We start from the raw sequence: 56,341 nt of genomic DNA on the forward strand, positions 1-56,341 counted from the left end.
CCGTTGTGCGGGAGGCCCTCTTGGAAGCCCTGCAGGGATGGGGAATCCTGCGCCGCCTTAACGATTTGACCAGTCCCAACCCAGCTGAAAGCGGCGGCGATCCCTCGGCAAGCCGCAGAGGCAACGCCTAAACAGCTAGCAGCTCCACCACGGGAAGTAAGGAACTCGAGCCAGAGGCTGTCCGTCGTAAAGAGTGTAAACCTACTCTTTACGGAGGGTTACATTCCATGGTTCGCAAGCTCTTCACGCTCTCTTTAGCCGTTGCCTCGGCCACAGTGTTGGCTGTGGCTCCTGGAGTCCATGCCAGCAGCCCTAGCCCAGCGCCTGCAAGCGCGAAGACTGCGGCTCCTGCCCAAAAAGCCAAAACCATTGTGGATGTTGCCACTGAGGCTGGCTCCTTCACCACCTTGCTCAAAGCCCTGGAGGCTGCTGACCTGGTGAAGACGCTCTCTGAGGAGGGCCCCTTCACCGTTTTTGCCCCTACTGATGAAGCCTTTGCGGCCCTGCCGAAAGGCACGCTAGACGACTTGCTCAAGCCAGAAAACAAGGAGAAATTGAAGCGAGTGCTCAGCTACCATGTCGTGTCTGGCGAGCTTCTCTCTCAAAATCTAGAGGCCGGTAAGGTGACTACCCTTGCTGAAGTGCCGGTGGAGATCTCTATCAAGGATGGGATCCGGGTCAACGACGCCAAGGTGGCAACCCCCGATCTCAAAGCCTCCAACGGCGTTATCCACGTCATTGACAAAGTCCTCCTGCCACCGGAGAAATAGTCTTCTCGGCCTTGCAATCCTAAATCTAAGTCTGTAGAAAGCCTTCCTAGCACCCCCAGCTTCAAGGCTGGGGGCTTCAGGCGCGATCCCTGGCTTGGCTCTTGGGATTCCTACAAGTCAATACCAACGCTGGAGTTGTAGATTGCCTCCACCGACACACCGGCCACCCGCTGGGGACGCACGATCATGTACTCATTGTCCATTTGCTTGGGCAAGGTGATGAACTCGTCCCCACCCACCATCAGTTGGTTGATCAGCTCTGTGTATTCTCTGGCTTCCTTGACCCGTACCTGCAGGGTCTGACCCCCTTCCAGCATGATGTGAACGAGGTAGCCATCGGGTTTTCTGGGCATGGGCGCTCCTGCTTGGCTGCAGCAAAGGTCGATAAACATTATTCCCCCCTTCGAGAAACTTGACCAACCTCCGGCTCCTCCTGTCGGCAGGAGGCCATAACAAGCGGTGGATAGGAGAGGGGGCTTCCCCGGGGTGGTCGATGGGCCTACAGTAACAGGATGTGCCCATTTTGGGTTCTTTCCCGCTACCTCTTGTGGCTGGAATGGCTGACACGCCTTGCCCTCAACGGCTGGACTGGCGCAACCTCAACACCCTCTGGGGATCCGTTTTGGCCGAGACCTTGAGCCGGCTGGGCTGTCGGGTGGCGGTGGTGTGTCCGGGATCCCGCTCTGCCCCCCTCACCTATGCTCTGGCGCAGCACCCTGAGATCGAGGCCATTCCGGTGCTGGATGAGCGGTCGGCGGCCTTCTTTGCCCTTGGCTTGGCCCAGCAGCTGCGGCAGCCCATCCCGCTAGTGTGTACCTCTGGCAGCGCCGGCGCCCATTTTTTCCCCGCTCTCATCGAGGCGGCAGAAAGTGGTTGGCCACTTCTGGTTTTGACGGCGGATCGGCCGCCGGAGCTGCGCCACTGCCGCGCCGGGCAGACCATCGACCAGGTGAAGCTCTACGGCCACTACCCCAACTGGCAGGCGGAGCTAGCCCTGCCCAGCGCCGACCTAGAAGCTCTGGCCTACCTGCGCCAGACCGTCATTCACGCCTGGGAGCGTGCCCTCTACCCTTTCCCGGGTCCAGTGCACCTCAACGTGCCTTTGCGGGAGCCCTTGGCTCCCATTGCTGACAGCAGCACCGCGCCCCTGGCCCGTTGGCAGAAAAATCCGGAGTTCGAGAAGAGCTTTTTTCGGGGGGTTGCTCCGGCCGGATCTTCCTGCCAGGCGCTGCGGGGCAGTCCTCAGATGGAGAGGGCTTCCTTTTGGCAGGAGTGGTGCAGCTGTGAGCGGGGAGCGATCTTGGCAGGGCCGGCCCAAGCGGCGGATCCCCGCGCCTACGCTGAGGCAGTGGCCCGTCTGGCCCTAGCCCTGGGCTGGCCGGTGTTGGCAGAAGGCCTTTCCCCCCTGCGCAACTACGCTTCCCTTAACCCCTACCTCATCACCACCTACGATTTTCTCCTCCAGGGAGAGCAGCCCCATCTTTGGCCGGAGCAGGTCATCCAACTGGGACCCTTGCCCACCAGCAAGGCCCTGCGGCAAGCCCTGGCCCAAGCCCGACCCCGCACCTGGCTACTCGATCCCCGACCCCAGAACGCCGATCCCCTCCACAACTCCACGACCCACTTGCCCTTTGCCGTGGAGGAGGTGGCGGCAGGGATCCCAGTAGGCAAAGCCAAAACAACCGCTTTTCTGCAAGCCTGGCTGCAGGCGGAAGCAAAAGCTCGGGTTGAGCTGGATCGGCTGCTGGCAGCTCTGCCGGAGTGGTTTGAAGGCAAGATTGCCTGGTGGCTGGCCCATCACCTGCCGCCGGAGACGCCGCTATTTATTGCCAACAGCACACCGGTGCGGGATGTGGAGTGGTTTTGGCCACCCAACGACCGCCGCATCCGGCCTTACTTTAACCGCGGCACCAACGGCATCGACGGCATCCTCTCGACCGCCTTTGGGGTGGCCCATCGCCAGCGCCCGACGGTGGTGCTGACCGGGGATCTGGCCTTTTTGCACGACTGCGGTGGCCTGCGTCTTGCCCAATGCCTTCAGGGATCCCTGACGATTCTTCTCATCAACAACCAGGGGGGCGGTATCTTTGAGCTCTTGCCCATTGCCAAGGCGGGTCGCCAGGAGCCCAACCCTCCCTTTGAGCCCTACTTTGCCACCCCCCAGGCCGTGGATTTTGCCCTCCTCTGCCAGGCCCATGGCATCCCCCACCGGCGGATAGAGACCTGGGAGGAGCTGGCCCAAGCCTTGGATCCCTTGCCGACCCAGGGGGTGCGGGTGTTGGAGATCCTTACGGATCGGCGGGCGGACGCGCAGCGACGGCAGGACTGGTTTCAGCGCTGGTCTGAGCGGCCATCCACGCCGTAACCCGGCTCCAGATTTGCTCCGGCAGATCCTCGGCCTCGCAATCCAGCCATTGGATCCCTGGCATGGCCCGAAACCAGGTCATCTGCCGCTTGGCAAACTGGCGGGTGCGCCGCACAATCAAAGGCTGCAGCTCTGCTTCTGGGATCCGCCCTTCTAGGTAGGCGCCAATCTCCGCGTAGCCCAAGGTTTGTAAGAGGGGCAGGTCTGGCCCGTAGCGCTCCCGCAGCGTTTTCACCTCCTCAATCCAGCCTGCTGCCAGCATTTCTGCCGTGCGCCGAGCAATGCGTTGTTCCAGACGGGGCATTGGGCAGCGCAGCCCCAAGATGAGGATGGGGTAGCTGGGAGGATGGGCCTGCCTCAGGCGGGAAGCTGGCTTGCCGGTGGTGTAGATGATCTCCAAAGCCCGCAGGGTGCGCACCGTGTCATGGGGATGGATGTGCTCGGCGGCAACGGGATCCAACTGCTGCAGCCAGGCGTAGCGGATCTCGGGCGGCCACGTCTCTAGTTGAGCGCGCAACTCGGGCTGCGGCGGAACTGCCGGGATCCCCAACCCTGCAGTAATGGATTGGATGTAGAGCCCCGTCCCCCCTACCAGAATGGGAGTCTGTCCCTGCCGATGGGCCTCGGCAATGCGCGACTGGGCCGCCTGCTGAAACTCGGCCACGGTGTAGGTGTGGCGGGGATCCACAAAGTCCATCAACTCGTGCGGCCAGAGGGCCCGCTCAGCGGGGGTAGGCTTGGCAGTGCCGATGTCGAACTCCCGGTAGACCTGGCGAGAGTCGGCATTCAGCAGAGGGGATCCCAGCCGCCGAGCCAGCAGCAACGCCTGACGTGACTTGCCAGTGGCGGTGGGGCCGGCGATAACAATTAGCCCTGGAGTTACCATGCCGAGGGTGTTACTTGTTGCACTGGGTGGCAGACATTCAGAACCTGCAAAAATTGATGCAAGGCAACAAAATTTCTAAAAGGCTTTAGCTCTGTGGCTAGAATAGACTTCCTAACAGCTTTGGGCTCTTTGAAATTGCGGTGATCTCATCTTACGTTCCAGCTTTTGTTGGGTTGGACACTCAGCTTAGGCTGTCTCTCCAGCTCCCGAGGCCAGCCCCATGGCTGCTTGCCTGGGTCAAGCCTGGTCTCGGCTACCTGGGCTGGGCAGTTGGGGCAGGGGTCCTAGCGGCGTTGCTGGCGTGGAAACCTTGTCCAGCCCTGGCGGAAGTTTTGGTGCTCAAGCAAGGAGAAGTGCGCACTCTGCCCTTGTTGCAAACGCGGGCCCGACCCTCCTTGCAGATGGAGATGCTTTATCTAGGCATGGTGGAGGAGCGCTTCTTAGACTACGCCCACGCCAACAACTGGGAGACTATTTCCAGCGACCGAGAGGATCCCCGCTGGAGCCGCTGGCAACTGCGACCGGGCGGTGAGGCCCTCTATCCGCCGGATGCCCCTTCGTCGCGGGATCCCTCAGAGCCCCCCCTCTATGCTCGTGGGTTTTATGTAGAGGCCTACTTCATGGGCGGGCGGCTAGTGGGGATGCACCTCATTTACAATCCGGAAGAGCCAGGCTTCAATTTCAGGCAACTGCAAAGGCTTGTTCGCGCCTGGTTTCCCGATAACCGCCTAATGTTGCACTACCAGGTGCTGCCAGAGGATCCCGACCAGCATGTCCTAAGGGCCTACTGGGGCACCATCCCTCCCCCTTACCTTGCCGACATTCAGCGCAACAGCCGCCTGCCCTTCTGCCAGGTTTTTTTCAGCCCTACCTCGCCTCAGCCGCTTGTTCCCCCCTCTGCGCCTCCTCACTGCCTAGGTCAAGCTGAAGCAGGTGCCTCCCCTGCCGCTGCCCAGAAGAAGACGGCCGCTCTGCGCTAAAGCTTTGCGCGGGCTAGGGCTTGAGCTGAGGCTGCTTGCGGCGTTGCCGGCCTACGGGAAGAAAGCCCTAAACCGTCACCAGCTCGGGGCGGCGGCTGTGGCGAATGGCGCGAATGGCTTCCCCGTAGTCCTTGGCCTTGAATACGGCTGAGCCCGCCACTAGGGCATTGGCCCCCGCCTCGATGACCTGCCAGGCGTTGCTGGCCTTGATGCCGCCATCCACCTCGATCCAGGGATCCAAGCCCCGCTCGTCGCACAGGGCCCGTAACTGGCGAATCTTGGGAACCACCGCCGAGATGAAGCTCTGGCCGCCAAAGCCAGGGTTGACGCTCATGATCAACACCAGGTCCACCAGATCCAGCACGTACTGAATCAGCTCCAGAGGGCTGGCCGGGTTGAGCACCACACCTGCCTGTTTGCCCAGATCCTTGATTTGGCTGAGGGTGCGGTGCAGGTGGATGGTGGAGCTGGACTCGGCGTGAACGGAGATGATGTCGGCCCCCGCCTTGGCAAAGTCGGCCACATATTTCTCCGGCTCCACAATCATCAGGTGGACATCCAGAGGCTTGGCCGTAACCGGGCGCAGCGCTTCCACCACCAGCGGGCCGATGGTGATGTTGGGCACAAAGCGGCCATCCATCACATCTACGTGGATCCAGTCGGCCCCTGCCTCGTCCACTGCCCGCACTTCTTCCCCCAAGCGGCTAAAATCGGCTGAAAGAATAGAAGGGGCGACAACGATCGGCTTTTGCCCAGAGGCTGCTGAGGGCTGAGTCATGGTGAGTACCCAAGGTGTAAACCGCAAAACAGGGGAGCCTGCTCCTCTATGGTACGGAGTTTGATCCCCTTTGCAAAGCACCACCCGGCTTCTAGGGGATCCCGACAAAGCCGGCCCTGGCCAGTTGCACCCTCCGGAAAACTTGGGCCAGAGGCTCTCAGCGATCCGGCGGCTGCGCGTTGCTCTGAGGCTCTGGAGAGGCTTGCTCTGAGGGAGCTGGCTTCACTTTTTCTTCTAGCCGCAGGGCAAGCTGCTGCAACTGCATATAGATGCTGTTGACGGCCAGCATGGCCAGGACAGTGCCGAAAAACTTGGTGCGGGATCCCATAGACCAACCCCTGGGCAAGGCCAAACACTCGTTGCGCTAGCTCCAACTTAGCGCACAGGCGGAACAGACCCTCAGAGAAGAACTTCATTAGACCTAGCGTCATGCCTGCCTATCAGCACTTACATACTGCCCTTTGGGTTAGCGATCTGGCTAGGGCTGAGCATTTCTACGGGACGGTGCTCGGGCTCCCCAAAGCAGAGCGGTTTCCCTTTGACTTTCCCGGCGCTTGGTACCAGGTGGGCTCCTCTCAGATTCACTTGATTGTTACTGAGGAGCCGCTTGACCAAGGGCAGCCAGCCAGTGGGGGCAGCAAGGCGAAGTGGGGGCGCCTTCCCCATGTGGCGCTGGGCGTGGAAGACCTGGAAGCGGTAAAGGCCCGCCTGCTGCAGGCAGGCTACGAGGTGCAGCCAAGCGCTTCCGGGCGAGCGGCGCTGTTTGTTCGGGATCCCGACGGGAACGTGATCGAGCTAAGCTCCCTAAGTCCCCCTCAGCCATGACTGCGATGACAGAGCCCCATTCGCCCCAGCGGCGCGGCGCCCTGCCCCTCTTTGACCCCTCCACCGCCCTGGTCAGCTCGGCCCAAATGCGCTGCCTCGAGGAGCAGATCTTCGCTGCCGGCATGCCTGTGGCCGCTCTCATGGAAAAGGTGGGCCTGGCCGTTTTTGCCCAGTTGCGGCAGGATTTCCCCCATGCGCAGCGCATCGGCATCCTCTGCGGCACAGGGCACAACGGCGGCGACGGCTTGGTGGTTGGACGAGAGCTGCGGCTGGCCCAAAAGGAGGTGAAGGTTTGGCTGGGCAAGCCGGATGATCTCAAGCCCCTGACTGCCGACCACGCTCGCTATCTCAGGACGCTGGGGGCGGAGTTTGTGGATCGGCTGGAGGAGTTGGCCGACTGCGATCTACTGATTGACGCCCTGTTTGGCATTGGCCTAAACCGACCCCTGGGGGATCCCTGGGCGAAGGCAGTGGAGTGGGCCAACGGCAGCGGCATTCCCATCCTCAGCCTGGACCTGCCCTCTGGCCTCAACGACCAGACAGGCAAGATCTGGGGCTGCTGTATCCGCGCCAGCTACACCTATGCCCTGGGCCTCTGGAAGCGGGGCCTGTGGCAGGAGGCGGCTCTGCCTTGGGTAGGACAGCTGCGTCGCATTGATTTTGGGATCCCCCCTTGGGCCTGCCCGGCGGAGGCGGTTCCCCAGTTGTTGCTGCAACCCTGGCCCCATTTCCCCCCCGACCCGCCCTTGGACACCCACAAGTACCGCCAGGGATCCCTGCTGCTGGTAGCAGGCTCGACGGCCTATGCCGGGGCGGCAGTGTTGGCCGGCCTGGGATCCCGCGCCAGCGGCGTGGGCATGGTAACCCTAGTGGCGCCGGCGGAGTTGAAGGAGCTGATCCACAGCGCTTTGCCGGAGGTGTTGGTGCACCCCTGGGAAGGGATCCCTTCTTTGCCCCCAGTGGCTGAGAAGCCCTTCCAGGCGGTGGCGGTGGGGCCAGGCCTTGGGGAAACCCGCCAGCTGCTTTTGGAGATCTTGCTGCGGGATTGGGCCGGGATCCCCTGGGTGATCGACGCCGATGGCCTCAATGCCTTAGCGGAGATGGGGGTGGAGCGCCTGCCAGAAAACGGGATCCAAGCTATCCTCACCCCGCACCTGGGGGAATTTCGCCGGCTTTTTCCTGGGATCTCGCTTGAGGATCGCCTCGAGGCAGCCCAAAAGGCAGCAGCCCAGAGTGGGGCAGTGGTGGTCTTGAAGGGGGCACGGACGATCATCGCCTCTCCCACGGGGGAATGCTGGGTAAACCCGGAGAGCACACCGGCCTTGGCTCGCGGCGGCAGCGGCGATGTTTTAACTGGCTTAATCGGTGGACTAGTGGCGCGCAGAAGGGCCCAACTGGGTCAGGCGATGGGGATCTCAGAGCTACTGAGTTGCGCCTGTGCCGGGGTGTGGTGGCATGCCCAGGCAGCTATCCAGCTGGTGGGGGAGCGGGGTCCGACGGGGGTGGATCCAGTCCACCTAGCGGAGCACCTGCCCAAAGCGCTGCAGATTCTGCGGGGACAGAAGTCGGTCTAAGGTTGCAAGAACCCCAGCGCCAGCCCCAAGAAAATGAACAGGCCAAAACTAATCCGATAGACAATAAACAGCCAGGTGCTGCTGCGCTGCAAAAATCGAATGAGCCAATCGATGGACCAGTAGGAGAAGACAAAGGCCGAGAGCGCCCCCAGCCCCTGCGCTAGCAGCGCCTCTGTTCTGAACTCGGAGACAAACTCTTCCACCCCGGCCAAAAAGAGAGCGGGGATTCCCAGCAAGAAGGAGTAGCGGGCGGCAGCCGAGCGCTGCAAATCGAGCAGCAGAGCCGCCGTCAGCGTCACGCCGGATCGGGATACCCCTGGGATCAAAGCCAAGGCCTGGGCCAGCCCCACCCAGATTCCATCCCAAATGCCCAAGCTGTCTAGACCTCGCCGGCGTTTCCCCACCCGTTCTGCCCAGCCCAAAGCCAGGGCCAAGCCAATAGCGGCAGCAGCGATCACCCACAACTGGCGGGGCGGGGATCCCCAAATGGCCTTGACGGCCCATCCGGCCACCCCAATCGGCAACGTTCCCACCAGGATCCCCATGAGCAGCCGCCAAGACTCCTGCTGGAAGTCTCGCTCTTGCCAAGCCCTCCAGGAGCCAAGGAGCAACTGGCGCAGGTCAGAGGCAAAGTAGATCAACACTGCTCCCAGACTGCCCAACTGGATCACCGCCGCAAACGAAGCTCCCGCATCTGGCCAGCCCAGCAAAGCTGGAAACACCCGCAGGTGGGCTGTGCTGCTGATGGGCAGGAATTCGGTGATCCCTTGCACCATGCCCAAGATCAGGGCCTGCCACCAATTGGGATACCAGATGTCGGCCAGCACCAAAGACCGTCTCTCTCGATAGACCAGGCTGCCGTCTGGAGGAGAGTTCCCCTTAGAACGTGAGCCGCTCGGGATCGTCGATGGTAATCAGCCAGTTGCCCACCTTGCGGAAGAGGGGGTTGGGCTCTGTCCCCCGCACCCGCGCCTCTACCCGGTAGATGCCAGCAGCGGAGGGATTGCGCACATTGGAGAGCACCAAGCGGATCTCCTGGCCGGCGGCAATGGGTTGACGGGCTACCACCTCCAAAGAGCGAAACTCCTCGTTCCAGTACACTTCCGCCAGCTCCACCGGCTTGCCCTCCGCCTCTAGGCGCACATTCTTCGGGTCGATGACGGCATCGAAATTGCTATCCGCCTTGATCTGCACCTCTGCCACTGCCACATTTTGGGGTGGGATCTTCAGGCGATAGCGATCCAGCCGGCCGCGAATGCCGCGAAAATCCAGCCGATAGCTGAGGACAGGCACCCCCTCGCTGCCAGTGATGACAAAGCCCGACTGCGCCCTTGCCGAAGGGAGGAACAGCAGGGATCCCACTAGGCCTGCCAAAACCAGCCTTGCCCCCAGCCGGGGCCAGCAAAGACTCTGGGAATACTTCACCGCTCTCAACACCCAAGCTTCCCGAAAGACTTCGACTCAAGCAACCCCTGCTGCCGACCGAGCAAGCAGCAAGGCCATGAAGATGGAATCAAGTTGCTGTCTATTGTAAGGGGGTGAGATCCGCTCTGAAAGACTTATACAACGCTGGACAAAAGCGGACTTTTGCTCCAGGTTGACGCTTTCTCCCTGCTTCCACGACCCGTAGCTAGTGGCAGAGCTTACCCCTACCACCCCGCCAGAGGGATCTCCACAGGCGTAACTTCCCCGCGATCGCGATAGCGGGCCGTAGGCCTTGCTGCAGGTAGGTGCTACGAGCCCCCATAAGGCACACCGGCTAAAGATGGAGCCAACTTTAGCCTAGGCAAAGTGCCTACCAGAAAAGATGTACTCGCAAGCCTACTAGCTCAGCCCATCTACGTCAAGACAGGAGGTTGGTTATGCCACAAAGTGGCTGACTGTCCAGTGAATCAAGGACCAGAGGAGAGCCCTTCTAACGAGAGCGCCCAGAGCTCAGTCGGGTGCGGGAATGCGCAGTTTTTTCGCCGCCCTAATGCCCTACAACATCCAGAAGCTTGGGGGATAGGTGTCGAAGGATCCCGCTGGAGGGATCACTTCAAGAAACTAAGTACCCCCACCCCGAGTACCATCAGCACCCAGAGCAGGGATCCCACCAAAAGGACATTCTTGGCCCGGCTCCAGTCGCTGGCCGAGCTAAGGAGCACCGGCACCGCCACCACCAACAGCAAGCTGTAGAGCACCAGCACCAACAGAGCGATTTGGAAAATGAGCATCATCTTTCTTTACGGATCCCTTACAAAAGTCTTGTCTTGGATAAAGGCTCCCGGCAACACCGGGCGGCTCCTTGCTGATCTAGCTCGCTGCGCACCGGCAGCAGGGTGGATAGGATCTGACTATACCAAAACTGGGGCCCCTCCCTCTGGCCCGCCTGGCAAGGGAGCAGCTTTATTTGGATACAACCTGGATTCGGAAAGGGTTGAAGTCCGTTGCCACGTCAAAGTAGTCCTCCTGCTCTTGCTGCTTCAGCCAGCCGGTAATGGCGTAGGTGAGGGGAGTACAGGCTGCTTCAACGGCACACTTGAACACGTAGTTGGAGACGATGAGGCCCATAAGACCAGGGAACACCCCCCAGAAGGCGATGAGAATAAACAGGCCCGTATCCACCGCTTGGCCCACCATGGTCGAGCTGATGGTGCGCGTCCACAGCCAGCGTCCCCGGGTCCACACCTTCAGGCGCGCCAGCACATAGGCATTGGCAAAGCTGCCGCTCCAGTAGGCAATTAGACTGGCCAGCACAATGCGGGGGGTAAGGCCGAGGATCTGGTCGTAGGCTTCCTGGTGGGGCCAATCAGGGGCTGCCGGCAGGGATCCCACGATCATCAAGGTCACGGACATCAGGGCTGCCGAGAAAAACCCCAGCCAGATCACCCGCCGCGAGCGAGCATAGCCGTAGACCTCGGTGAGGATGTCGCCGAAAATGTAGCTGAGGGGGAAAAGAATGGTGCCGCCATCGAAGGTAAAGGGCCCCAAGAGCACGATCTTGGCCGAGGCGATGTTGGAGATGAGCAGCACCGCCACGAACAGGGCCGTCACCGCATCCAGGTGTCGGTAGGCGCGCTCAAAGCTTTGCTCAGCCATCAAGACCCCCCAACAGTTTACGGATATGCCGCAGCTCTTTGACGATTAGGGCTAAGCCCTGGCTGTGCCGTTCCACTTCGCTGGTGAGCTTACGGATTTGCTCTTCTAGGTTAGCGCTGTGAGACTCCTGACGATCTAGGCGCTGGTTGAGGTTGGCAAGCCGCGTCACTACTTCCCGCTGGATCAGGTTTTCCGTACCTTGGATAAGCAGCGTCTCGATGGCGGTGAGCTTGTTCAAGAGCAACTGGGTGTTGGTTTCCGATCCCGGCTCCGCTGCCGCTGCAGGAGTCACCTGCAGGGCCTTTTGGATTTGAGCCAGAAGAGTCTCCGCTTCAAACGGCTTTTCGATAAAATCGAAGTCGACAAAAGGCTCAGGGATGCGGGCCGTTACTTGTTCCTTCATCCCCGACATCATGATAACGGGGGTATTTTTCAGACTGTCTTCGCGGCGGATGGCTTGGAGGGTGTCGTAGCCATCCATCTTGGGCATGACAAAATCCAGCAGGATCAGGTCGGGGTGATGCTTTTTGGCGACCTCCAAGCCCGTCGGTCCGTCTTTAGCCTCCAGCACCTGGAAATGGTCAGCCAGGATGCTGGCCACCATCTTGCGGATCATGATGCTATCGTCAATGACCAACACCGTTTTGGTCGTCATGGCTTTTCCCATCAGTTCAGCCGGATCTGCCCCTTCCTTGAGCTCAGGAGGCAAGTGGAAACCCATCATTAGAGTACTCTCCTGCTTGGCGGAGGTTGTGCTCCGGGATCCAATTTGCCGGCTTCTCTTGCCGCCTAGCGGTTGTCGGCCCACCCTGGCCGCCTTGCTATAATCTACTATCGCATTGTAAACAAACGTTAAGAACCCGTTTGCACTGGCAGGGTCATGAGCTTCCAGTTAAGCCCCGAGCTGTCGCTGCCTATCCCATCGCCGGTGGGGGAGGCTGCTTACCGTGCCTTTCAGTGGGGCAAAAACCTCTTCGGCTTTGCCCACAAGGCTCTCTCCACCCAAGCTGCCGAACTGATGCTCTCTGCCCTCAGGGAGCTGCAGAGCTTTGTCTCCGGCAAGCCTCTGCCACCGCGGGAGCGGGTGAAGGTGAGCGCAGCTACTTTGCAGGAGTTGCGGGCTCGCTACGAGCGACTTCTAGAAGTTGATTGGCAAGATGCGGAAGCAGGCTACTACCCTCACGCGCTTCTCTTCGACAACCCCTGGCTGGACTTTGCCCGCTATTACCCAGCGGTGTGGTTGGAACTGCCCCAGATTGCCCGACGGGTACACGGCCGGCGCTACCAAGAGTTTTCTCCAGACATCTCCACAGAGGGCTACCCAAAATACTACCTTCAGAACTTCCACTACCAAACCAACGGCTACCTGAGCGATCGCTCGGCTGAGCTCTACGACTTGCAGGTGGAGTTGCTGTTTGGGGGTACGGCGGATGCGATGCGGCGACGGGTGATCCGCCTGCTCAAGGATGCCCTCGATCCCAACCTATCTGCTCCCCACATCCTCGACGTAGCCTGTGGCACAGGGCGGATGCTGCGCCTTTTGCGGGGATCCCTGCCCAAGGCGGCGCTGTATGGCTTGGATCTTTCTCCTGCCTATCTGCGCAAGGCCAACCGGCTGTTGCAGGAGTTGCCCGGGGAGCTGCCGCAGCTTATTCGCGCCAACGCCGAGGCCATGCCCTACGCTGACGCTTTCTTCGATGCAGTTGTCAGCGTTTTTCTTTTCCACGAGCTGCCTGGCCCGGTTCGGCAAAACGTCATCAACGAGATCAGCCGGGTGGTGAAGCCAGGGGGCGTGGTTGTCCTCTGCGACTCGGTGCAGCTGCTGGATTCGCCGGAGCTGGAGGAGACAATGGAAGCTTTTGCGCAAACCTTCCACGAGCCCTACTACCGCGACTACATCCGCGACGATCTGGGAGCGCGCCTGCAGCGGGCAGGCTGTGAGGTGTTGCGCCGAGAAACCCACTACGTTAGCACTTACCTCTTGGCCCGTAAGAGTTGAGCGCCCTTGCCAAAAGCTCAAGAAGAGATTCGCAGAAGTCTACCTAGGGGTATAGTAGTAGCAGACACCAAACTTGATACGAAGCCAGGCCACCAAGACCATGGACGGGAAGGTGGTTAGCGTTCATCTCTTTACTTAGGCTCATGTCTCCTCCGCATGGATCCCTCCGTGCCGGCATCACTGCACTGAAGCAGGAGCGCTACTTAGAGGCGATCAACCTTCTTGAGTCTTTCTGCTACTGCTGCTCGATTCAAGGAAGCTCGCCGCGCCAGGGGGAGCGCAGTAGCTCCAGGGTAAGCTCGGAGGAATGTGCTCTGGCTCGAGTGGCCCTGGTCATAGCCTATCAGGGCAGTGGCGACTTGGAGCGATCGACAGCCCTCTGCCAGGAGCTGCTGGAGCAGGGGGAGACTCCTTCAACTCCCCCCTGGGCACGGGAATGGGCAGCGCAGGCTCTTGCTACCCTCAAGCAGGCAGCAGAACACCCTATGCCCCCTGAGGAGGTGATGGCACGGTTGCCTGTCCTCCAGCAGTTGGAGGCCTGTTAGCCCCGCTGTAGCTCTCGCGACCCGGCCCCCTATCTGCTCAAGGCCACCCGCTGACTGGCTGAATTTAAGAAGCTGGACTTTGGCAGCTAGGTTCTATCCTTTTCGCAGTAGGAAAGCTCCGAAAGTATGCCTGCCACTGAGCCCACTACCTATCACTTCATCGTTGGCAGTCTAGATTTTTTGCGGTCTGAACCTCTGGAGGAGGTGCTGGAGGAGCGTCGGCGACATTACGCGGAGCAGCATCGACCCATTGATTTCCACTGGGTGCCCCAGCCAGCTTTCATGGAAGCTCCCGAGTTAAAACCCCTGCGCAACAAGTTGAAGGAGCCGCTGGGGGCAGTGGTCTCGACTAACGAGAATTTCATTCGCTGGCTGGCGGTGCGCCTTGGCTTTGTGGAAAAGGGCAGCTTTGTGGCCCCCAGTGAGTCGATTCCGGATCCCTTGCGCTCCCTGTCGTTGTCGGAAAGCTGAGAGGCTTGTCCCCATTGCTGCCTTGGCACCTTGCTGCGCCCAGAAGGACAAGCTGGGCAGCGAGGGGTAAGCTGCCCTAAAGGTGGCCGGAGAGGCGGGTTTGATTGCAGGCTAGGTCAAAATTTAAGATTAGGGCACCTCTCCCGCTCCAGCAGCAGCAAGGCTGTCGGGCAGCAGGAAAGGTGGGGGAGGGAGATAGGCTGGGCGGGGGCACCATGACTTGGGAACAACGAAGGGACTGGCTGCAAGAGGGAGCGGAGCTCTACTTAGTGTCAACAGCGGCTATGGAGACGCTGAAGTCAGAGGAGCTGGGTTCTCCCCTTGAGCCGATAACAAGCCCTGCCTCTAGCTTGCCAGGGGGCCCAGCCGGGGATCCCTTGCCAGAGCCGCCTCCCGAGGATCCCAAAGAGAACAGCCCAACGGAGAAGCTAGAACAGGCGGATCCCCCTTTCTCAGGGACAGGCCTGGGAAACTTCGCTGCTGTGCTGGGCCAACGCAATTTCCTGCTGCTGTGGATGGGGCAGGTGTTTTCCCAGCTGGCCGACAAGGTGTTGTTGGTGCTGCTGATTGGGGTGACCTCCAAGCGGTTTCAGCCAGAGGGGGCTTCCATCAGCGGCTGGGTAGCGGCGGTTATGCTGGCCTTTACCCTGCCGGCAGTGTTGTTGGGCAGCTTGGCAGGGGTATTCGTGGATCGCTGGCCTAAGAAGGCCGTGCTGGTGCTCTCCAACGTGGTGCGCGGCATCCTGGTGCTGCTGCTGCCGCTGCTGCTCTGGCTGACGGCGGGGCGTGACCTTTGGCCAGGGATCCCTTTGGGCTTTGGCGGGCTGCTGCTGATTAGCTTTGCCGTCTCTGTCTTGACCCAGTTTTTTGCCCCTGCCGAACAGGCCACTCTGCCGCTAATCCTGACCAGGCGGGAGCTGTTGGCGGCCAACTCCCTTTACACCACGACGATGATGGCTTCGCTGGTTGTCGGCTTTGCCATTGGCGAGCCGCTGTTGACGCTGGCGGAGCGTTGGGTGCGCGCCTGGTTGCCTGGCTGGGAGGTGGGGCCAGAGCTGTTGGTGGGGGGAGCCTACCTTTTGGCGGGATCCCTGCTGCTGCTGTTGCAACCTCACGAGAAGCTAGACTCCCGCTCCTGGGAAGCCCCCCATCTCTGGGAAGATCTCAAGCTGGGCCTGCAATACATCGGGCAAATGCCCCTGGTCCGCGCAGCCCTGCTGCAGATGGTGGTGCTCTACTCGCTGTTTGCGGCGCTGGCGGTCTTGGCGGTGCGGATGGCGGAGGTGATGGCGGAGCTGGAAGCCGATCAGTTTGGAGTGTTGCTGGCTGCTGCCGGCCTAGGCATGGGGATTGGCGCCTTTTGGGTAGGGCACATAGGCCGAGGAGTAAGCCGTCGGGCCTGGAGCGGGCTGGGATCCCTCCTGCTGTCTCTGGCGCTGGTGGCTTTGTCGTGGACAGAGAGGAAGCTGTTTCCCAGCTTAGCCTGGATTGCCCTGCTGGGCTGTGGAGGGGCTTTGGTGGCGGTGCCGATGCAAACTCTGCTCCAGGAGGAAACGCCTGAACATCTGCGGGGCAAGGTGTTTGGGTTGCTCAACAATGCCGTCAACATTGCCCTCAGCTTGCCGCTGGTGTTGACAGGGGTAGCGGAAACCTATCTGGGCCTTTCCTGGACGTTTCTTGCCCTGGCAGTCTTAAATGCGTCGGCAGGAATGTACTTCTGGAGTTTGTTGAATAGAGAGGCTTGACTTCTTCGCCAGCTCTAGCTAAGTTGCTCCTTCCCAGCAGCGGTGCCGGCCTCCCCAAGCCCTCCGCGCCGCTGACGGCAGGGCAAGGCAGAGCTTAGGAGCAGCCCCATAGCTACGCGCCGTCCTGCTGTCGGGCTGCTGCTAGCTTTCCCATGCCCAGGCAGCAAGCAGAGGGGGGATCCGCGTCTGCTAACCTTATGGGAGGTTTAACCGTTCTAGCAGCGTAGGGATCCACCCATGCACATTGCCTGGATAGGCAAGAAAACACCCTTTTGTGGCAACGTCACCTACAGCCGCGAGGTAACCAACGGCCTTTTGGAGCGGGGCCATCAGGTGAGCTTTTTCCACTTCACCAACGAAGAGGTCGCCGCTGAGGGGGGATCCCGTCCGGGGAGCAACTGGCGTGCCGAGCTGGAGGGGCGGGATGTCTCTCTGCCCTGTCTCTACAAGTCGCAGATCTACACGATCCCGGCTCCCAACGCCCGGCGGCTGCTGGAGCAAGCCCTGCGGGAATTGCAGCCGGATTTGGTGCATGCTTCTTTGACCATTTCGCCCATTGATTTTGCGTTGCCGGAGATCTGTGCTGAGCTCAACCAGCCCCTAGTGGCCACTTTCCACCCAGCTTTTGACCGACGGCGGCGCAACATCGCCTCCCGCACCCAATACTTGGCCTATCAGCTCTATGCCCCCTGTTTGGCCCACTACGATCGCACCATCGTCTTCTCGGAAACGCAGCGCCAGGTCCTGGTCAAACTGGGGGTGGGCAGCGAGCAGGTGGTGGTCATTCCCAATGGCGTCGATGTTGACAAGTATTCGCCAGGGCCCTCCACCCTCAAGCAGCGGCTAGGGCTAGAGCGGGTCTTCGTCTACCAAGGGCGGATCTCGCCGGAAAAGAATGTCGAGGCCCTGCTCAAAGCCTGGAAGCAGGCTCAAATGGGGGAAAAGTGCGGCCTGCTCATTGTGGGGGATGGACCCCTGCTCAATACCCTCAAGCCCTTCTACACTCGCCAGCACGGGATCTACTGGCTGGGCTATGTTGCCGACGAGCAGGAGCGCATTGAGATCTTGCGGGGATCCGACGTGTTCATTCTCCCCTCCTTGATCGAGGGGCTGTCTTTGTCGCTGTTGGAGGCAATGGCCTGTGGGGTAGCGGCGGTGGCCACTGACGTCGGCGCCGATGGCGAGGTTCTGGCAGACGGAGCCGGGATCCTGTTGGATCCAAGCCGAGTGACGGTGGAGCTGCAAACGCTATTGCCCCTCTTGCGGGATCAGCGGGAGTTTACCCAACTGCTGGGGATGAAAGCCCGCCAACGGGTTCTGGAGCGCTACACCCTCAGCCACAACCTCAGCCGCCTGGAACAGCTCTACCGAGAGGTGTGTCAGGGATCCCGTCAGCCCAGAAGGGCGTAGCCGCCAATGACCTCGACAACATTAACTCAAGCAGAGCCTTGGGGAGAAGACGGGGTAGAGCCTGTGCTATCTTTGCTAGACTGCATCGTTATGTTGCTGAGGGATTGGCTCTACCTTCCCCATGGAGGAGCACAGCCCGCAAAAAGCTTTACCGGCCCAGCCGCCCGCCGGGCGAGCAGGTTTGTCCTGGTCGGACTCCTTGCTTCCTCCCAAAGTTCTGCCTGCCTCGCTGCCGTCCACAACCGACCCGAGCACTCCCAGCTCAGGGCAGGAGGATCCTCGCTCTAGGCTTGGTACTGCCAAGGAGAAGGAGCCGCCAGCCCTCTTGCCCAGTCGGGCCAACAAAGCTGAAGTGGGGGCAGACCAGCAGTCGATGCTGTACTTGTTGGGAGGATTGGCTTTTGCCCTGCGCTCCTTCAATAACCTCAACCAGATCCTGGAGTTCACGGCTTTTGTGGCCAGCCAACTCACTGGGGCTGAGGGGGGAGCGCTGGTGTTGTTTAACCCCAACGGCACTATTCAACTGGATCAACTGCACTGTTTCGATCTCGATCGCCGCGAGCAGATTCGCGCCGAGATGGAGCAGATTGCCCAAGCCCTATCTGCTCAGGAGCCTCTTCTCAAACTAGAGGGATCCCTGGCGGTGAAGATCCCAGCTCTTGAACATCTTCTGGACGAGCGTCTGCGCCAGAGCCTGGGGCCGGATGGGCGCCTATTTGGCACGCCGCTGTTGATCCGTAACTCTGTCCAGGGTCGCTTGTACGTCTTCAGCCGCCAGCCCAACTACCACTGGACCGAGCCTCGCCAGCAACTTTTGCGCCTAGTGGCTGACCAAGCGGGTGTAGCCATCGAGAATGAGCGCCTGCGGACAGCCTTGCGCCGCAGAATGGCCCTGGAAAAAGAAATGGAGATCGGCTCCTACATCCAGACCCAACTGTTGCCCCGCCAATACCCCCAAGTTCGGGGCATTCGACTGGCAGCCCGCTGCCGCGTAGCCAGCAAAGTGGGGGGCGACTACTACGATTTCATCAAGATCCCGAGGGGGCCTGCCTCTGCAGAGCCGGCCAGCAACCGGGCGGAACCGCCTGAGCCCTCCGCGGACTCTCGCCTAGCGATTGTCATTGGGGATGTCATGGGCAAAGGTGTACCTGCCGGGCTGCTCATGAGCATGACCCGCGCCATGGTGCGGGCAGAAGCTCTTAACGGCCACTCGCCGGCCCGCGTTCTCCAACATCTCAATCGGGCCATGTACAGCGATCTCAAAAACTCCAGTCGCTTTATCAGCCTGTTTTACTCGGAGTACGATCCCTGCTCCCGTCGCCTGTGCTTTGGCAACGCCGCCCACAACCCTCCCCTCTGGTGGCAGGCCCGCACCCGTGAGATTCAGCCTTTGGATACGGAAGGGGCGCTGATTGGCTTGGAGGAGCACAGCCAATACTCAGAAAGCTGTGTGCAACTGCAGCCAGGAGATGTTGTAGTCTACTACACCGATGGCTATATTGAGGTTGCCAATACCCGCGGGGAGCGGCTGGAGACTGCCGGTCTAATGGATGCTATCCAGCGGGCTGCCAGCTGCTACGAGTCGCCAGAGGAGATCCTGGAAAGTCTCTTTGCGCAGATGGATGCTTTTCGAGGCCGCCAGGGAGTCCACTTTGTTGTCCCAGAGCCAGCGGTGGAGCTAGAGCTCCTATTCCGGGAGGAAATTTCCCTGCGACCTATGCCGGTGGACGATACCACCCTGGTGGTGCTGAAGGTGTTGCCGGAGCCTGAGGCCGCCTAGCTCCAGAAGGTCTGTAGTTGGATGGCCAAGGGTAGGGCTACCGTTTGCGCTAGTGGGACGGAACCTCACCTGCCCTAGTGTGACGCGCAGAGTTTACAGTACTCTCTACCTAGGGGAATTCGTCCGTCTTTACTTGAGCTTTACCGGAGGTATGGGCATGAACTTCACTTCCTCTTACCTGCCAGCTCCGCCCGCCTTGCAGACAAAGGCCATCGTTGCCCAGGTGTTCCGCCAAGATGTGCTGGGCGATATCCGCAAAGGTTGGAACAACTTTGTGGAATCAGGCCAAATTTGGGCGCTTCTGATAGGGCTGGTGGCGGGCTACATGCTCAAGAGCATCACCAGCTCCCACTAAGGCTAGGTGGGCTTTGGCAGGGGTCTTCTAGCCATTGCAAGGCAGGCTTTTGTTTCCACGGCAGCCATCTCTTTGGGTGCTGGTTCCTATGCCTGAGCCAACCTCACCTTCCACCCCCCGTCCCTGGAGCAGCCGCTTCGAGGGATCCCTACACCCCCAAATTGCCCGCTTCAACGCCAGCATAAGCTTTGACATTCGCCTTTTGCCCTACGATGTGGCCGGATCCCTGGCCCACGTGCAGATGCTGGGGGCATGCGGCATCCTGAGCCGGGAAGAGGCGGAGCAAATCCGGCAAGGGCTGGAGCAGATCCAGAAAGAGGCAGCCGAGGGGAGTTTTCAGCCTGACCCAGAGGCTGAAGATGTCCACTACGCCGTCGAGCGCCGGCTGGTAGCGTTGGTAGGGGAGGTGGGGAAAAAGCTGCACACCGGCCGCTCCCGCAACGACCAAGTGGCCACCGACTTGCGCCTTTACCTGCGGGATCAAATTGACGTCATCCGCCATTCTCTCTGGGAGCTGCGAGGGGTTTTGCTGGAGTTGGCTAGCCAGCACGTGGAGACAATCCTGCCCGGCTACACTCACCTGCAGCGGGCCCAGCCCGTTAGCCTAGCCCATCACCTTTTGGCCTACGAAGAGATGTTCTGGCGGGACTGGCAAAGGCTGGGGCGAGTGCGGGAGGAGGTCAACGTCTGTCCCCTGGGATCTGGGGCGCTAGCCGGCACTTCCCTACCCATCGACCGGCAGTTTGTTGCTCATCTGCTGGGGTTTGAGCGCATCAGTGCCAACAGCCTGGATGCGGTGAGCGACCGCGACTTCCTCGTAGAGTTCCACGCCGCCGCCAGCTTGATCATGGTTCACCTTAGCCGCCTCTCCGAAGAGATCGTCCTCTGGGCCTCGCAGGAGTTTGGCTTTGTCACCCTCACTGATACCTGTGCTACCGGCTCTAGCCTTATGCCCCAGAAGAAAAACCCCGACGTGGCAGAACTGGTGCGGGGTAAAGCCGGGCGGGTGTTTGGGCATCTGCAAGCCCTGCTGGTTACCCTCAAAGGGCTGCCCCTGGCCTACAACAAAGACTTGCAGGAGGACAAGGAGGGGCTTTTTGATACTGTCGATACTGTCAAAGCCTGCCTAGAGGCGATGCGGATCCTCTTGCGAGAAGGGATCCAGTTCCAAACCCAGCGCCTGGAGGCCGCAGTGCAGGCAGACTTTTCCAATGCCACCGATGTAGCCGACTACCTGGTGCGCAAAGGAGTCCCTTTTCGCACTGCTCACGACTTGGTGGGGCGGATTGTGCGCACCTGTCTTGCGGAAGGGATCCTGTTAAAGGACTTGCCCCTGGAGCGCTGGAAAAGCTTTCACCCGGCCTTTGAGGAGGATATCTTTACGGCCATCGATCCCCGTCAGGTTGTGGCTGCGCGGCTTAGCCCCGGGGGAACCGGTTTTGCCGCAGTGCGGCAGGCCCTGCAGCGAGCCCATGCCCGCCACCAGCAACCAGACTAACGTAAACTCTGGCTCAGCCCACCCTAGGAGGAGCTCCATATTGGAGGCAGGATGCAATTCTAAGCCACCTCCCTGCCCCCCTTTGCTCTGGGGGAAGTGGTAGAAGCCAAAACCGCCACCTTTGTGGCCCAGGTCCTTGAGCTGGAACGCCTGGCCTTCCCGACCCTGCCTGCTCTATCTACGGAGTGGTTTGCTACGCAGCCATCACGCCTGTTGACCCAGTTCACCGACCCAGAGCTTTGGGTCTTTCCCCCAACAGCTGCGGGAGCAGCAACCCCAAGTTTTAGCGACTTCCGCGCCGCCATCGCCGGCTTTGTCAGTATCTGCCGCCGCGCCCGCCCCTATTCCTGCTCCGAGGGCCAGGTGCGGGAGTTTTTCTGCGCCCCCTGCTGCACATCCCCAGCATTCCCAGCAACGAGCTAGTGGCTGCTGTCATCCGCCAGACCTTTAGTGCAGGCAGGGCGGCAGTTGAGCTGGCTGCGGCGGGAGGGTTACGAGCGCCTGAGTGCAATTTTACGAAAGATTGAAGCCTAGGCGAAGAAATATTGAGAACAGCTCTGAATCATGCCGAAATAGCCTCTGAAGATGGTAGCCTGAAACAGCCTCAGGTAAACACTCTTTACCTTCTCTTGGGTTGAAATGTCTAACAAGTTTAACCCCTTTGACAAACCCTCCAAGGGTAATTGGGCAGGCCGCACTTTTTCTGCTGCTGTTGGCGCCTCCTTGGCTGCTGGGGTTTGCATAGCTCACGGCAAGCCCCTTCTCTTCTCGCTGCTGGTGGCCACTTGCGCAACGGTGTTTACTCTCATCTGTGACGAAATGGAGTGGATTTAAGCCCAGCAGTAGCTTTGCCTTCTCCCACGACCAACATTTCTCTCATTTTGTGCGATAAAAGCTGAAAGAAGATCGTTAAAACCCAACCTAAAGAGAGGGATTCTTGTTCCTCCGCTTCGACTTCGGGGGCTGCAGGATCCCTCTTCATCTGTTCTAGTGGGCGTGTGGAGGTGGAGCTGCCACCAGGTTGCCTGTTGGCAGAGCTAAAGTGGGGCAGGTCTTCACGACAAGGGCGGCTATAGTCTCTGTTGAGAACCCTGCCGACCAAAGGCCCTCCGGAGCAGATTAGTCCATTGCCCTTGATCCCATGGCTTCCCCTCCTCTGGTTTCTGTAATCTTGGGTACGCGGCCCGAGGCCATTAAGCTGGCTCCAGTGATCCAGGCCCTGCGGGCCAGTCCCTACCTGCGCACCGAGGTCGTCCTGACGGGGCAACACCGAGAGATGGTGGATCAGGTGATGCGGCTTTTTGGCCTCCAGGCGGACTGGGACTTGGGGATCATGCGGCCTCGCCAAAGCCTAGCTGATATTACCGAAGCCACCCTGCGCGGCCTAGAACCCTACTTGCAGGGGAAACAGCCCCAACTGGTTTTGGTTCAGGGTGACACCACCACAGCCTTTGCTGCCGCCCTGGCTGCTTTTTACCAACGCATTCCCGTGGGGCATGTGGAAGCCGGTCTGCGCACCGACGATCTTTACCACCCTTTTCCCGAGGAGGCCAACCGCCGCCTCATCTCCCAGTTGGCTACCCTCCACTTTGCCCCCACGCCGCAGGCCGTGGAAAACCTCAAGCGCAGCCACGTGGCGGGATCCATCTACTGCACGGGCAACACCGTCATCGATGCCCTACAGCAGGTGGCTTCCCTTGGGATCCCCTGTCCTATCCCCGGCCTAGACTGGGAGCGCTATCGCGTTTTGCTGGTTACCATACACCGGCGGGAAAACTGGGGGGATCCCCTTCAAGCCATTGCCAAGGCTCTCCTGCAACTTTTGGCTGAGTTCCCTGATACGGCTATTCTTTTGCCTCTCCACCCCAACCCAGTCGTGCGGGAGCCCCTGCAAGCGCTCTTGGGATCCCAGGAGCGGGTCTTTCTCACTGATCCCTTGGACTATCCCTGCTGGGTAAGCGCCATGCAGCGCTGTACTTTCATTCTCACTGATTCGGGTGGCATTCAGGAAGAGGCCCCTGCCCTGGGCAAGCCGGTGCTGGTGCTGCGGCAAACCACTGAACGCCCCGAGGCGATTGCTGCTGGCACCGCCCGCCTGGTCGGCACCCACCCCGAAAAGATCCTGGAGGCGGCTCGGGAGTTGCTTACCGACCCTCAAGCCTACGCCCGCATGGCACAAGCCAGAAACCCCTTCGGTGACGGCACAGCCGCCCAGCAAATTTGCCGCCTCATCGAGAGTCAGCTCGCCGCAAGAGCTAGTACTCTAAGCGGAGATTAGCTTACAGGAAGATACCAGCCTGTTTTAAGGGCAACAGTCTATCTCCTTCAGCTCTATGTACTGTAGAACATATGGGTTCGTAGGCAAGTTAGCATTCCTAGAAAGCTCAACTTCAAGGGGGGATGCGTAAGTAAAGTAGCGAACATAAAAGAGCCTAGACTATCCCAGTGAGGCCTTTTGGAAGCTGTTACCTGGCAAAAAACATTTTTAACATTGGCAAAGAAGGGGAGTTGCCTTGGGATCGGCTAGGATGTTTAGCATTGGCTAGGATAATTAAAGATATCCTGAGGGCTGATATGCCATCCAGTTGGTCTTATACCTCCTCCCCTAGTCCTGATCAGGGTCTGGGGCAGGCCCACTCAGCTTCTTCTTGCTCCAGCCGACCCTCCCTAGGCGAAGGGCTGGCAGCCAACTTTGAAGGGAACGGGGCTCAGACTAAGGCGGCAGGTTATCCAGAGGAAAGCATGCTGAGCAATGCCGCAAAAATCAAGGTCGTGGGGGTGGGGGGAGGAGGTGGCAACGCAGTCAACCGGATGGCAGCTAGTAATCTCAAGGGCGTCGAGTTTTGGAGCATCAACACCGATGCCCAGGCGCTTGCCCAATCCTCAGCGCCAACAGTAAACCGTCTGCAAATCGGGCAAAAGCTAACTCGTGGACTAGGGGCAGGCGGCAATCCGGCCATTGGTCAAAAAGCGGCCGAGGAGTCCAGCGAGGAAATTGCCGCCATTCTCAAAGGGGCAGATCTGGTCTTCATTGCTGCTGGCATGGGAGGGGGCACAGGAACAGGGGGAGCGCCGGTGGTGGCCCAGATTGCCAAGGCTAGCGGCGCCCTGACCGTGGGAGTGGTGACGCGGCCTTTTTCTTTTGAGGGCAAGCGGCGCGCCAAGCAAGCTGAAGAAGGGATCCAAGCCCTGCAGGAGGCAGTGGATACCTTGATTGTGATCCCCAACGACAAGTTGCTCTCGGTAATCTCTGAGCAAACCCCTGTGCACGAAGCCTTTCGCGTTGCCGATGATGTCCTACGCCAGGGAGTGCAAGGTATCTCGGACATCATTCTCATCCCCGGCATGATCAACGTGGATTTTGCCGATGTGCGCAGCGTCATGGCCGACGCCGGGACTGCCCTGATGGGCATTGGGATGGGATCCGGTAAGTCCCGTGCCCGCGAAGCCGCCATTACTGCTGTGTCCTCTCCCCTTTTGGAAACCTCCATCGAGGGGGCCAAGGGCGTACTCTTCAACATCACGGGCGGACTGGATCTGTCGTTGCACGAGGTAACGGTAGCAGCGGAGATCATCGCCGAGGCTGTAGATCCAGAGGCCAACATTATCTTTGGCACGGTGCAAGACGAGCGCATGCAAGGCGAGGTGCGCATCACCGTTATCGCCACAGGTTTTGACCGCTCGCGATCGGCTGCTAGCCCTCCCGCGGCGAAGACCTCCACCGCCAACTCGGTGGGAACGCGCAAGCCCTCCTCAGAGCCACCCCCTCGGCAGCCCCCTGAGCCTGAGCCCCCGACTTCTGGGGGGTTGGACATCCCCGAGTTTTTACGCCGCCGCCGTCCCACCCTCTAGCCAGGGGAGGGGGCAATGCTGGGGAAAGCTTTGGAGGTGGGGAGGAGTCATGAACATTGTTGTACTAGCGGGAGGCCGTTCGGCAGAACGGCAGATCTCCCTAGTGACAGGGAGAGCCTGCAAGCGGGCTCTGGAGGACTTGGGGCATCGGGTCAAGCTCATCGACCCGGAGGAAGATTTGCCCCTGCGTCTCTGGCAGGAACGGCAATCTGGCTGCGACTTCGTCTGGATTGCCCTGCATGGTCCGGGTGGCGAGGATGGTGTGGTGCAGGGGATGCTGGACTGGCTGGGCCTGCCCTACCAGGGATCCGGGCCGCTGGCCAGCGCCCTAGCTATGGACAAGCTGGTCTCCAAGCAGATCTTTCGTGCCGAAGGGGTCCCTACCCCTGACTGGTTGGCCTGGGATGAGGCACAGCCGCTCTCCTGGGCTGAGTGTGCGGCGCGCTTGGGATCGCCGCTAGTGGTAAAGCCCAGCAACAGTGGCTCGACGCTGGGGATCAGCATTGTGCAGGATGAGCAGTCGTTTGCCCAGGGGCTGGAGTTGGCCCGCTCGATCTCGGCGCGGGTTTTCCTGGAGCGCTACATTCCTGGCAAGGAGATTACCCTTGCTATTCTCTCCGGCCAAGTTCTGCCGGCCATTGAGATCATCCCGGCGCGAGGGGATTTCTACGATTACGAAGCCAAGTACGCCCCCGGCGGCTCGCGGCACTTGATCCCCTGTTCCCTCAGCTCGTCAGGATTAGCCCGCTGTGAGGCCGTGGGCCTCGAGGCCTATCGGGTGCTGGGGTGCGAGGGTTTGGCGCGGGTGGATCTGCGGGTGGACGCCGACGAGAACCCCTGGGTGCTGGAGGTGAATACCTTGCCTGGCATGACTCCTACCTCCCTCTGTCCTGAGGCAGCGGCGGCTCTGGGCTGGACGTTTACAGAGCTGGTAGACCGGATCTTGCAAGATGCCCTACAGAGAGCGGCTGCAACTCGCTCAGCCTTGCTTGCATCTCGGTCTTCTCCCCTGGGTTCGCCAGCCTGATAGGAACGCTGGCTTTCTGGTAGCAGCGCCTCCAAAAGTCGCGGCAGCGGCTTCGGGGTAAAATTGGGCAGAAAGGCCCCCGGCAGAGGGGGTTTCCCTGCAAAGGCAGGGCAGCGGTGAGTTCTATGCAAGAAAAAACCATTGTCCGCAATTATTTCAACACCGTTGGCTTCGAGCGCTGGCGCCGCATCTACGGCGAAGAGGAAGTCAACTTCGTCCAAAAGGACATCCGACTGGGCCATGCCCGCACGATTGAAACGGTGTTGCAGTGGCTGGGGGATCCCTCCGGTTTGCGCATTTGCGATGCCGGGTGTGGGGTGGGCAGCCTTAGCCTGCCTCTGGCTGCTCGTGGGGCGCAGGTGTTTGCCAGCGACATTTCCGAACAAATGGTCAACGAAGCACGTCGCCGGCAGCAGATTGAGCTGGGATCCCTGGACAACCCCCAGTTTCAGGTCTTGGATCTGGAGGAGCTAACGGGGCAGTACGATGTTGTCATCTGCCTGGACGTGATGATCCACTACCCCGAAGCCGACGCCCTGCGCATGCTTAAGCACTTGACCAGCCTGGCCAAGTCCCGCCTGATCTTCAGCTTTGCTCCCAAAAGCCCCTGGCTGACGCTGCTCAAGAAAGTAGGGGAGTTCTTCCCTGGATCCACCAAAACCACCCGTGCCTACCTCCACCGCGAGGCCACCTTGGTCAGCCACCTTGTCGGGTGGGGCTGGAAAGTCCAGCAACGACAAGCCATTCAAACCCGCTTCTACTTCGCCCGTCTGCTCGATCTGGTGCGCTAAATCCGGCGGAGGGGAGCCGATAACTTTTGCAGGACAAGCCGCGCCTTGGCCTACACTTCCCAATCGGGTGTTGGCAACTGGAAACGGCGGCCTCTTGGCAAGGGAACGGTCGGGATCCCTAGTTTGCAGCTGGGTTTGGACTTCCCGGCACCCGCAGCAGCTCTGCCCCTTCGAGTACCCGCGCCGAGCGGATGACATCTCCCACCTGGATGCGCTCCACCCACTCCATGCCACTGGTGACATAGCCAAACACGGCATAGCGCCCATCCAAAATTGGCAGAGCAGAGAGGGCGATATAGAACTGGGAAGAGGCCGAATCCAGAGGGCTGGAGCGGGCCATGCCCACCGCCCCCAAACGATGGGGCAAAACCAACTTGCTCAGGGCTACGGGATCCTCAATCAAAGTGTTGTAGCGGGGGTAGGGTTCTCCGCGCACCTGGATTTCCAAAGGGATAGTGCGCAGGCGGTTGCTGCCTGGCTCGGTGGCGCCACCGGTGCCATCCCCTCGGGGATCTCCTCCCTGCACCACAAACGGTTGGGGATCTTTCTCCACCCGATGGAAAGTCAAGCCGTTGTAGAAGCCCCGCTGCACTAAGTCGACAAACTGGCCAGCCGTAAGAGGCGCCCCATCGCCGCGGATCTCCAGAAGCACCCGCCCTAGGCCTTCAGCGGTCTCGATTTCCAGTTCCACCACTGCCTTGCCCTGCAGCTGCGGGCGATCGGCATAGGCTGCCGGGATCCCCTTTGAGGCTTCCGGTGCAGGAGGCATGCTGCGGCAGGCCAGCAGACTGAGACAGACATATCCCAACACGCAGGCAATCCCCGCCCTGCGACGGCTCCTTTTCCCCAGCCTGCCCACTGCCATCTGTGCGCTTCCCTCCTAAATTGACTGAGGTAACCCCAACTGCAGGGTAACGCTGCGGACGCCATTGCTCACGGCCACCCCGTGGGGGCTGATGGAGGTGACCCGCCACTCGCCTTTCACCGTCTGGCCAACCGGCACCTGCCGCATCACTTTGTCCACCAAGATCAAGGCCTTGGGAGCGCCTGGATCGTGGATCAACCCCACCAATTTCATCTGCGGCGGTGCTGGAGGCGGAATCCGTGCCGGCGGATTAGACACGCGAGCGGAAGGGGGAGGGCCGGCTGCTAGAGCAACAGAGGGGCTGGTGGCCGCTGTCAACCTTGCCGAGGGTGCCTCTGGCTTCTTCCCTCTTGGCTCTTGAGACGGAACCTGTTCAGGCAACTTGGGAGGGTTTTCATCCTTCGAAGCCAAGGAGAGCTCTTGGGCTGGCAGGGAAGCAGAATAGACAGGCTCAGGCCTCTCGTGGCTGGGATCAACTACCAGCTGCGGGCGCAGGGTCATCCAGAAGGCCAGACCTGCCACCAGCGCGGCTGCCGAAGCCAAGCCCAGCAGCAGTCCACCTCTCGCTGAAGAACGGCGGGGAAGCAAAGGGGGGCGCGTACCCCAATAGGGATACTCCTCCGCCCCCTCTTCCTCTAGGCTTTGCTCCAACTCCTCCAAGAGCTCATCCAGCAGAGAGTCTGCTTGAGTTGTGTAGCAGCTGGACAAGGCCCACGGAGAACAACGGCTCCTGGCTGCTGAAGCATCAAACCCAGACACGGAAACAGGCCCTCCCTACCTTGGACGGCAAGGAGCCCGCGGCTTGAAACACCCCAGCCGCCAACCGCCGTCTCCCTAGCCCAGCGACCTTAGAGGAGCCGCATTTCTGGGTACTCGGTCAACAGCGCCTCTGCCGACAGGGTGTCTCCTTCTAGCTGCGGCGTCCACAGCACCTCGATGGCCACAATCCGCTCGGCAGGGATGGAGGCCAACTGCATCAGCCACTGCCGCAGCTCCGCCACAGACTTAACTACAGGTAGTGTACCTAAGTTGCCGCGATACGCAACCAGTAGAGTGACGACCAGGTACTCGCCAACCTCGGGGATCCCGGCAGCCGCCCGCCGCAGAGCTGCTTGAGGAAGCTGCTGGATCTGGTTGTTGCGGTTGGTGAGGGTTTCGGCGCTAAACTTGCTCCGCTCTTGCAAAGAGGCTTGATAGAACAGGGATTCGGCGCGGGAGAGGGGCAGCTTCTCCGCCTCGGCATAGCCATAGGCCCAGTAGTCGCTGTAGCGCATCAAGCCAAGGCTAACCTCTTGCAGCAATTGGCTCAGCCCCTCTGGCGACTGGGTATCCGCTTCCAGAGCCAGCGCATTGATCTCCTTTTGCAGTTGGCGGGCGCTGGCCAGTAGGCCCACCTTCACTTGGGCAACGGTTACCTGCGGGTCGCCAACTTCCTCTTCTTCGGCAACAGCCGAGCGCAAGCTGCGCACTAGAAAGCTACCGGCCCCAATCAAGAGCAGCAACGCCAGCAGGCTGCCACCGCCTCCCCAAAACAAGGGCACCACCAGCGGAAAGCCAAACCCCCCGCCATAGCTGGGGTACACGGGAGCCGAGCGAGGGCCGACAGAGCGGGGAGCCGAGAAGGTCGGGGAGCGGAAAGAGCCGCCGCCAATGCGGCCACCGCTGCGCGCCCAGACAGCGCTCACAGGGGCCAAAGCCAGGATCAAAGCCAGGGCAAGAGCCAACAGAGAGCGGCAGGTGCGACCAATGTGTTTCAGCATGTTCACAGTTTATCCATCACAGGGCTAGTCCTTACTCAATTGTAGGCTTTCTCCTCAGGCGCTAGAGGCCAAGGACGCGCTCCGCTTAACCAGCAGCTTGGAGCATTACAGGCCATTACAATCTGTAGCGAGCCCCCTAGAGATGGGCACTAGACCCCTAACCCCTAGGCAAATAGGGGCCGGCAGGCGGTCAAGAGGAGGAGCAATGCAAGTGGAAGTGCCAGTTCAAGAGCGATCTCTTCAGCCCTTGGCCCAGAGGAAGATTCGGCTATTGGTGTTGGACATCGATGGCACGCTGGCGGGGCCTTCCAACCAGGTTTCGGAGCCAGTGCGGCAAGCCATTCAAAGGGCCAAAGCCGCAGGCGTGCGGGTGGCCATTGCCACCGGTCGGATGCATTGTTCTGCCGAGCGATTTCACTATGAGATTGGAGCCGATATGCCGCTCTGCAGCTACCAGGGGGCACTCATTCGCGATCCCGATAGCCAAAAGACGTTAAAGCACTGGTGCTTGGACTGGTCGCTGACTGAGGAGTTGTTGCAGCTGCTGCAGGATCTGCCGGTGGGGGTGCACCTCTACATCGACGACCAGCTCTACTTGCGGGAGCTCAACCCCTTGAGCCGCGCCTATGCCGAGCGCTCGCAGGTGCCGTTTCAGATCTTTTCTCCTGCCCAATATGGGCAAAGACCCACCAAGATCCTGGTGGTTTCGGAAGATACGGAGTTTTTGCAGGAACTCCAGAGATCCCTGCGGCAGCGGTATTCTCCCGAGCAGCTCTACCTCACGCGGTCAGAGCCCATTTTCTTGGAAGCCACCCACCCGGCAGTCAACAAGGGCAATGCAGTGCGCTTTTTGGCAGAAGAGGTGTTGGGGGTGTCGGCAGAGCAGGTCATGGCCATTGGCGATGGCGACAACGACATCGAGATGCTGCGGTATGCAGGGATCGGGGTAGCCATGGGGAATGCCTCGCCGGCCTTGCTGCCCTATGCCGATTGGGTTGCCCCTCCTGTTACTGAAGATGGGGTGGCGGTGGCCATCGAGACCTTTATCCTCAACTAGGCAGGGAGGCAGGGCGTGGCAGCTTCTCCTTTCCCCCAGCTCATCCTACGTCCAGAGCAGCAACAGGTCTTGGCCTATCAATCGGGGCCACTGGGGATTTCCGCGGTTCCAGGAAGCGGCAAGACGTTTATCCTGGAGCTGCTAGTTGCCGATCTCATCCTCAAGCGCGGCGTCCCACCGGAGCGCATCGGGGTGTTTACCTACATGCGTTCGGCGCGGGTTAACTTGCTGCACCGTATCAACCAACGCCTACAGGAGGCGGGCTACCCAGATCGCTTTACCCAAGCCTTTACCTTGCATTCGCTGGCACTGCGGGTGTTGCGGGAGGCCCCAGGCCCTTGGGAAGAGCTGTCCATCTTGGAGGGGTATGAGCAGGAGCGCCTCCTCACCCGCCTTTGCCGCGCCTGGCTCAACTCCCACACCCACCTCTGGGAGCCCTTGATCCCTACGGATGAGAATTTCCCCCAAAAGGTAGCCCAAAACCGGCGGCGGTTCCGGCGCAGCTTCCAGGAGATGGTGCAGGCGGTAATTAGCACGGCCAAGAATCTCCGCCTAGGGCCGGAGGCGCTCCCTCGCGAGGGCTACCTAGGCTGGGCGGCTCCTGTGTACGATGCCTACCAAGCGGAGCTGCGCCGCCGCGGCCAGCTGGACTACGACGACCTGGGCTGGCAGGCCATGGATCTGCTGGAGCGCGACGCAGAGCTGCGGCAGCAGGTGCAAAGCTGGTACGACTACCTGTTCGAGGACGAGGCCCAGGACAGCTCCCCCCTGCAGGAAGAGCTGCTGCGGCTGCTCAGCCAGCGCACGGGCAACCTGGTGCGGGTAGGGGATCCCAACCAGAGCATCATGGGCACCTTCACCACGGCTGAGCCACGGCTGTTTCGCGCCTTTTGTCAGGCCAGCCCCCAGATCATCTCCCTGCAGGAGTCCAGCCGCAGCGCTCCCCAGATCCTGGAGCTAGCCAACCGCCTGGTGGACTGGGTTACTCGGGAACACCCAATCCCAGCCCTGCGCACTGCCCTGGCCCCCCAGCCCATTCGCCCAGCCAGTGCCGGCAGCCCAAATCCCCCAGCCAGCGAAGGACAGGTGGAGTTTCGCTGCGTCAGCGGCACTCCCGAGCGGGAGCTGCAGGAGGTGGCCCAGTGGGCTCTGGCAGCCGCCCAAACCTTCCCTGACCAGACAGTGGCTATTCTGGTGACCACCAACGAGCTGGGGGGAAAGGCCCTCGACTACCTGCGGGAAATGGGAGGGGAGCGGGTTGTCGACCTGTTGCGGGGCAGCCCCAGCCAGCGACGGGTGCTGCTGCAGCTCAAGGGGGTAATTGACTGGTTGGCCGAGCCCACTTCCTCTGCTCGGCTGGCTGCGGCAGTGGATCGCCTGGCCGATTGGGCCGGGATCCCGCGAACTGAGCTGGAGCCGATGCTGGGCTGGATCCGCGCCTCGCTGCCGGAGCGGCTGCTCTTTCCCCAGTTTGATCCAGCTCCCGTGCTGCCTGAGAGCCCCTCTTGGCAGAACTTGGGCCGCTTGCTGCGCACCCTGGCCAGTTGGCTGCGGGCCGGGCGGTCTCCCTGGCCGGAGGTGCTGAATGTCATTGTCCAAAGCCTCTACCGCAAGCCGGAAGAGCTGTTTGTGGGCTGCTATGTCCTCAACCAGCTGGAGCAGGTGCTGGGATCCCTGCCCGAGACCGATTGGCAAGAAGTTGCCCAGGAGTTTCAGGTAATTCTGGATCGCCGCCTCCACAACCTGCCCTCCGAGATCTTGGCCTTCAACCCCGAGCCGGGCACGATCACGGTTGCCACTCTGCACCGGGCCAAGGGTTTGGAGTGGGATCAGGTTTTCATCCCCCAGGTGTCGGCCTACGAGTTTCCTACCCACTACGAGGAGCGACCGGTGGGGCTGAGGTTTTTGGAAGACGTCGATATGAAGGCAGAAGCCCTAGCCCAGTTGCGGCAGCTCAGCCCCAGAAGCTACTGGGATCTGCAGGCCAACTCTCCTACCGAACAGGCCTTTTTGGACTTGGCTGCCGAGCGGTTGCGGCTGCTGTATGTGGGCATCACCCGCAGCAAACGGCGGCTGACCCTCTCGGTCTCTACCCAATCTTCCTATGGCAGAGAGCAGAGCCCAGCTTTGGCCTTTCGCGTGCTCAGGCACAGTTTTGGGCTCAATTAGCCCCAGATCAACTAAGGTTCTTGTTTCTTCCACAGCCTGCTAACATAGCTAAGCCCACGGGGGCAGTCGTTACAGGCCATGGGTGTTTTGCCATGCAACCTCGGCGTGTTGCCCGCGAACTGGCCTTGCTGGGGGTCAGCCAACTGCCGACCACGGCGGCCAAACTCAGCGAAAAACAATTGGAAGACTTGCTGTTGGCAGCTATCCGCACCTTGCAGGAAGAAACCCATGAAACCCTTGCAACCGCAGCAGCGGAGATCCAGCGCAGCGACCGCCTGTTGCAGGAGAGCGATCCCCTGTTGTTGGCCGTTTCTGAGGCGAAGGAGGAGAGCGGATCCCGTTCCCTGGCTCTCCGTCTTCAGCAGGCCCAGCGGCAGCTGCAGCGTCTGGAAAGGGCTTTGCAGGAGGTCGCTGTGCCAAAGGAGTTGCCGGAGCTGGTCTACCAAGCCCAGGTGGCCCTCGGCAACGCGGGTCAAGCCCTGGAGCACCTGGAGCAGCGGCTGCAGAGCGTCCGCCACATCCTGGAGGAAGTGGTTCAGTTGTCCCAAAAGGCCGTCAACCGCCTGGGGGCTGCCCTCTCCATGCCGGAGCTGTTGCACATTGTCCAAGCGCCGGAGGTGCGCGCCTATGCCCTGCAACTGTTGACTGCCCTGCACACCCACAAGGAAGCTATCGATGCGCGCCTGCAGGGGGTCTTGGTGGGCTGGCAACTGCAGCGGGTGGGGCGGATCGAGCGCGATATCCTGCGCCTGGCGGTGGTGGAGATGGAAATACTGGCCAGCAGCCCCGTTAAGGTCGCCATCAACGAAGCTGTAGAGTTGGCCAAAAAGTATGGGGATCCGGAGGCTGCCGCTTTCGTCAACGGCGTGCTGCGACGAGTGGTGGACAGCCAGGAGACACTTGCTGACAGTTCCCCCGGCTAAAACCGGGATCCCAAGATCTGCCTTGGACAATGGCAGGGGATCCCCCCCAAGAAACCTCTTGCACGGCTGCTGCTTATTCGCCTCTAGCCTGTTCTTGCCGGGCCTGCTCCCGCTCTTGCTTGAGGTGGGCTACCTCGGCTTCCAGCTCTTGAATGCGGTGCAGCAACTGCTCAATTGCCCGTCCTACCGGGTCGGGCATGAGGTGGTGGTCGAGGTCAATGCCGTGGGCGGGGATGCGGCGCTGATGGGGTGGGAGGACTGCCCGGCCTGGGATCCCAACCACCGTCATCCCAGGGGGCACATCGTGAATCACGACGGCGTTGGCTCCAATGCGGGCTCTGGCGCCAATGCGGACTGGGCCAAGGATTTTCGCTCCTGTGCCTACGATTACCCCGTCTTCCAGGGTAGGATGCCGTTTGCCCTTTGTCCAAGAGGTGCCCCCCAAGGTAACGCCGTGATAGATGGTAACATCGTCGCCAATTTCCGCAGTCTCGCCGATGACCACGCCGCAGCCATGGTCGATGAAAAAGCGCCGTCCAATCCGGGCTGCTGGGTGAATTTCAATCAAGGTGAGGGAGCGGGAAATAGAACTAATCAACCGGGCCAGCAAGAAGCAGCGCCGCTGCCACAGCCAATGGGCGATGCGGTGCAGAAACAAAGCGTGGACGCCTGGGTAGGTGAGGAGGACCTCCCAGCGGTTGCGAGCTGCCGGATCCCGCTCAAAGACACAGTCGACATCTTCCCAAAATTGCTGCCAGAACCCCAGCTTTGGCTTTGGCTGGCTGGAGGGGGGAGCCTCACCTCTGTCTAGTTGGGAGCTTTCTGCCGCCGACTGCTTGGCCTCAGTCAGCATGAACGGCCTCCGATAGGGAACCTCCACTTCTCCCCTTCTAGCACTTTTTGTTACCAGTGGGAGGGATCCCTGGCAGCCTACACCTGTTGACCAAGAAAACTGGGTTCAAGCCCCGCCCTTAAGGCCTCCGGCCCGAAGAGCGCGAGAGGGCGGCTTTTGCTAGAATGCGAGAATTGCTCCACCCATTCATAGGAGGGTGCAGCGCACGGCTAAACGTATCTGGGCTTAGGCCCAGTAGTTGGGGCTATGGCATCCCCCATAGGGTTGAGGTTTAAGCCTCATGCTCTTTCGCCTACGGCGGCGCGGAGCGCTTTGTAGCTCAGCCAGTAGGAAGCATCCTGCTGCCTGAGAAAGAATCCCTGCCCTTTAGGGCAGGGAGAATGTCAAGCCACCTAGAAGTGAACGAAAATGAGATCACGGCTAGTGCTTAACTTGCAGGCGGCTATGCTAGACCCTCTTTTGGAAGAGAAAATCCGCGAGCAAATTCGCACCCACAAGGTGCTGATTTACATGAAGGGCACCCCGGAAATGCCCATGTGTGGGTTTTCCTACACAGCCGTGCGCATTTTGGACAGCTTGGGCTTCCCCTACACAGCTATTAACGTGCTCGAGGATCCGGAACTTCGGCAAGGGATCAAAGAGTTTTCCAACTGGCCAACCCTCCCACAAATCTATATCAACGGGGAGTTCATTGGCGGCTGTGACATTCTCCAGGAGATGCATGCCCGCAACGAGCTGCGCCCCCTGGTGGAAGCCGCCTTTGCCAAGGCTGATCCTTAACCTTGAGGGATCCCATGCTCACCTTGGATGGCCTGCGGCAGCTCCTGGCTGAAAAGCTGCAAGCTCTCTACGTCCACGTGGAGGACGAGTCGCACCGCCATGCTGGCCATAGGGGACGGCACCAGGGAGTGGGAGGACACTACCGCGTACAGGTGGTGTCGCCTCTTTTTACTGGCAAAACGCTTTTGCAGCGCCATCGCCTAGTGTACGCCGCCCTAGCCGAGCAGATGGGGCAGAGCATCCATGCCTTGGCCCTGCAAACGTACAGTCCCGAGGAGCTGCCGGCCTCCGAGATGTCTCACATTGAAATAGCATAGAGGGCGAAACGGCTACCCCAGCGAGGGAAGGGAGAAGGTATGGCAGCTCTTTTAGCCACCTGGCTGATGTCAGCCTTGAGCGTGATGATTTTGGCTTGGCTCTTGCCTGGGATCCACGTCTCCGGGTTTGGAGGCGCCTTGGTAGCGGCGCTAGCCATTGGCTTGGTGAATAGCTTGGTGAAGCCACTCCTGCAGTTGATTACCCTACCGCTTACGATCTTCACTTTTGGTCTGTTTTCCCTAATTTTGAACGCCATTTGCTTGCTCATTGCCGACAAGCTTGCCGGTGACGCCTTCAAGGTTGACAACTTCGGCTGGGCACTGGTTGGGGCAATTGCCCTCTCCATCATTAGCAGCTTGGTTCGGAGCATTTTTGAACAAGCTGCTTAGTTTCCTTGCAGAACAAGCCGAGTTAGCCAGCAAGTTGCCCCTACCCCCACCGCTCAAGCCCGAGCTTTGGAGACAGCCTCCAGCAGGGTGGGAGGGGATTGTTGCTTCTGGGGAGCAGCTTCAGCCTTCTTGGCCCGCTTGGCCGCCGCTGGTCGGCTGGCTTTTGCCTGGCCCTTGCCCTCTTTTTCTGCCAGCAGTTCCAGAGCCATCTCCAGGGTCACGGCTGCAGGGGAGAGATCTTTGGGCAGCGAGGCGTTGACTTTGCCGTGCTTGACGTAGAGCCCATAGGGGCCGTCGTGGAGAGTTACGGGCTTGCCATCCTCGGGGTGGGATCCCAGCTCGCCTAGGGGTTTGGCCGAGGCGCGACTGCGGCTCTTTTTGGGTTGGGCCAACAGCTCCAGGGCCCGCTCCAAGCTAATGGTCAGGACATTCTCATCGGGGGGCAGCGAGCGAAACTCCCCATCGCAAGCCACGTAGGGGCCGAAGCGGCCAATACCGGCCTGCACCTTTTTCCCCGATTTGGGGTGTTCGCCCAACGTACGGGGTAGGCTGAGCAACCCCAGGGCAATCTCTGGAGTGACGTCCTCCGGCTTTAGCCCTTTGGGCAGGGAGACGCGCTTAGGCTTTTGGTTTTCCTCAGAAATTTCCCCCAACTGGACATAGGGTCCATAGGGGCCCTGCGGGATCACGTAGATTGGCTCTTGGGTCTCTGGGTGGAAGGCGATGGGCTTGGGGCCTTCCTGCTTGCGCCGGATAAGCTCCTCGATGTGTTCAAGGGTCAAGTCGGCAGGGGGAATATCCTCAGGTAGGTTGGCACGTACCTCTCCTGCTTCGGTTTCGACCACCACATAGGGTCCGTAGGGGCCAATACCAATCTTGGCGGGCAGGTTTTCTAGGTGAATGGAGCGAGCCAGGTTAGGGTCAATTTCTAGCTCCCGTGCCTTCACTTGCCCCTCAAGGCCCTGCTCACCCAGGAAGAAGTGGCGCAAATAGGGCAGCCACTCTGCCTGGCCAGAGGCGATGTCGTCCAGGGTTTGCTCCATCTCGGCAGTGAAGTGGACGTTGACGAGGTTGGGGAAGTATTTTTCCAGCAGCTCGGTAACGGCAAAGGCCGTGTAGGTGGGCACAAGGGCGCTTCCCATCAACCTCACGTAGCCCCGACTCTGGATGGTACTCAGGATGGTGGCATAGGTGCTGGGCCGGCCAATCCCCTCCTTTTCCAACACCTTCACCAGGGAGGCTTCGGTGTAGCGGGGCGGAGGTTGGGTTTCATGAACCACCGGCTCCAGCCGCAGGCAGTCCACTTGCTCCCCTACCTGTAGTAGGGGCAGGTGCACCTCTTGATCTTCCAAAGCCGCCTCTGGGTCGTCGGATCCCTCTACGTAGGCGCGGAAGAAGCCGGGGAAGTCAATGCGCTTGCCGCTGGCCCGGAATACCGCCTCGTCGACCGTAATGAGCACAACCGTGTGGGTTTGCCGCGCCTCAGCCATTTGGCTAGCGACGGTACGCTTCCAGATGAGGTCGTAGAGGGCCAGCTCCTGCCCCGTGAGCGGGGTTTGGCTGGGCAGGCGAAACTCCGAGCCAGCAGGGCGAATGGCCTCGTGGGCTTCTTGGGCCCCTTTGGTTGTAGTGGTGTACTGCCGCGGCTCAGGGCTGAGGTACTCCCTGCCGTACATCGCCTCCACGCAGGCGCGGGCAGCACGGATGGCCTGCTCTGACAAATGCACCGAGTCGGTGCGCATGTAGGTGATGTAGCCCTCCTCGTAGAGCTTTTGGGCAATGCGCATCGTCTGCTGGGCTGACAGGCGCAGCTTGCGGTTGGCCTCTTGTTGCAGCGTGGAGGTGGTGAAGGGAGGGGCGGGCTTGCGGATGGAGGGGCGCTCTTCTACAGAGCTGACCACCCAGACTTTCCCCACTAAGCGCTCCCGCAGGGACTCCGCCTGGGCTTGATCCAAGAGCACTACCTCTCGCCCGGCTATCAGCTGCCCCGTGCTGGGATCGAAGTCTTGTCCACTGGCTAGCCGCTTGCCACCCAGGCTCACCAGCTCTGCCGGGAAAACCGTCGCCGAGCCAGCGCCCTTTGACTGCAGCTCTGCTCGGAGATCCCAGTAGAAGGCTTTCTTGAAGGCCCGCCGCTCCCGCTCCCGATCCACCAAGAGCTTAACCGCCACCGACTGCACCCGCCCGGCTGAGAGCTTGGGGCCAATCTTTTTCCACAGCAGCGGCGACAGAGTGTAGCCCACCAGGCGATCCAGGATGCGGCGGGTCTCTTGGGCCCGCACCAGCTGCTCGTTCACCTCGCGACAATTTTGCAGGGCCTCCTGAATGGCCTCGCGGGTGATCTCGTGGAACACCATGCGGCGGGTAGGCACCTTGGGCTGCAACACCTGTTGCAGGTGCCAACTGATGCTTTCTCCCTCCCGGTCTTCGTCGGTGGCCAGGATCAGCTCATCTGCTTTCTTGAGCGCCTCCTTCAGCTCCTTGACCACCTTTCTTTTGTCTTTGGGGATCACGTAGAGAGGCTCGAAGTTAGCGTGGACATTGACCCCTAGGCGGCTCCACTCTTGATCCTTCACCTCCTCGGGAATGTCGGCAGCCGACTCGGGCAGATCGCGCACATGTCCCATTGAGGCCTGCACCTCATAGTCGGCGGGCAAGAAGCTGCGGATGGTACGAGCTTTGGTAGGAGATTCAACAATGACCAGCTTGGGCATGATGAGGTCTAAAAAGACTGACTGCGGCTACCGCGCCCCCACTTTTGGCGGGCTAGGGCGTGCTGTAAGAGTTGCTCAAGAGTTAGGGACTCTTCTCTGGAGCGTAGCAAGTCTGTCTGCGCTTGACTAGGCAGCTTTCGCTAGGCCTCCTCCTAAGACTCTAGTTTCCAGATCTGGGGACAATCCTGACCATGCACCACTTTTCGATTCGCACCGCCGATATCTTCCGCTCCATGGCCTTCTACGAGAGGCTGGGCTTTGCAGTGGAAGAACGGTTCACTGCCGGGATCACTTTGGCCTGCTGGATGCGCGGTCCCTGGGGCCGTCTGGAGCTGATTCAGGTACCCCAGCCCCACCCTGCCCCCGATCCCTTTGGGGATCCCCACTATGTGGGCTACTACCACCCCTCTTTTGAAGTGGGCCCCGAATGGGGATCCCTGGCCACCTACCTAGAGCATTTACAAGCGCAAGGGCCCCTAACCGTGGTGTTGCCGCCTCAATGCCAGAAAATTGGGTCTCAAACCTACGAGGTGGCTTTCATTGCCGATCCCGATGGCCTGCCGATCGAGCTTATCCGTCTGCAGGGATCCCTAGCGTCAAAAGCGGAGCCGGCTTAACCAAGGCTGCCGCCAGCTAAGGCCCAGGGCCCAAGGAGCGCAAGCAGGCTTCAGCGCCATAGAGGAGGTGTTGCCCAGCGCACCCTTGAAAGCATCCCCGCCCTTGGGGGCTGGGGGGAACGTCAATTGGGTTTATCCTGGACGTAGGTTGTGTTGCCCTTGGAGAGGACAGAGCTTATGGAGATGGATCTCCGTCCCCTGCTCATTCTGGCTCCTGTTGTTTTAGCTGTAAGCTGGGCCGCTTACAACATCATCAAGGCTGCCATCAAGGGGGAAGCCAAGCTCTTTGGCGAGAGGGGTAACAACCCCTTTGGCAAGAGCAACAGCTAGGATCCGTTGGCAGCTCCTAGACTCCCTGTATGTCGGACGCAAATCCCCCAGAGGCAGGGCCGTCGCCTGCGCTGGCTGACCGGAAGTCAGCGGATGTCATTGTTGTCGGAGCAGGGGTGGCCGGCTTAACCTGCGCACGGCAACTGTTGCGGGCAGGGCTGCAGGTTCTGGTACTGGAGAAATCGGCAGGCCTTGGCGGGCGCATGGCCACTCGACGGGTTCAGCACGCTGGACAGACAGTGCCCGTAGATCACGGAGCGCAGTACCTGACTGCCGATTCCGATGGCTTCTATCGCTGGGTCAGGGAGCTCCTGGGCCTAGGACTGCTGAGGGAGTGGACTCGTTCCTTGCATCTGCTGGATCAGGAAGGGCTGCACCTAGAAAATGCCAACGACCAGAAGCCGCGCTATGTCTCTCCCCAGGGCATGACGGCGCTGGCTAAGCAGCTAGCTGCTCCCCTAGCGGTTTACACCCAAACTCGGGTAGTGGGCCTCGAGCCCCAGCCAACCAGTTGGCAAGTGCAAGCCGAAGATGGCCAGTGCTACGAGGCTGCGGCCCTGGTGATGGCCATCCCCGCTCCCCAGTTGCTGCCTTTGCTGCGAGGAAAGATTGCTCCTGGGGACAACCTGTTATCCCTTCTGGAATCCGCTGCCTACCAGCCTTGCGTTGCCGTGTTGGCTAGCTACGCCGAAGACACGCCGCTGCCCCCCTGGAAAGGGATCAAGGGTTTGGACGATCCCCTATTGGCTTGGGTGGCCCTAGACAGCAGCAAGCGGCCCCAGCCCCTGCCGCCGCTGGTGGTTTTGCACGGGGGAGCGGAGTGGTCGTCGCTGTATCTCGAGGCCGCGCCTGAGGAGCTGGAAAAGGCCGGTCGAGAGCTGCTGGCCCATGCTGCCCAGCGCTTGGGATCCTGGCTGGCCTCGCCGCAGTGGATCCAGGTTCACCGCTGGCGCTACGCTCTTCCTGGGGAGGCGATAGGTCTAGCCAGCCTTGGCACCTACGTTCCTACGGGTTCTGGCAAGAGACTCCCCCTGGTGTGCGCTGGCGATTGGTGCGCTGGAGGTCGCGTAGAAGGGGCCTGGCTCTCTGGCCAAGATGCTGCTAGAACCTTGCTGGAGATGTTGGGGAGGGGAGGGCGCTCCTAAGCAGTTAGACTAAACGGGGGCCGAAAATTCCAGCCGGGTCAAACCGCTGCTTCAGCCTCTGCATCAAGGTTGCTGTCGGGCCAAAGTTGGGGGCTAGGGCGGTTTTTAGAGCCGGCGGCGCCTCCAAGAGCACAAGAAACCCCCCCGCAGCCTGGAGATGGCGCTGCAGTTGCAGCAGAGATCCCTGCTCAGGCTGAGGGATCCAGGCTCGCCCCAATCCGCAGCCGCGGTGCAGTTGCACCTGGGCGCTAGGGAAAAGGGATTGGAACTGCTCCAGAGTTGCCAGGCTTTGGCTGGGCGGGCAGCCAAACTTGGCCAACACCATCCCCGAACGGGGCAAGGGCAGAGGCGGAGCCCCAGGCCTTACCTCTTGCCAGCTCAATCCTGCAGGAGCTAGCCGCTGCACCAGAGCCGTCTGTTGGGCAACTACCCGCTCCGAGCCGTGGAAGTGGATCCAGAGCTGGGATCCCTCCCCCCTTAGCCAGAGATCCACCCCCGCTGGGCTGACCGGCGCATTCAGCACCTGCCGAGCCAGGACCTCCAAGTCGGCCAGGGCTCCTGTGGCCAGCAAGGTTGCTTGGGCCGCCGGCAAAGGATAGAGCCGCAGGGTTACCTGCGTCAGGATCCCCAAACTGCCCAGGGATCCAGTAAACAACCTCGTCAGGTTGTAACCGGCTACGTTCTTAACCACCCGTCCCCCCGCCTTAGCCACTTCCCCGTCGGCCCGCACCCAGGTGATGCCCAGCACGAGGTCGCCAATGCTGCCGTAGCGCCAGCGCAGCGAGCCCGTATCGGCGGTGGCGATAATGCCGCCCACTGTGGCCCAGTCAGGGTAAAGGGGATCCACCGGCCACCATTGCCCTTGCTCGGCCAAGATCTGCTGCAGCTCCGCCAAGGTCATGCCGGCCTCTACTGTTACGGTCAGGTCGGCAGCCGCATGGTCAATGAGGCGGCGCAGCCCCCGGGTGGAGAGGATGAGATCCACTGTTTCCAGGCAAGGGGCCCATCCCCACTTGCTCCCCTGCCCCAGCGGCAGCACCTTCCGCCCCTGGCACTCCCTGAGGATTTGAGCCAGTTCCGCAACGGTCGAGGGAGTTTGGATGGGGATAGCAGTGGCTTGGCTGGAAAGAAAAGCCGCCAGCGCAGGAGAAAAAGCCATAGTTGCCCCAAGACTTCTTTTGTAGGCAGAGAGCCTAGAGGCTGGCCTCGGCAGGGTGGGACTCTTTCTCCCCAGAAGGGGAGGAGGCAAGCCTTTGCTGCTCCACCAGGCGGGCAAACTCCTGCTCGAAGGTCACTAGGGCGCGGTTGGTTTTGCCCCCTAGGTAGAGTCCTGCCTCCGTCTCCAGGGCCCAAACCTGGCTGTAGCTGAAATAGCTCATCACCACTCCCAGCATCAGCAGCCCAAAGCCAAGGTAGACAAGGGGGATCCCTGGATCCGATTTAATCTGCAAGCCGGTTGCACCGATAACCTCATCCAGGTGCAGGGTGAGGCGGTTGGGGAAGCGCTGCGGGGCAACTTCGTCGAGAGCTAGACTCATGCCCTGGCGCAGGGATCCTATCCACTGGCCCTCGGTGTCGTAGAGGAGAGCTGTCCCCTGCAGATCCGGCAGCAACAGCGTCAGGCCCTCGCTAAGATCCGGCCGGGTGGGGATAAAAGCGCCCCAGAGCTTGTTGCCCGCCTGGTTGGGCACCCGCACCACTGGGATCTGGAAGGGGGGGCTGTTGTTGAGGCGGATGCGGATGCTGTCGATGCTCCAGTCGGCCTGGTAGAGGGTCACGCCCTGGTAGGAGAGGGGATGGTTGACAGAGAGGGTCTGGCGTTTGACCTCCTGGCCCCCCTCCAGAATGGAGAGGTCAGAATAAAACTGCTTCACCCGCCCGTCGGGAGCATAGTCAATCCAGAAGCGGTTGACCCGAATCTGCCAGGTGGGCAGACGAGCCAGATCCCCTGCGCCGGTGATGTGTTCGATGGCGGCAATCCCGCCGCTGGGGATCAGCTCCTGGGCCTTGAAGCCAGCAAGGCTGCCCCAGATGGCCCCCAACAGGATGAGCAGCAGGCTAGCATGCACCAAGATGGGGCCGAACCGCCCAATCAACCCCTTGCGGGCGTAGAGGCAGGATCCCTCCTGAAACACAGCGTAGCCCCCTTGGCGCAGCCGCTGCGGCAATCCTTGCAGGGATTGCTTGGGCAGATAGGTCCAAAAGGGCAGCCGCTGGAAGGCAGGGGGGCGGGTGAGGTAGCTCCAGCGACGGGCCGCCTTGAGCATCGGCCATTGGCGCGTGAGAGAACAGGCAGCCAGGCTGCTGCCAAGTAGGATCAAAAGAGCCAGAAACCAAGGGGTGCGATAGACGTGATCCAGCCCCAGCTTGAGGATCAGCCGCCAGGTGAGAAAGCCAAACAGGGCCGGCTGCTCAGGGTAGTGGGCCTGATAGAAGGCCACCGTTTCCTCTTGCTCGATTACCGTGCCGATGGCACTGAAAACAGCAATTGCCAAGAGAAGGCCGATGGCTAGCCGCAAATCCGCCAGCAGCGGCAGCAGTTCATGGCGCAGATAGCGCCGCAGGGGGGAAAGCCACCGCGCCAGCGGGGCAGAATCCTTGGACATACAAGCTCCCCTAGGTCCAAGCCGAGAGGATGGTGACGGTGCCGAACCCCACCAGCACCAGGCCACTGGCATAGGTAAGCCAGCCCGACCAGCGCCGCAGGGCCAGCAGTTGCTTAATCGCGCCGGTAAACACCCCCGCCAACAGCAGCGGCAAGACCAGCCCCAGGGCGTAGGTCAGCAGTAGCCCACCTCCCACCCAGGGCTGCCCTGTGGTGGAGACCCAGCCTAGCAAGGCCACCAAAACTGGTGTACTGCAGGGAGAGGCTGCTAGACCAAAGGTGGATCCCAGCAACACCGACCGGCCTAGTCTGGGCCACTCGCCAGGGATCTCCAACCCGTTAAACCAACTGGGAAAGCGCAAGGGGATGACCTCCAGCAGGTTCAAGCCCATGAGGATGGCGAGCCCGCCCGCTACTAGGGATCCAAAGGGGGTGGTTTGTCCGTAAACCCGGCCTAGCAAGGCTGCTCCCAAGCCCAGCAGGCTGAGGGTCAAAGCCACACCAACGGCAAAGCCCAGGGATTGCACCCAGACCTGCCGGCGCACCTCTCCGGCCGCTGCGGGGGCGCTGGGAGTGTAGCCGCCGATGTAGCCGATGGTTACCGGCACCATGGAGAGCATACAGGGGGAAAGGCTAGTAACCAGACCTGCTAGACCCACTGCCAGCAGGCTCAGGGGAGAAAGGTGCTGCGATTGACCTTGAACCAGCTCCGCTGCCCACTGCTCCAGGTGGTAAAGGATATCCGCCATAGAAGAAGCCGTCGCGTCTAAACCTAGGCTAGCTCAAAGAACCTGGAGAACTTGGCGCTGACTGGCCAGCGCCCTCAGCGGCAGCTCTAGCCTAGAAAGCCTGGGGAGCTACTTGGGCTGTTGGCAGGCGGCAATGCTGCTGGCGATAACGGCCTCGGTTTCGGCCAGGCCTTTCCAGCCCAGAATCTGGGTTTCTTTCTTCTCCAAGCGCTTGTAGGTGGCAAAAAACTCGGCAATCTCGTCCAGGCGGTGCTGGGCAATATCTTCCAACTTGGTTACAGAAGCGTAGCGAGGATCCTTAGCCGGCACACACAGCAACTTCTCATCCGGCTCCCCCGCGTCGATCATCTGCAGCATGCCCAGCGGGCGCACCGCAATCACACACCCCGGAAAGGTCGGCTGATCCATGATCACCAGGCCATCCAAGGGATCCCCGTCCCCTGCCCGCGTGTTGGGCACAAAGCCGTAGTCGTAGGGGTACTGCACCGAGGAGTAGAGCACCCGGTCTAGGATCATCACGCCCATCTCTTTGTCAAACTCGTACTTGTTCTTACTGCCGCCAGGGATCTCGATCAGAAGGTTGAGCAGGCCTGGCTCTGGTTGGGCAGGGATCCGCGACAGGTCGATCACAGCCAATACCCTCGGAAGACGTGACGAAGAAACAGCCAGAGGGCATTATACCCCCTGGCTTGAGATTTCAGCTAGCAAGCTCCTCGGGCAAGATTCGAACTTGCGACCAATCGGTTAACAGCCGACCGCTCTACCGCTGAGCTACCGAGGATCGAGACATGTCCCATCATAGGGAAAAAACCGCTGCAAGTCAACTCCTCAGTCGGGCACCGCTAGAGCAGCAGCAAGGCGCTCTTTCAGGGTAGCCACCACCGCTTCAATGGGAAGATCCACGGCCTGACCGGTGGCCCGTTCCGCCAATTCCACCTTGCCCTGCTTGAGGCTGCGCCCCGTAGTTAGGCGATAGGGGATCCCGATGAGATCGGCATCTTTAAACTTGACGCCGGCTCGCTCATCTCGGTCGTCCCAGAGGGTTTCGATACCGGCAGCGTCCAGCTCTTGCACCAATTTTTCTGCCACCTGCATCTGCTCCGGGTCAGCAGTGTTGGGCACCACCACCACCACGTGGTAGGGGGCAATGGCCACCGGCCAGATGATGCCGTTGGCGTCATGGGACTGTTCCACCGCCGCCTGGGCTAGTCGCGATACCCCAATGCCGTAGCAGCCCATCCACAGCGGCTGCTCAACGCCGTGCTCGTCGGCAAAGGTAGCCCGCAGCGGCAGCGAGAACTTGAGGCCCAACTGGAAGATATGGCCAACCTCAATGCCCCTTGCCCCCTGGAGCACCTGGTCAGGGTTGAATAGACAGCGATCTCCTGGTTGGGCTTTGCGCACGTCAACCACCTCCGGCAAGGGGTACTGCTCCCCCCAGTTGGCTCCCACCACGTGTCGCCCCACCTGGTTGCTGCCAGTTACAAAGTTCTTCAGCGAGGCTGCTGTCTGGTCAGCTAGGCGCAAAATCTTGGGGGCAAAGTGTTCCTGCGGGCCCAGGCAGCTATCGGGCAGGTCAGGGGCAATGTAGCCCACGGGAACCGGATCCCCTTGCCAGCTTTTTTGGATCTCAGCATCTGCCAAAGTGAGTTTGAGCAGCTTCTTGGCTTGGTAGCGCTCCGCCAGACGGTTGAGGTGGTTGGCCAACTTCACTTCATTGACCTCTTGATCCCCACGGATGCTGAGCAAAACCACCACCCGCAGGCCGTTGTCGTAAAGGGCCTGGTAGAGCACATTCTTGACAATCAAAGTGGGGGAGATCTTCAAGAAAGCCGCCAGCTTCTCGATGGTTTCCGTTCCCGGCGTATCCAGAACCTGGAAGGCTGTGTAGGGAGACTCAGCTGCCGGCGGCGGAAGGGAGACGGCTTTCTCCACATTGGCAGCATAGGAGCCATCGGGGGTGTAGAGGATCTCGTCTTCCCCGGCAGAAGCCAGCACCATGAACTCCTGGGACATTGCCGAGGGCCCGCCAATGGCGCCCGCATCGGCCTCCACCACGCGAAACTGCAGCCCGCAGCGACGCAGGATGCGGCTGTAGGCGCGGTACATATCCTGGTAGGTCTGGCGCAGGCTCTCTTCAGTGGCGTGGAAGGAGTAGGCGTCTTTCATGAGGAATTCCCGGCCCCGCAGCAGGCCAAAGCGAGGTCGGATCTCGTCGCGGAACTTGGTCTGGATTTGATAGAGGATTTGCGGCAACTGGCGATAGGAGCGGATGAGATCCCGGGCCAGCAGGGTAATCACCTCTTCGTGGGTGGGGCCCAGGGCCAGCTCGCGCCTCTGGCGGTCTTCGAGGGCAAACATGATCCCTTCTGCCTGGGTATATACCTCCCAGCGGCCCGACTCCCGCCAGATCTCCGCTGGCTGCAACTGGGGCAAGAGACACTCCTGGGCCCCAATGGCGTTCATCTCTTCCCGAATGATGTTCGAGATCTTCTGCAGCACCCGCCAGAGCAGGGGCAGATAGGTGTAGATCCCGGAGGAGAGCCGCCGGATAAAGCCGCCTCGCAGCAGCAGCTTGTGGCTGGCCAGCTCTGCTTCGGCAGGATCCTCCCGCAGGGTTACAAACAACATCTGACTCAATCGCTGGCTCCGCTGCATTCCTCCCTTCCCCTTGACAACTGCCTCCAGTGTTCTCAAGCAAGTCCTCCCCCTGGGAGGGGAGGCCGCCCAAATGACTAGGCAGGCGCTAGGGTCCGCCGCTTGGTAACCATCTGGTAGACCTCGATAATGTCCCCTTCTTGCCAGGCGTCGAACTTCTCGATGGCGATCCCACACTCGAAGCCGGCAGTTACCTCCCGCACGTCGTCCTTGAAGCGTCTGAGAGAGTCAAGGCGCCCCTCGTAGACTACCTCTCCTTTGCGGCGAACCCGCACCAGGGCATTGCGCTGCACTTTGCCGGAGAGCACGTAGCTGCCGGCAACGGTGCCGCGGCTGATGGGGATGACTTTGCGCACTTCCGCCTGGCCCAGCGGCTCTTCTACCTCCTCCGGCTCCAGCAGGCCTTCCATGGCTGCCCGCAGGTCGTCCAGCAGGTTGTAGATGATGTCGTATTCGCGCACATCGACCCCCTTCTCGTCGGCAGCCCGCCGCGCGCCAGGGGCAAAGGTGGTGTTAAAGCCCAAGATAATGGCGTTGCTGGCTGCTGCCAGATCCACGTCAGTCTCGGTGATCTCCCCAGGAGCTGCCAGAAGAACCCGTAGGCGCACCTCCTCTTGCGGCAGATCCTGCAGGGCCGTCTGGATGGCCTCGGCGGATCCCTGGACATCTGTTTTGAGGATCAGGTTCAACTCTTTGAGCTGGCCTTCCTGAGCTTGAGCTGAAATGCTAGCCAGGCTGACGCGGCGAGAGAGCGACGCCTGTTGCAAGCGGCTCTGCCGCAGCGCCTCCGCTCGCTCCTCAGCAATGCGGCGTGCTTCTTTCTCATCGCTGTAGACCTGGAACTCATCCCCTGCCGCCGGCACCTCCTCCAAGCCCAGCAGTTGTACCGCTGAAGAAGGCCCGGCCTCCTGTAGCCGTTGGCCGCGGTCGTCTATCATTGCCTTGACGCGGCCAAACACTGCGCCCGCCACTAGCGTATCCCCCACCCGCAGGGTGCCGTTTTGCACCAATAGAGTGGCCACTGGCCCCCGCGCTTTGTCCAGGTGGGCCTCGATGACAGTGCCGCGAGCGGGACGATTGGGGTTGGCCCGCAGCTCCGCCACATCCGCTACCAACAGGATCATCTCTAGCAAGGCGTCTAGGTTGCGGCGGGTGAGAGCGCTGACCTGCACCATGGGCGTGTCACCACCCCACTCCTCCGGCACCAGCCCATGCTCTGCCAGCTGTTGCTTGACGCGCTCCGGCTGGCTGCCGGGCTTGTCAATCTTGTTGATGGCCACAATGATGGGCACCTGGGCTGCCCGCGCATGGCTGATGGCCTCCAGCGTCTGCGGCTGCACCCCATCGTCGGCAGCCACCACCAGGACAGCGATGTCAGTAACGCTGGCACCGCGGGCGCGCATGGCCGTGAAGGCCTGGTGGCCAGGAGTATCCAGAAAAACAATGCGCCGCTTTTGGCCCTCAAAGTCTACATCCACGTGGTAGGCGCCAATGCGCTGGGTGATCCCACCGGCTTCTTGCTGGGCCACGTTAGTGTGGCGGATGGCATCGAGCAAAGTGGTTTTGCCGTGATCCACATGACCCATGATGGTGACCACCGGCGGACGGGGCACCAGGTGGTCAATGTCCTCCAGCTCAAGCATCTCGCTTTTCTTAGCTTTGGGCTCCGTCTCCGGCCGGCGGATCTCATAGCCCAACTCTTTGGCCACCGTCTCAGCCAGCAACTCGTCTAAAACCTGGTTGATGGTTACCTTCACCCCCTTAAAGAAGAGGGTTTTGATGATCTCAGTTTCCGACACCCGCAGGCGCTGGGCTAGTTCCTGCACACTGAGGCTGCCCTCAAGAACCAGAACCTTCTCTTGCGGCGGCAATTCCGCCGTCTCCTCAGGGGGGCTAGTTTTAGCAGAGGTGGATAGCTGCGGGGAGCGCTCAGCAGCTGGCCGAGGGCGCGGGGTTGAAACAGCCGCTGTCGGCGGACGCTGGGCAGGGGGCTTGGCAGTGGGACGGGGCAAGGGCTGGATGGCGTTTAGCTGCGCTTGCTTGACGGTGGAGATCGCCGTCAGAGAATCCAAATCCAAGCCATCTCCATCTCCTTCCTCGCGTCTGCGTTTGCGCTTGCGCTCGGCCTGGCTGCGGCTGGATCGCCGTTCGAGGGCTTTTAGCTCCTCATCCTCCTCTTCTTCCACCGTCTTGCGCTTGACCTTGGGCGTGGCAGGCCGCCCAGGAGCCTCGACCAGCACGGGAGTGGAGATCCCTTCTGGCAAGGGGGGAGAGGATGCTGACTCGGCGGGAACCGCTTTAGCGGTAGGACGGGTGGGGGGCCCCACCAACTCCAGCCGCCGCTGGGGACGAGGAGCCTCCTCCACTTTGCTGGGGCTGTCTTCCTTTTTGGGAGCTGCTGGCTGGCGCTCGGGAGGACTGGCAGGGCGAACAGGTGGGCCCACAAGCTGGGGACGCGGTTGCTGGGCAGTTGGGGGAGGAGAAGCCTTCGCTTCTGCAGGACCAGGAGCAGGGCTGGGCTCGGAAGCCGCTTGAGGCGACTCGGGCCGTCGTGGAGGGGGGAGCACCGTTGGGCGCTTGGCCGCCGGAGCAGGGCCGGCCTGGGGGCTAGCTGCTTTGGCTACAGCCGGCTCAGGTCGAGCTGGAGGGGGCGTCAGCTGTGGTCTTGTCTCACCCACGCGAGCAACTGGTGGCTGCGGCGGGCTGACTGCAGGAGCCTCTTTTGGCGGAGGGATACGCTCAGGTCGCTGCAGCAGCGTTTTGGGAGGACTGGCTTCACTAGGGGGGGCTGGCTGCTGAGCAGGAGCAGGCCGGCGAATGCCAACAATAGCCTGAGGGCGCTCGCTCGCCTTGGCTTCCGCCGCCGGCTCGGCTGGCGAGCTTCCTTGCGGCTTGCTCCGCGGGCGAGGTGGTTTCACAATAGGGGACTTGCCCAGCTTGCTACGCACCAACTCAGCCTGCTCTAGGGAAATGGTGCTGCTGTGGCTCTTGAAAGGGATCCCCAGCTGCTCACAAACCTCCAGCACCTCGCGATTGTCACGCCCCAGTTCGCGGGCAAGGTCGTACAGTCGAACTTTGTCGGTCATTCCTCTGCTTGCCTCTGCTCCTCTCTCCTTGTCAGTTTTACAGGGGTTGAATCAACCTCAATTAACGGATTGAGACTAAACCTGCTGCAGCATAATTCCAGGGGGAATCTAAGTCCAAAAGGGCCGGGGGGCATAGGCAACTAGGGCAGGAAGCAACACCGACAGTGCCTTTTTAGGATAGCCCTTCTACAGTTCCCAGAAGTTGGCCACGGCCGACCTCCCCCAGCCCCATTCTGACAGCTAAGAGGGGCTACCGTGTAGCTGGAACGGAGTGAACCCGGTACCTTGACCGATTCAGGGCTACTGAGGTTGCTCTGAGACTCGCCCTTCAGGGACTGATGTCTCCTGGAGGCTTTCTGCCTCAGAACTGCGCAGCAATTCCTGCTCCAGCAGTTGCCACAGCGAGTCGGGCACCGGCGCCTTGAGGGCTCTACTCATCTGGTGCCTCCGCCGGGCTGCCTGCAAGCATTCTAGCCGGCGACATAGGTAGGCAGAACGACCCATGCCTCTGCCCAAAAGCACCTGGTGAGTGTCGTATTGCCTAACCAGCCGCCACAACTGGGAGCGGGGAAACAATTGGCGGCAGCCTACACAGCGCCGTAGAGGATCTGCGCCTGCCAAAGGATTTGCCTTGAGGAGCCTACTTGGCCTAGTCTACTTCAACTGGGGCAGCCGTGACTGCAGAAACTCGAAGAAACGCTCCACCAAGTAGGGATCCCGCCAGCCCTTGGCCGTTTCTTCCCGCAGGATGTCCATGGCCTCTTGAACGGTGAAGGCGCGCTTGTAGGGTCGCTCCGAGGTGAGGGCGTCGTAGATATCGACAATCTGGAAGATGCGGGCCACCAGCGGGATCCCTTCTCCCCTGAGGCCATCGGGATAGCCGCTGCCATCCCAACGCTCGTGGTGGTGGCGGATGAGGGGCAGCACATCTCTCAGGGTGCGCAGCGGGCGGCAGATCTCCTCTCCAATCAAGACATGGGATTTCATCACCTCCCACTCTTCCGGCGTATGCTTGCCCGTTTTGCCCAAAATCGCATCAGGTATACCCACTTTTCCAATGTCGTGCAGGTAACCTCCCCAAGTCAGCACCTTGACTAGAGGACGGGGTAGCTGGAGAAACTCGCCAAAGCTTTTGGCCAGTTGTGCCAGGCGCTCACAGTGATCCCCAGTGATGGGATCCCGGCTTTCCACAATGCGGGCAATGGCAAATAAAGCCTGGGCGGCATGATCCAAGTCTTCGTTCAAATGCTTCTGGTGAACGAGGGAACGCACCCGCGCCAGCAATTCCGCCTCGTCAAAGGGCTTGCCGAGAAAATCATCGGCCCCCGCCTCAATGCCCCGCAGGCGATTTTCGCGGTCGCTAGCCGCTGTCATCAGCACCACCGGGATCAAGCGCGTCTCCCCATTGGCCTTGATGCGCCGACAGACCTCAAATCCGTCGAGCCCCGGCATCATCACATCCAACAAAATCAGATCCGGCTGCAGGGTTTGAACCATTTGCAGGGCCTGCTGGTCATTTTCCGCCTCGCTGACCCGGTAGCCAGTGCTCTCCAGCAAGTCCCTCAGCAACAGGCGGCTGTCGCGCTGATTGCCCACAACGAGGAGGTGCCCGGCCTGCCCGCTTTCCGTTGTTAAAGGGGTTACCTCAGGGATCCCAACCCCCCAAGCCTCTCAGCTTCAGCCGAGTGCATTTTGGCAAAGACTGTCGCTCGCTCACTGCTTTCACGGTAATCTCACCTTCCACCTGCAAGCATCCGCCTTTTCGCTGAGTTTGCCAAGGCTTTAAGCAACTGCCAATGCTTGAAAAAGCACTGGCAAACTCTAAGACCTCTCCTGAAGCAAGGGATTCCATTCCTCGGCCACAATAGGGATAATGAAGGTAGTCTTGGCTACGTTTTTGGCACCCGTTCTGCTAGCCTCTTGGCAACTTTACTATGTCGTCTTTTTCCTCTGAGTCTCTGCGGGAGCAGGTGCGCCGCATTGATGACCAGCTTTCCCGCCGGCCCCTGGAGCTAGACCCGGCAGGCTACTTTGTCATCTATGTGGATCGACAGCAGCAGCTCATTTGCGCCAAGTACTACAGCACCGTGATCAATGAACGGGGGCTGGCCACTGACCCGGAGACTGGAGCGGTGATCCCAGCGCGAGGGCCAGTTAATCGCTCGCCGCAGCGGGTGTATGTTGGGCGGACGGCCAAAGAGTTGTGTGTCCAGATCTTTGAAAAGGAAAGCGAGAAGGTAGTCTCCCAGCTTAGCCACGCTGCCTACCTGGGGCGGGAGTTCCAGAAGGCAGAGGCGGCCCTCATCTCCGGCGAAGAGTACGTGCAGGACTAGGGGCAAGCTCGCTGCAGGGGAGCAGCTTGTGGCAAAATCGAGCCAGCTTGCTGTGACCAAGGTCACAGCGGGGCAAGCTGGGCTATGGAAGACAAGGTTAAGCCGGGAACCCTTCTGCGGGGACGCTACGAAATCCTCGGCCTTTTGGGGCAGGGGGGCTTTGGGGTTACCTACAAAGCGGTGGATCGCGACACTTTCAATACTCCCTGCGTGGTCAAGCGCCTGCGCCCCCTCTCCACCGATCCCTACACCCTGGCCACAGCCCGCAAGCTGTTCGAGCGGGAAGCCAAGGTTCTCAACCGGCTTAACAACTACGACCGGGTGCCCCGCCTCTTGGCCCACTTCGAGCAGGATCAGGAGTTCTACTTGGTCGAGGAGTTCATTGCTGGGCACGATCTCGGCCAAGAGCTGGTGGCTGGCCAGCCTCTAAGCGAGGCGGAGGTCGTCAAACTGCTGTGGGAGATTCTGGAGATCCTCCACTACGTCCATGCCCGTCAAATCGTGCATCGGGACATCAAGCCAGCCAACCTGATGCGCCGCGACGCCGATGGCAAGCTGGTGTTGATTGACTTTGGGGCGGTGAAGGAGGTGGGACGACTAGGCAGCCCTGCCCCTGGCCAAACCCAGTTGGCGACGGTGATTGGCTCAGTGGGCTACATGGCCCCGGAACAGCTCAACGGCAAGCCCCAGCCCTGCAGCGATATCTATTCGGTTGGGGTGCTGGCCATTCAGGCGCTCACTGGCCGTCCCCCCACCAAGATCCCAGACGATCCGTGTACTGGCCAGCTCCTCTGGCGGGATCTGGTGCCGGTTAGCAAGGAGCTGGCGGAGATTTTGGATCGCATGGTCTGTCCCCGCTGGCAGGAGCGCTTTCAATCGGCGGCTGAGGTGATGGAGGCGCTGCGGCCTCTCCTGCCTACCCCCACCGAAGGTGTAGCGCCTGCTCTTTCCCAGCTTTCGGTGGATCAGCTCTTGGCGATGCGCTTGGTAACCCGCGGCCAGGAAAAAGCTCGCCAAGGGGATCTGCAGGGGGCGATTGCCGACTACACGTTGGCCATCCAACTGGATCCCCAGAATGGCCGCGCCTATAGCCAGCGGGGCAGTGCCCGCTACAAGAGTGGCGACTGGGCAGGAGCTGTGGAGGACTTCACCCAGGCCATTCAACTGACAGGGGATGCCCGTGCCTATGTCAACCGCGGCATCGCCCGCTACCGACTGGGGGACTATGAGGGGGCAGTTGCCGATTACACCCACGCCCTCCACCTCAACCCCAACTGGGCCGTGGCCTACTACAACCGCGGCAACGCCTACCGGCAGCTCGAGCAAAACCAAAAGGCCATCGAGGACTATTCCCGCGCCCTTGAGCTCAATCCCGAGGAAGTACGGGCTTATTTCAACCGCGGCGTGGTGCGCGGCCATCTGGGAGATGCGCAAGGGGCTGTGGCCGATTTTTCCGAGGTCATCCAACGAGATCCCCAGGATGTGGAAGCCTATTTCAACCGGGGCGTGGCGCGGGCGCAGTTGCTGGACTTTCAGGGAGCGATTGAAGACTACACCCAGGCGCTGCAGCGGGATCCCGCCCACTCTAAGGCCTACTACCACCGCGGCCTGGCCCGCCAAGCTTTGGGGGATCCCCAGGGGGCCATCGAGGATTTTTCCCAAGCCATTGCACTGCAGCCTGCTGGGGCCTCTGAGGCAGGGGTGGCAGCGCAGGCGGAGCTCTATCTGCAGCGGGCTATAGCCTACCTGGGCAACAACGCCCTGGAGGCAGCGCTGGCTGACTGCGAACAGGCGCTCCGCCTTAACCCGGAGCTGGCGCCGGCCTATTTCTACCGAGGGCTGGCCCGCCAGGAGTTGAGAGATCCGGCAGGCGCCTTAGCCGACTTCAACCGCGCCCTGGAGTTGGATCCCCAGCTGACCAAGGTCTACCTCAACCGTGGGATTGCTCATCTGGATCTGGGCCAACTGGAAGCGGCTCTTGCCGACTTGAACCAGGCCATTGCTTTGGATCCCAGCGATGCCAGGGCCTACAGCAGCCGCGGGCAGGTCCACAGGCTTTTGGGGGATCCCTTGGCGGCCCTGCAGGACTACACGGCTGCCCTAGAGCGGGATCCGAACAACCTGCAGCTCTATTTCCACCGTGGCCAGGCCCATTTCGACCGAGAAGATTGGCCGGCAGCCTGTGCGGATTTCTCCCAGGTGCTGCAGGCGGCAGCCCAAGCTGAACCAGAGCTGCTAGCCAGTGCCCATCTGCGCCGGGGCATGGCGCGGCAACGGCTGGGGGACTGGCAAGGGGCCCTGGCGGATTTCACTGCCCTAATCCAAAAGCAGCCGCAGGCGTCTCAGGGATTCGCCCTGCGGGCGGCGGTACATCTGGCTTTGGGCAACCAAGAGGCAGCGCTAGCCGATCTTGACCAGGCTTTGAGCTGCAACTGCGACTGGGGGCTAGCTGATGCCGCCCTGGCCTACTGTCAGCGGGGGGATCTGCACCGCCAGGCCAACCGGCCGGAGCAGGCCATTGCCGACTACACCCAGGCCCTGCTCCTGAACCCCCAGGAGCGTCAGGCTCTCTTCTGGCGGGCCCTGCTGTGGGATCAAAGGGGGGAGACCGACAAAGCGCTGGCCGACTACACGCAACTGCTGCAACTGGAGCTAGAGCCCCAGGAGCGCCTCTTGGCCCTGAACAACCGCGGCTGGGCCCATGCCCAACAGGGAGATTTTGCAGCGGCCCTCCAGGATTACACCCAAGCCATCACTCTGGATCCCGCCCACTTCAAGCTTTACCTCAATCGCGCCCTGGCTCGTCTTGCCCTCGGCGATTGGCAGGGAGCTTGCCAGGACTTCCAAACGGCTCTCCAGCTGCAGGACTACGACGGACGGCTCTTGGAAGCAGCGGCAGGGATCCCTTCACTTGCCCCTACAGGACAACTCTGATTTGCCCACGCCGCTCCTCAAAGTCGCTGATCAAGAGCCGCACCTCAATCTGCCATTCTCCCCCTGATGTTAGGGGCACATTTTCAACCGCAAACTGGCCGGGCTTCTTCGGCAGCAGTTGTCGGCGCAGAGGTGGGATCCCGCGTTCGGGCAGGGAAAAGGCCAGGTTCAGCTCCTGGGCTGGGATCTTTTTAACCTCCACTTGAACCCGGTTGTTACCAGGGCGACAGGGCAGGATCCGCAGGGAGAGGCTGCCTTCTGGCCAGCTCAATTCCTCTTGGCAGGACGGCTCTGCAGGGGAGCTCCTCTCCTGTCCAGGCGGAGCTTGAGCTACCAAAAAACTGGTCAGGGCCAGCACCAGGATCAGTCCCACCAGCTCCAGGCGGACAATCTGGCGCAGCAACCGGCCCACCGCCTGCCCACCCTGCCGTAATGCTGGCACCAGCCGAAACTTGTTGTGGGCGCCCAGCCCCACCATCATTAGCACTATCAGCAACTTGGCCCAAAGGTATCGCCCATAGGGATGATCCCAGTCCCAGCCGCCGTGAATCCCGGCCATTCCCATCCCCGCTAGGATAAGCCCCGGCACTGCCCAGGTGGCTACGTCAGAAAACCGCTGGATAATGCCTACAGATGGGTAGGGAGGAGCTTCCCTGCTCAGCAGGCGCTCCAGCCCCCATAGCCCCCCTAGCCAAAAAGCCGAGCCGGCTAGATGTAGCCCCAGCAGCGCCATCGTTCCTGCCGGATACTCGCTTGTGAGGGCATGACCAATGGGCAGAAACGATCCAATAACTAACACCGAGCCCACACTGCTGGCCCAGGCGGCGCCTCCCTCGCAGGCCCAGATCAGAACTCCTAGCCCCACTAGCCGCAGCCCCGTACCCCAGCCATAGGGAGAAAGCATCACACTCAGCAGCTTTTGCCCATTGAGGTGGGGGTAAAGCTGGGCCAAGTGCAAACTGAAGGCCACCAGAGTCAAACTCAGGGTGAGCCAAGCTGCCACGAAAGCCCAGGCCTTAAAGGACTCCGTCCCGCTGGCGCGAACAGAGAGCTCTATTCCATCTGCCCCCAAAACGCTCGAACGCCCCTGCAACAGCCGCCACCAGCCCAACACCCCCACCACAAAGAGGCTGCCCAAGTAGATCCCCCAGCGCACACCCACTAGCGGCCAATGCAGGGGATCCCTTCTTCGGAGGTGGGCCGCCCTCACCGCTTGAACCAGCTCTGGATCTGCAGTCCCCACCTGGAAGACAAACGAGCCACTCACCGGATGGGAATCAGCGGAAATGGCCCGCCAACTGACAAGGTAAACCCCCGCTGGGAT

General features: G+C 60.8%; 53 protein-coding genes and 1 tRNA gene (2 of these 54 cut by a window edge). 30 read left to right on the forward strand and 24 right to left on the reverse strand.

The features are described from left to right. Positions 1-131, forward strand: partial view of a hypothetical protein gene (locus NW833_RS02695; protein WP_414411460.1) — the 3' end only. 682 nt of this gene lie to the left of the window's left edge; the window shows 131 of its 813 coding nt (coding positions 683-813); the start codon falls outside the window, past its left edge; its stop codon occupies positions 129-131. A 96-nt stretch (positions 132-227) separates the two neighbouring features. Next, positions 228-770 (forward strand): fasciclin domain-containing protein, encoded by a 543-nt coding sequence (locus NW833_RS02700; protein ID WP_414411461.1) that lies wholly within the window; start codon positions 228-230, stop codon positions 768-770. Positions 771-880: 110 nt separating this feature from the next. Here NW833_RS02700 and NW833_RS02705 read toward each other — a convergent pair whose 3' ends face one another. Further along, the gene (locus NW833_RS02705) at positions 881-1,123 is read right to left on the reverse strand and encodes a hypothetical protein (RefSeq protein ID WP_414393306.1); all 243 of its coding nucleotides are present in this window, start codon (positions 1,121-1,123) and stop codon (positions 881-883) included. Between the two features lie 203 nt (positions 1,124-1,326). On the opposite strand from NW833_RS02705, the gene menD reads away from it, so the two are divergent. Continuing rightward, complete coding sequence (gene menD / locus NW833_RS02710) at positions 1,327-3,135, forward strand: 2-succinyl-5-enolpyruvyl-6-hydroxy-3-cyclohexene-1-carboxylic-acid synthase (RefSeq protein ID WP_414411462.1); 1,809 nt, start codon at positions 1,327-1,329, stop codon at positions 3,133-3,135. Here the strand turns inward: menD and miaA are convergent. Next, positions 3,059-4,021: a tRNA (adenosine(37)-N6)-dimethylallyltransferase MiaA gene (gene miaA, locus NW833_RS02715; RefSeq protein ID WP_414411463.1), complete on the reverse strand. Its 963-nt coding sequence runs from the start codon at positions 4,019-4,021 to the stop codon at positions 3,059-3,061. The two genes, menD and miaA, sit on opposite strands and share 77 nt — an antisense overlap. Before the next feature lie 293 nt (positions 4,022-4,314). Here miaA and NW833_RS02720 point away from each other — a divergent pair, with 293 nt between their 5' ends. Then, complete coding sequence (locus tag NW833_RS02720) at positions 4,315-5,001, forward strand: hypothetical protein (protein WP_414411464.1); 687 nt, start codon at positions 4,315-4,317, stop codon at positions 4,999-5,001. Positions 5,002-5,068: 67 nt separating this feature from the next. Here the strand turns inward: NW833_RS02720 and rpe are convergent, their stop codons facing one another. Continuing rightward, positions 5,069-5,779: a ribulose-phosphate 3-epimerase gene (gene rpe / locus NW833_RS02725; protein ID WP_414393314.1), complete on the reverse strand. Its 711-nt coding sequence runs from the start codon at positions 5,777-5,779 to the stop codon at positions 5,069-5,071. A 157-nt stretch (positions 5,780-5,936) separates the two neighbouring features. After that, positions 5,937-6,107, reverse strand: a complete 171-nt coding sequence (locus NW833_RS02730) for a hypothetical protein (RefSeq protein ID WP_414405389.1) — start codon at positions 6,105-6,107, stop codon at positions 5,937-5,939. A gap of 101 nt (positions 6,108-6,208) precedes the next feature. Here NW833_RS02730 and NW833_RS02735 point away from each other — a divergent pair, with 101 nt between their 5' ends. Together NW833_RS02735 and NW833_RS02740 are read left to right on the forward strand one after the other, a co-directional pair. Further along, positions 6,209-6,604 (forward strand): VOC family protein, encoded by a 396-nt coding sequence (locus tag NW833_RS02735; RefSeq protein ID WP_414393318.1) that lies wholly within the window; start codon positions 6,209-6,211, stop codon positions 6,602-6,604. Further along, positions 6,601-8,178: an NAD(P)H-hydrate dehydratase gene (locus NW833_RS02740; protein WP_414411465.1), complete on the forward strand. Its 1,578-nt coding sequence runs from the start codon at positions 6,601-6,603 to the stop codon at positions 8,176-8,178. The genes NW833_RS02735 and NW833_RS02740 overlap by 4 nt, the downstream gene beginning before the upstream one ends. On the opposite strand, the gene NW833_RS02745 is transcribed toward NW833_RS02740, so the two are convergent. The 5 genes from NW833_RS02745 to NW833_RS02765 form a co-directional block, all read right to left on the reverse strand. Continuing rightward, on the reverse strand, positions 8,175-9,005 hold the full coding sequence (locus NW833_RS02745) for an undecaprenyl-diphosphate phosphatase (RefSeq protein WP_414411466.1): 831 nt from the start codon (positions 9,003-9,005) through the stop codon (positions 8,175-8,177). The genes NW833_RS02740 and NW833_RS02745 overlap by 4 nt on opposite strands. Positions 9,006-9,057: 52 nt before the next feature. Next, positions 9,058-9,615, reverse strand: a complete 558-nt coding sequence (locus NW833_RS02750) for a DUF2808 domain-containing protein (protein ID WP_414411467.1) — start codon at positions 9,613-9,615, stop codon at positions 9,058-9,060. A gap of 596 nt (positions 9,616-10,211) precedes the next feature. Further along, positions 10,212-10,394 (reverse strand): photosystem II reaction center protein PsbZ, encoded by a 183-nt coding sequence (psbZ, locus tag NW833_RS02755; protein WP_414393323.1) that lies wholly within the window; start codon positions 10,392-10,394, stop codon positions 10,212-10,214. A 172-nt stretch (positions 10,395-10,566) separates the two neighbouring features. Continuing rightward, complete coding sequence (locus NW833_RS02760) at positions 10,567-11,259, reverse strand: queuosine precursor transporter (protein WP_414411468.1); 693 nt, start codon at positions 11,257-11,259, stop codon at positions 10,567-10,569. Further along, positions 11,252-11,980 carry a response regulator gene (locus tag NW833_RS02765; RefSeq protein ID WP_414411469.1) on the reverse strand — a complete coding sequence of 243 codons (729 nt, stop codon included), beginning with the start codon at positions 11,978-11,980 and terminating at the stop codon, positions 11,252-11,254. The genes NW833_RS02760 and NW833_RS02765 overlap by 8 nt, the downstream gene beginning before the upstream one ends. A gap of 159 nt (positions 11,981-12,139) precedes the next feature. Between NW833_RS02765 and NW833_RS02770 the strand changes: the two genes are divergently transcribed. From NW833_RS02770 to bchM, 13 genes are all read left to right on the forward strand, one after another. After that, entirely contained in the window at positions 12,140-13,258 is a 1,119-nt protein-coding gene (locus NW833_RS02770; RefSeq protein WP_414411470.1) for a class I SAM-dependent methyltransferase, read from the forward strand. Positions 13,259-13,401: 143 nt separating this feature from the next. Then, on the forward strand, positions 13,402-13,803 hold the full coding sequence (locus NW833_RS02775; RefSeq protein ID WP_414411471.1) for a hypothetical protein: 402 nt from the start codon (positions 13,402-13,404) through the stop codon (positions 13,801-13,803). Positions 13,804-13,929: 126 nt separating this feature from the next. Beyond that, positions 13,930-14,274 carry an MgPME-cyclase complex family protein gene (locus NW833_RS02780; protein WP_414393331.1) on the forward strand — a complete coding sequence of 115 codons (345 nt, stop codon included), beginning with the start codon at positions 13,930-13,932 and terminating at the stop codon, positions 14,272-14,274. Between the two features lie 215 nt (positions 14,275-14,489). Then, complete coding sequence (locus NW833_RS02785; RefSeq protein WP_414411472.1) at positions 14,490-16,019, forward strand: MFS transporter; 1,530 nt, start codon at positions 14,490-14,492, stop codon at positions 16,017-16,019. 237 nt (positions 16,020-16,256) lie between these two features. Then, positions 16,257-17,429, forward strand: a complete 1,173-nt coding sequence (locus NW833_RS02790) for a glycosyltransferase family 4 protein (protein ID WP_414411473.1) — start codon at positions 16,257-16,259, stop codon at positions 17,427-17,429. A gap of 325 nt (positions 17,430-17,754) precedes the next feature. Then, positions 17,755-19,209, forward strand: coding sequence for a PP2C family protein-serine/threonine phosphatase (locus tag NW833_RS02795; RefSeq protein WP_414411474.1), 1,455 nt, complete (start codon positions 17,755-17,757; stop codon positions 19,207-19,209). 79 nt (positions 19,210-19,288) lie between these two features. Next, the gene (locus NW833_RS02800) at positions 19,289-19,564 is read left to right on the forward strand and encodes a hypothetical protein (RefSeq protein ID WP_414411475.1); all 276 of its coding nucleotides are present in this window, start codon (positions 19,289-19,291) and stop codon (positions 19,562-19,564) included. 88 nt (positions 19,565-19,652) lie between these two features. Continuing rightward, positions 19,653-21,062, forward strand: a complete 1,410-nt coding sequence (argH, locus tag NW833_RS02805) for an argininosuccinate lyase (RefSeq protein WP_414411476.1) — start codon at positions 19,653-19,655, stop codon at positions 21,060-21,062. 639 nt (positions 21,063-21,701) lie between these two features. After that, a complete protein-coding gene (locus NW833_RS02810) occupies positions 21,702-21,896 on the forward strand; it encodes a hypothetical protein (RefSeq protein WP_414409645.1) in 195 nt (64 codons plus the stop codon). Between the two features lie 307 nt (positions 21,897-22,203). Further along, positions 22,204-23,340 (forward strand): non-hydrolyzing UDP-N-acetylglucosamine 2-epimerase, encoded by a 1,137-nt coding sequence (gene wecB, locus NW833_RS02815; RefSeq protein WP_414411477.1) that lies wholly within the window; start codon positions 22,204-22,206, stop codon positions 23,338-23,340. A gap of 464 nt (positions 23,341-23,804) precedes the next feature. Beyond that, positions 23,805-24,914, forward strand: a complete 1,110-nt coding sequence (gene ftsZ / locus NW833_RS02820) for a cell division protein FtsZ (RefSeq protein WP_414393345.1) — start codon at positions 23,805-23,807, stop codon at positions 24,912-24,914. 49 nt (positions 24,915-24,963) lie between these two features. Next, a complete protein-coding gene (locus NW833_RS02825; protein ID WP_414411478.1) occupies positions 24,964-25,941 on the forward strand; it encodes a D-alanine--D-alanine ligase in 978 nt (325 codons plus the stop codon). Between the two features lie 125 nt (positions 25,942-26,066). Beyond that, entirely contained in the window at positions 26,067-26,732 is a 666-nt protein-coding gene (gene bchM, locus NW833_RS02830) for a magnesium protoporphyrin IX methyltransferase (RefSeq protein ID WP_414393348.1), read from the forward strand. A gap of 118 nt (positions 26,733-26,850) precedes the next feature. On the opposite strand, the gene NW833_RS02835 is transcribed toward bchM, so the two are convergent. The 3 genes from NW833_RS02835 to NW833_RS02845 form a co-directional block, all read right to left on the reverse strand. Then, positions 26,851-27,597 carry a peptidylprolyl isomerase gene (locus NW833_RS02835; protein ID WP_414411479.1) on the reverse strand — a complete coding sequence of 249 codons (747 nt, stop codon included), beginning with the start codon at positions 27,595-27,597 and terminating at the stop codon, positions 26,851-26,853. 15 nt (positions 27,598-27,612) lie between these two features. Continuing rightward, positions 27,613-28,305: a hypothetical protein gene (locus tag NW833_RS02840; RefSeq protein WP_414411480.1), complete on the reverse strand. Its 693-nt coding sequence runs from the start codon at positions 28,303-28,305 to the stop codon at positions 27,613-27,615. A gap of 140 nt (positions 28,306-28,445) precedes the next feature. Further along, entirely contained in the window at positions 28,446-29,357 is a 912-nt protein-coding gene (locus tag NW833_RS02845; RefSeq protein ID WP_414411513.1) for a DUF1517 domain-containing protein, read from the reverse strand. Positions 29,358-29,562: 205 nt separating this feature from the next. On the opposite strand from NW833_RS02845, the gene NW833_RS02850 reads away from it, so the two are divergent. From NW833_RS02850 to nusB, 3 genes are all read left to right on the forward strand, one after another. Beyond that, complete coding sequence (locus NW833_RS02850) at positions 29,563-30,414, forward strand: Cof-type HAD-IIB family hydrolase (RefSeq protein WP_414393356.1); 852 nt, start codon at positions 29,563-29,565, stop codon at positions 30,412-30,414. Between the two features lie 15 nt (positions 30,415-30,429). Further along, the gene (locus tag NW833_RS02855; protein ID WP_414411481.1) at positions 30,430-32,583 is read left to right on the forward strand and encodes an ATP-dependent helicase; all 2,154 of its coding nucleotides are present in this window, start codon (positions 30,430-30,432) and stop codon (positions 32,581-32,583) included. A 92-nt stretch (positions 32,584-32,675) separates the two neighbouring features. Next, positions 32,676-33,506, forward strand: coding sequence for a transcription antitermination factor NusB (nusB, locus tag NW833_RS02860; RefSeq protein WP_414393360.1), 831 nt, complete (start codon positions 32,676-32,678; stop codon positions 33,504-33,506). 73 nt (positions 33,507-33,579) lie between these two features. Here nusB and cysE read toward each other — a convergent pair whose 3' ends face one another. Beyond that, a complete protein-coding gene (gene cysE / locus NW833_RS02865; protein ID WP_414393362.1) occupies positions 33,580-34,359 on the reverse strand; it encodes a serine O-acetyltransferase in 780 nt (259 codons plus the stop codon). A gap of 444 nt (positions 34,360-34,803) precedes the next feature. Here cysE and grxD point away from each other — a divergent pair, with 444 nt between their 5' ends. The 3 genes from grxD to NW833_RS02880 are packed head-to-tail and all read left to right on the forward strand — an operon-like array spanning position 34,804 to position 35,846. Then, positions 34,804-35,139: a Grx4 family monothiol glutaredoxin gene (gene grxD / locus NW833_RS02870; RefSeq protein ID WP_414393788.1), complete on the forward strand. Its 336-nt coding sequence runs from the start codon at positions 34,804-34,806 to the stop codon at positions 35,137-35,139. 2 nt (positions 35,140-35,141) lie between these two features. Continuing rightward, complete coding sequence (locus NW833_RS02875; RefSeq protein ID WP_414411482.1) at positions 35,142-35,456, forward strand: BolA family protein; 315 nt, start codon at positions 35,142-35,144, stop codon at positions 35,454-35,456. Positions 35,457-35,495: 39 nt separating this feature from the next. Then, positions 35,496-35,846 (forward strand): phage holin family protein, encoded by a 351-nt coding sequence (locus NW833_RS02880; protein ID WP_011429463.1) that lies wholly within the window; start codon positions 35,496-35,498, stop codon positions 35,844-35,846. Between the two features lie 53 nt (positions 35,847-35,899). Here NW833_RS02880 and topA read toward each other — a convergent pair whose 3' ends face one another. Then, complete coding sequence (gene topA / locus NW833_RS02885; RefSeq protein ID WP_414411483.1) at positions 35,900-38,560, reverse strand: type I DNA topoisomerase; 2,661 nt, start codon at positions 38,558-38,560, stop codon at positions 35,900-35,902. A gap of 191 nt (positions 38,561-38,751) precedes the next feature. Here topA and NW833_RS02890 point away from each other — a divergent pair, with 191 nt between their 5' ends. From NW833_RS02890 to NW833_RS02900, 3 genes are all read left to right on the forward strand, one after another. Then, complete coding sequence (locus tag NW833_RS02890) at positions 38,752-39,177, forward strand: VOC family protein (RefSeq protein WP_414411484.1); 426 nt, start codon at positions 38,752-38,754, stop codon at positions 39,175-39,177. Positions 39,178-39,354: 177 nt separating this feature from the next. Further along, the gene (locus NW833_RS02895) at positions 39,355-39,507 is read left to right on the forward strand and encodes a photosystem II protein Y (RefSeq protein WP_414393370.1); all 153 of its coding nucleotides are present in this window, start codon (positions 39,355-39,357) and stop codon (positions 39,505-39,507) included. 29 nt (positions 39,508-39,536) lie between these two features. Further along, on the forward strand, positions 39,537-40,652 hold the full coding sequence (locus NW833_RS02900; protein WP_414411485.1) for an NAD(P)/FAD-dependent oxidoreductase: 1,116 nt from the start codon (positions 39,537-39,539) through the stop codon (positions 40,650-40,652). Between the two features lie 4 nt (positions 40,653-40,656). Here the strand turns inward: NW833_RS02900 and NW833_RS02905 are convergent, their stop codons facing one another. From NW833_RS02905 to NW833_RS02945, 9 genes are all read right to left on the reverse strand, one after another. Then, the gene (locus tag NW833_RS02905; RefSeq protein WP_414411486.1) at positions 40,657-41,811 is read right to left on the reverse strand and encodes an FAD-binding oxidoreductase; all 1,155 of its coding nucleotides are present in this window, start codon (positions 41,809-41,811) and stop codon (positions 40,657-40,659) included. 34 nt (positions 41,812-41,845) lie between these two features. Beyond that, positions 41,846-43,258 carry a cytochrome c biogenesis protein gene (locus NW833_RS02910; protein ID WP_414411487.1) on the reverse strand — a complete coding sequence of 471 codons (1,413 nt, stop codon included), beginning with the start codon at positions 43,256-43,258 and terminating at the stop codon, positions 41,846-41,848. Between the two features lie 10 nt (positions 43,259-43,268). Then, positions 43,269-44,006, reverse strand: coding sequence for a cytochrome c biogenesis protein CcdA (locus NW833_RS02915; RefSeq protein ID WP_414411488.1), 738 nt, complete (start codon positions 44,004-44,006; stop codon positions 43,269-43,271). Positions 44,007-44,114: 108 nt separating this feature from the next. Beyond that, positions 44,115-44,633, reverse strand: a complete 519-nt coding sequence (locus NW833_RS02920; RefSeq protein ID WP_414393789.1) for an inorganic diphosphatase — start codon at positions 44,631-44,633, stop codon at positions 44,115-44,117. An 82-nt stretch (positions 44,634-44,715) separates the two neighbouring features. Next, positions 44,716-44,787: transfer RNA gene (locus tag NW833_RS02925), tRNA-Asn, on the reverse strand. A 47-nt stretch (positions 44,788-44,834) separates the two neighbouring features. Further along, the gene (locus tag NW833_RS02930) at positions 44,835-46,664 is read right to left on the reverse strand and encodes a proline--tRNA ligase (protein WP_414393379.1); all 1,830 of its coding nucleotides are present in this window, start codon (positions 46,662-46,664) and stop codon (positions 44,835-44,837) included. Between the two features lie 77 nt (positions 46,665-46,741). After that, complete coding sequence (gene infB / locus NW833_RS02935) at positions 46,742-49,750, reverse strand: translation initiation factor IF-2 (protein ID WP_414411489.1); 3,009 nt, start codon at positions 49,748-49,750, stop codon at positions 46,742-46,744. A 300-nt stretch (positions 49,751-50,050) separates the two neighbouring features. Continuing rightward, positions 50,051-50,371, reverse strand: coding sequence for a YlxR family protein (locus NW833_RS02940; protein ID WP_414393383.1), 321 nt, complete (start codon positions 50,369-50,371; stop codon positions 50,051-50,053). A gap of 33 nt (positions 50,372-50,404) precedes the next feature. After that, on the reverse strand, positions 50,405-51,346 hold the full coding sequence (locus NW833_RS02945; protein ID WP_414411490.1) for an HD-GYP domain-containing protein: 942 nt from the start codon (positions 51,344-51,346) through the stop codon (positions 50,405-50,407). Between the two features lie 338 nt (positions 51,347-51,684). On the opposite strand from NW833_RS02945, the gene NW833_RS02950 reads away from it, so the two are divergent. Together NW833_RS02950 and NW833_RS02955 are read left to right on the forward strand one after the other, a co-directional pair. After that, positions 51,685-52,083 (forward strand): DUF4346 domain-containing protein, encoded by a 399-nt coding sequence (locus NW833_RS02950; protein ID WP_414393386.1) that lies wholly within the window; start codon positions 51,685-51,687, stop codon positions 52,081-52,083. Between the two features lie 84 nt (positions 52,084-52,167). Next, positions 52,168-55,017 (forward strand): tetratricopeptide repeat protein, encoded by a 2,850-nt coding sequence (locus NW833_RS02955; protein ID WP_414411491.1) that lies wholly within the window; start codon positions 52,168-52,170, stop codon positions 55,015-55,017. On the opposite strand, the gene NW833_RS02960 is transcribed toward NW833_RS02955, so the two are convergent. Beyond that, positions 55,001-56,341, reverse strand: partial view of a copper resistance CopC/CopD family protein gene (locus NW833_RS02960; protein ID WP_414411492.1) — the 3' portion only. It continues 282 nt past the right edge of the window; 1,341 of the gene's 1,623 nt are visible here — the last part of the coding sequence; its start codon lies beyond the right edge, outside the window — the gene reads right to left on this strand; the stop codon is at positions 55,001-55,003. The genes NW833_RS02955 and NW833_RS02960 overlap by 17 nt on opposite strands.

This window comes from Synechococcus sp. O70.1 (assembly GCF_047462215.1).
Taxonomy (GTDB): domain Bacteria; phylum Cyanobacteriota; class Cyanobacteriia; order Thermostichales; family Thermostichaceae; genus Thermostichus.

Coding starts and splice junctions, on each gene's coding strand:
- NW833_RS02700 (WP_414411461.1), top strand. CDS start 228: ATGGTTCGCAAGCTCTTCACGCTCTCTTTAGCCGTTGCCTCGGCCACA.
- NW833_RS02705 (WP_414393306.1), bottom strand. CDS start 1,123: ATGCCCAGAAAACCCGATGGCTACCTCGTTCACATCATGCTGGAAGGG.
- menD (WP_414411462.1), top strand. CDS start 1,327: ATGGCTGACACGCCTTGCCCTCAACGGCTGGACTGGCGCAACCTCAAC.
- miaA (WP_414411463.1), bottom strand. CDS start 4,021: ATGGTAACTCCAGGGCTAATTGTTATCGCCGGCCCCACCGCCACTGGC.
- rpe (WP_414393314.1), bottom strand. CDS start 5,779: ATGACTCAGCCCTCAGCAGCCTCTGGGCAAAAGCCGATCGTTGTCGCC.
- NW833_RS02730 (WP_414405389.1), bottom strand. CDS start 6,107: ATGGGATCCCGCACCAAGTTTTTCGGCACTGTCCTGGCCATGCTGGCC.
- NW833_RS02735 (WP_414393318.1), top strand. CDS start 6,209: ATGCCTGCCTATCAGCACTTACATACTGCCCTTTGGGTTAGCGATCTG.
- NW833_RS02740 (WP_414411465.1), top strand. CDS start 6,601: ATGACTGCGATGACAGAGCCCCATTCGCCCCAGCGGCGCGGCGCCCTG.
- psbZ (WP_414393323.1), bottom strand. CDS start 10,394: ATGCTCATTTTCCAAATCGCTCTGTTGGTGCTGGTGCTCTACAGCTTG.
- NW833_RS02760 (WP_414411468.1), bottom strand. CDS start 11,259: ATGGCTGAGCAAAGCTTTGAGCGCGCCTACCGACACCTGGATGCGGTG.
- NW833_RS02765 (WP_414411469.1), bottom strand. CDS start 11,980: ATGGGTTTCCACTTGCCTCCTGAGCTCAAGGAAGGGGCAGATCCGGCT.
- NW833_RS02770 (WP_414411470.1), top strand. CDS start 12,140: ATGAGCTTCCAGTTAAGCCCCGAGCTGTCGCTGCCTATCCCATCGCCG.
- NW833_RS02775 (WP_414411471.1), top strand. CDS start 13,402: ATGTCTCCTCCGCATGGATCCCTCCGTGCCGGCATCACTGCACTGAAG.
- NW833_RS02780 (WP_414393331.1), top strand. CDS start 13,930: ATGCCTGCCACTGAGCCCACTACCTATCACTTCATCGTTGGCAGTCTA.
- NW833_RS02785 (WP_414411472.1), top strand. CDS start 14,490: ATGACTTGGGAACAACGAAGGGACTGGCTGCAAGAGGGAGCGGAGCTC.
- NW833_RS02790 (WP_414411473.1), top strand. CDS start 16,257: ATGCACATTGCCTGGATAGGCAAGAAAACACCCTTTTGTGGCAACGTC.
- argH (WP_414411476.1), top strand. CDS start 19,653: ATGCCTGAGCCAACCTCACCTTCCACCCCCCGTCCCTGGAGCAGCCGC.
- NW833_RS02810 (WP_414409645.1), top strand. CDS start 21,702: ATGTCTAACAAGTTTAACCCCTTTGACAAACCCTCCAAGGGTAATTGG.
- wecB (WP_414411477.1), top strand. CDS start 22,204: ATGGCTTCCCCTCCTCTGGTTTCTGTAATCTTGGGTACGCGGCCCGAG.
- ftsZ (WP_414393345.1), top strand. CDS start 23,805: ATGCTGAGCAATGCCGCAAAAATCAAGGTCGTGGGGGTGGGGGGAGGA.
- NW833_RS02825 (WP_414411478.1), top strand. CDS start 24,964: ATGAACATTGTTGTACTAGCGGGAGGCCGTTCGGCAGAACGGCAGATC.
- bchM (WP_414393348.1), top strand. CDS start 26,067: ATGCAAGAAAAAACCATTGTCCGCAATTATTTCAACACCGTTGGCTTC.
- NW833_RS02835 (WP_414411479.1), bottom strand. CDS start 27,597: ATGGCAGTGGGCAGGCTGGGGAAAAGGAGCCGTCGCAGGGCGGGGATT.
- NW833_RS02845 (WP_414411513.1), bottom strand. CDS start 29,357: ATGCTGAAACACATTGGTCGCACCTGCCGCTCTCTGTTGGCTCTTGCC.
- NW833_RS02850 (WP_414393356.1), top strand. CDS start 29,563: ATGCAAGTGGAAGTGCCAGTTCAAGAGCGATCTCTTCAGCCCTTGGCC.
- nusB (WP_414393360.1), top strand. CDS start 32,676: ATGCAACCTCGGCGTGTTGCCCGCGAACTGGCCTTGCTGGGGGTCAGC.
- cysE (WP_414393362.1), bottom strand. CDS start 34,359: ATGCTGACTGAGGCCAAGCAGTCGGCGGCAGAAAGCTCCCAACTAGAC.
- grxD (WP_414393788.1), top strand. CDS start 34,804: ATGCTAGACCCTCTTTTGGAAGAGAAAATCCGCGAGCAAATTCGCACC.
- NW833_RS02880 (WP_011429463.1), top strand. CDS start 35,496: ATGGCAGCTCTTTTAGCCACCTGGCTGATGTCAGCCTTGAGCGTGATG.
- topA (WP_414411483.1), bottom strand. CDS start 38,560: ATGCCCAAGCTGGTCATTGTTGAATCTCCTACCAAAGCTCGTACCATC.
- NW833_RS02890 (WP_414411484.1), top strand. CDS start 38,752: ATGCACCACTTTTCGATTCGCACCGCCGATATCTTCCGCTCCATGGCC.
- NW833_RS02895 (WP_414393370.1), top strand. CDS start 39,355: ATGGAGATGGATCTCCGTCCCCTGCTCATTCTGGCTCCTGTTGTTTTA.
- NW833_RS02900 (WP_414411485.1), top strand. CDS start 39,537: ATGTCGGACGCAAATCCCCCAGAGGCAGGGCCGTCGCCTGCGCTGGCT.
- NW833_RS02905 (WP_414411486.1), bottom strand. CDS start 41,811: ATGGCTTTTTCTCCTGCGCTGGCGGCTTTTCTTTCCAGCCAAGCCACT.
- NW833_RS02910 (WP_414411487.1), bottom strand. CDS start 43,258: ATGTCCAAGGATTCTGCCCCGCTGGCGCGGTGGCTTTCCCCCCTGCGG.
- NW833_RS02915 (WP_414411488.1), bottom strand. CDS start 44,006: ATGGCGGATATCCTTTACCACCTGGAGCAGTGGGCAGCGGAGCTGGTT.
- NW833_RS02930 (WP_414393379.1), bottom strand. CDS start 46,664: ATGCAGCGGAGCCAGCGATTGAGTCAGATGTTGTTTGTAACCCTGCGG.
- infB (WP_414411489.1), bottom strand. CDS start 49,750: ATGACCGACAAAGTTCGACTGTACGACCTTGCCCGCGAACTGGGGCGT.
- NW833_RS02950 (WP_414393386.1), top strand. CDS start 51,685: ATGTCGTCTTTTTCCTCTGAGTCTCTGCGGGAGCAGGTGCGCCGCATT.
- NW833_RS02955 (WP_414411491.1), top strand. CDS start 52,168: ATGGAAGACAAGGTTAAGCCGGGAACCCTTCTGCGGGGACGCTACGAA.